Raw genomic sequence first — 56,733 nt, forward strand, 5'->3', positions numbered from 1 at the left:
CCCCCACCGCTACCAACGCCGCAGACAAGGCAAAGACCGCTGGGCCTTCACCTACCTCAACCCCCACGCGAAACGCCCGAGACGAACATGATCACTGGAGTGGCAGTCGCGAAACGCCTCCTGCGTGGCCGACCCGGCCACGCAGGCCGCAGGCATGCCAAGAGACAGGGATCACAAGACACAGTGGTCAACCGCCGCGCCGTACCGGATGCTCCGGCTGCTCTTCGGCTTCGACGACGAGTTCTTCATGCCACAGCCGCCGCATCTCCGGGCAGTTCTCGAGCACGTCACCGAGCGGGCCACGTCCGACGACCCGGCCGCGATCGAGCACGATGACCTGATCGGCCCGTTCGAGCGCCGCCTGCCGGTGCGACACCACGAGCAGGGTCTCGGGGCCCCGCCCATCGCGGGCGGCATCGGCGATCCGGTCCCACAGCAGCTTCTCCGTCTCCACATCAAGAGCGGACGACAGGTCGTCGACGACCAGCAGGTCCGGCATCCGGACCAGCGCTCGCGCGGCGGTCGCCCGCTGCACCTGGCCACCGGACAGCCGTACGCCACGGGGGCCGACGATCGTGTCCAGGCCGTCGGGCATCTCCGCCAGGTCCTCCTCGAACGCCGCCGACTCCAGCGCGCGGGCGAGATCCCCGTCGCTGCCGGACCGCCCGAGGAGCAGGTTCTCCCGCAGCGATTCGGAGAACAGCCGCGGGACCTGACTCGCGTACGCCGCACGGCCCGGCACCAGGAACGTTGCGGGATCGTCGACGGGCCTGCCGTTCCAGAAGATCGTGCCCTCGTCCGCTCGCACGAGGCCGAGCATGGCGCGTACCAGAGTCGTCTTCCCCGATCCGACGGCGCCGGTGACGACGGTGAACGATCCCCTGCTGATCCGCAGGTCGACCGCGTGCACGCCGCGCCCGCTCTCGTCGAGGCGTACGGTCAGCCCGCGCGCCTCGACGACCTCGAGTGCGTCACCGTGATCCGGTGCGGACGCCGGCGGGAGGGGCGGTTCCCGGTGGAACCAGACACCGCTGTTCCGCGACAGGTGATCGACGTCTTCATGCGGCGCCATCAGCCGGGTGAGCCGCTCCGTCGAGACCGCGGCCTGGGGCAGGCGGTAGAGCACCCGGCCGATGATGCGCGGCAGCGCCGTGAGCCAGCCGACATAGCTGGTGAACAGCGCGAGATCTCCCACGGTGAAGTCGCCGCGGCGCATCGCGGACGCGGCGAGGAGCAGGACGAGGCCGATGCTGATCTCGACGGTCGCGCTCGTGGAGGTCTCGAGCATGTCGGTCGCCAGCCGATCCTTCACGGCCGCGTCCCGTCTCCTCCGGTTGTGCTCGCGCAGGCGCTCGAGCACCGCGTCCTCGGCACCGGCGGTCTTGATCGCCAGCACGCCGCCGAAGGTCTCGCCGATGTACGCCGTGACGGCCGCGCCGAGCACCCGGGCACGACTGTGGAGCCTTCGGACCATCTCGCTCATCAGCCGGCTGAGCACACCGATCACGATCATGGGCACCACCAGGACGAGGGTGATGACGGGATCGATGGACGCCATGATCGCCAGCGCGCCGCCGCTGAAGAGGAACGCCCCGGCGAGGGGCACGCTCTCGTCGACGAGTTCGACCAGGTCGCCCACGTCGTCACGGAGACGCGCGACCGACTCGCCCGGCGAATACGGCAGCCGGGCCGCGGCGGGGCCGGGCGCGGTGAGCACCGAGCGCAGAATGTTGGCCCGCAGCAGGGTCGCCATGGCGTCCCACCAGTACCCCCCATACAGATGAGCGACGTAGAGGATCAGGCTGCGGACCACCTCCACGCCCACGAACGCCGCGCACAACCAGAGAACCCGGTCCAGGCTCGCGACGCTGTGTCCGCTGATCCGATCGAAGATCTGCTGCAGCAACAGCCCGCTCCCGAGCGGGATGACGCTGACCGGCAGCCACAGGGCGCCGCCGATGAGATAGCGGCGCAGATCGTTGACCACGAGGCGGGCGGCCACCAGCGACACGGGCCTCATCGGCTCACCCCCGCCATGCTCAGCATCCGGGCGAACCTGCTGCCCGGATCCGCCACGAGATCCTCGCGACGGCCGTACTCGACGACCCTTCCGCCGTCGATGACGGCGATCTTGTCCACGCGGGACAAGGAGGAGAGCCGATGCGCGATGAGCACCCCGGTCCGGCCGGTGAGCAGCCGGTCGACGCTCTGCTCGATGCGTCGTTCTGTGGCCGGATCAAGCCGGCTGGACGCCTCGTCCATCACGACGAGCCCGGGGTCGGCGAGGAACGCCCGGGCGAACGCGAGCAACTGCGCCTCACCGGCAGAGACGCCGCTCCCCGAGACACCGCTCCCCGCGACGCCTCCCAGCACGGTGTCGAGCCCGTCGGGCAGGGCCGCCAGCCAGTCACCGAGACCGACGTCCTCGAGTACGGCACGCAGCAGGCGGTCGTCGGGCGGCGGCCGGAAGAGCGTCAGGTTGTCCCGGACGCCCGCCGCGAAGATCTGCACGTCCTGCGTGACGGCACAGATCCGGCGACGGACCGACACGGGGTCGGCGTCGCGCAGGTCGACCCCGCCTACCCGTACGGCTCCCTCGGTCGGGTCGTACAGCCGTAGCACCAGTCGCGCGATGCTGGTCTTTCCGCTGCCCGTACGGCCCACCAGGCCGAGCGTCTCGCCCGGCGCCAGGCTGATGGTGACATGCGACAGCACCTGTTCGCCGTCGTCGGGGTACGCGAAGCCCACGCCGTCGAGAGACAGCCCCAGCGGCCCGGTGTCCGGCAAGGGCCGGGGGACGGCGGGCGCGGGCAACGTGCGCCGCTCGGCGAGCAGGCCGCCGATGCGGGTGATACCGGCCAGCGCGGCCTGGTACTGCCTCAACTGGTCGATCAGCCGCTCGAACGGCGCCCGCACCATCAACGTGTACTGGAAGAGCAGCACGGCGGTGCCGACCGTGATCGCCCCGGACCTCTGGGCCCACGCGGCGAGGCCGAGGGCGATGGCCGTACCTGCCGCGAACGCCACCCACGTGCCCGCGAGGAGGCCGACCCCGATCCGCCCGCTGCGGTAGTTCGCCCAATACCAGGCGGAACTGGCCTGGTAGAGACGGTGCACGGCGTGCTCCCCCGCGCCGTTGGCCCGGATGTCCTCCATGCCGGCCAGCCGTTCCTCCAGGTCGCCGAAGAGCGCCGCGCCGGCCGCGCGCCCGCGGGCCGCGGACGGTACGGCCAGCCGCTGTGCGCGGGCCATGCCGAAGCCGATCAGCACGCAGTAGACCAGCAGGAAGCCGCCGATCCGCGGATCGACGGTGAACACGATGACGGTCACGCCGGCGAGCAGCAGGACGCCCGCGACGACGTCCAGCAGGAACGCGACGACGAACTCGGCGACGGCGACCACGTCCCCGTCCACCCGTTCGATCATCTCGCCGGGCGTGTGCCTGCCGTGGTAGGCCATGTCGAGACCGAGCGCGTGCTCGGCGAGGGTCTCCCGCAGACGGTTCGTGCCGTCCCACGCGAGCCGGCTCGCGAGCCAGCCGGTGAACATCCGCGCCACCTGCCCGGCGACGGCGAGTGCGAGGTAGCCGAGGGCGATCAGCGCGAGATGGCGGGTGCCCGCTCCGGCGATCGCGTCGTCGACGAAGCGGGCGGTGATGGGGGGCGCGAGCAGCGGCAGCGCCGTGGCGGCGGCGACGGACACGGCGAGGGCCAGGGCGGAGCGACGCCCGGGTCGAAGGTGGAGCAGGACGGAACGCCGGGTCGTCACCCGGTCGGTGGCAGGCGTCATCGGCTAGACCCGCCGCCTGACGTGCAACAGGTATTCCTCGCGGCTGAGCGGGTTGTGGTCTGTCCTCCGCCGGACGGGGACCGGCCCGCGGATCGGTTCGTAGTGGTCGAAGACGGACTCCATCACCCCCTCGCCGTGGGTGAGCCCCCGCAACCGCTGTTGCAGGTCGTGCACCCGGTCGGCCGGGATGTCACCGTCCAGCGTGCACGCCGGGCCCCGCGTCGCCGTCGCCCGCGGCACGGCACGCAGCCGGGCCAGCACGGGGGCGATCGCTCCGACCGTGTCGGCCGGAACCTCGAGGTGGAAGCGGTGGATCGGCTCGCACACCACGGTGCCGGCCCGCTTCAGTGCGCTCATCAGCACCAGCGGCGTCAGCAGGCGGAAGTCCTTCGCGGTGGTCTCCGGAGAGGTGTAGCCGCACTGCGTGAGCGTCACCGTGCAGTCGATGACCTGCCATCCGCGCAGGCCCTGGCGCAGCGTCTCCCGCACCGTTTCCTCGAGCGCCGCACGGAACTCCTCGACGGCCTTGTACACGTAGAGCGGGATCGACTCGACCTTCACGTCCAGCCCGAACCGCACACCGGAACCGGGGGCGGCCGGATCGACGCGCAGCCCGACGGTGGCGAGGAACGGGTTGGGCGCCTTGCCGAGCAGTTCTACGGCGCTGCCGGTGCCGATCGGCCGTTCGACGCAGATCGTCGTCGTCTCGCGGAAGTCGACGTCGATGTCGAAGTCGGTCGTCAGCGTCTGCTGGATGACCTCCTTCTGCACCTCGCCGTAGAGCGAGAGGAACAACTCCTGCCGGATGTCGTCCTGCCGCAGATTGATCAGCGGATCCTGCTCGGCGAGCTGGGCGAGCGCGACATGCAGCGCACCCTTCTCTCCGGGATGTCGCGGAACGACGACCGTCTCCAGCGTGGGCGGTGCGAAGTGATGAGCCTCCGAGGCCGTTCGCGGCAGGCCGACCGCGTCGCCGATCCGGACGTCGGCGAGACCCCAGAGCTGCCCGATCTCCCCCGCCGCGACCGACGCGCGGGGCACGGCCGATCCGCGGTCGAAGACGCGGACCGAGGTGACCTTCCATTCGTCGTCTCGCCCGTCGTCGCCGTGGAAGCGCAGACGGTCACGCGTCCGGACGGTTCCGGAGAACATGCGGACGTAGGCGACCTTCTCTCCGGCCGGTCCGCGCTCGACCTTGAACACGGTGCCGGAGACAGGCCCGTCGGCGTCCCCTTCACCTGCGGGGAGCAACTCGGTGATCCCGGAGATCAACGCGTCCACGCCGGCGCCCGTGATCGCCGAGCCGAAGAACACCGGGTGCACCAGGGCCCGCCCGGTCTGCGCCGCGAGTTCGTCGCGCAGCCTGCCGTACGCGACCGGGGTCTCGTCGTCGACGTACGCGGCCAGGATCGCGTCGTCGTGGCGGGCGAGGAGATCGGCCATCGCCGCCGTGAAGGCGCCGTCGGCCGCGCCGTACGGCGTGAAGCCGGCGTCGCGCCCGCCGAGGCCGTGTGCCGACCCCATCGGGACGACGTACGGCGTCAGCGTCTCCGTGATGTTCCGCAGGACGTGTTCGTCCTGCGCGCCCCCGCGGTCGATCTTGTTCACGAAGATGAGGGTGGGGATGCGCAGCCGTTGCAGCGTCCGCATCAGCACACGGGTCTGCGCCTGCACGCCCTCCACGGCGGAGATCACCAGCACGGCGCCGTCGAGCACGTTCAGCACCCGTTCGACCTCGGCGATGAAATCCGGGTGACCCGGCGTGTCGATCAGGTTGACCGTGACGTCGCCGATGACGAACGACACGACGGCGGACTTGATGGTGATTCCGCGCTGGCGTTCCAGCGCCAGGGAATCGGTCTGGGTGTTGCCGTCATCGACGCTGCCGATCTCGTCGATGACACCGGCGGCATGCAACAGCCGCTCGGTCAGGCTGGTCTTACCAGCGTCTACATGCGCCAAGATCCCCAAGTTCAGCGTGCTCACGTAGCGTCATGTCCTTCGGGTAGGTGGAATTCGCCTGCTGGGTGGACATGCACGCTGCGCGCATTTCGCCTCCTTGGTGGATCGGCTGTCACTGTGAGTACAACAGACGGCCGTCTGGCGGGACAACCGATTTTGTTGGGCGCCCCCAGCGAGGTGAGGTGCGTCTCAGGGTTCTCCGCCTCCGGGACGGGCTATGGCAGGTGTGGCAGACTTTCCGCGTGAATGCACGAAAGCTCCGCATTGTGGCGATGCATGCCTATATGCCGGGATATCGCCTGGTCGCCGGCTGGGCGGAACGACACGGCCACGAGATCGTCCTGGTGGTGACGCCGCCGACCGGCGCCAACGAGCGCTACGACAAGAACGCGACCCCGTTCGTCGTCGATCTCCCGCGTGACGCCAACGTGCTCGTCACCGGGCAACTGCGCTCGATCGCCGCCCCGGTGATCGAGTCGCTGCTGCCCGACCTGGTGATATCCGCCGCGTTCCCTCGGCTGATCCCCTCCGAGATCCTGGGCATCGCCAAGTACGGTGCGCTCAACCTGCACCCGTCGCTGCTGCCCACCGGCCGCGGGCCCAACCCGGGGCGCCTGGTCTATGAGGGCGCCACCACGGTCGGGGCCACCCTCCACCGGACCGAGCAGGACTTCGACACCGGCGCCATCCTGAGCCAGCGCGAGCGACCGCTGCCGGACGATCTCGACGGTCCCACACTGTTCGCGATGTGGAACGAGATGCTGGCCGAATGCCTCGAGGAAGGCGCAGCCCGCGCCGTCGCGGGCGAGCCCGGCACCCCGCAGGATCCGTCGAAGGCGTCCGAGGCGCCGTTCTACACCGACGCCGAGTGCCTCATCGACCTCACGGAACCCGTCGTCACGATCCGCCGCCGGGTCGCCGCGCTGAACGTCACCTCCCCCAAGGCGCGGATCCGCCTCGACGGCGCCGAGGAGACGGTCCGCAGCGTGTACGGCGTGCCCTCCGACCAGCAGTCCTCACCCGGGACCGTGCTGGAGCGGCATGCGGACGGGTGGACGGTGCAGGCCGGCGACCAGCCACTCCGTATCCTCACCGCCTAGGCCGGGATCACGCCCGGCACCCGGTAGACGACGACCAAGGAGCGAACGGCCGCACATGACGCCTCCCCGGTACTGCCTTTTCGACCTCGACGGCACGCTGACGAATCCCGAGACCGGAATCGTCCGCTCGATGCAACACGGCCTGTCGGCGATGGGACTGCCCGAGGTGGACCACGCGACCCTCCGCGCCTCCATCGGGCCTCCGCTGCAGGACGTCTTCTCCCGGCTCGGAGTCGAGGACGTCGACGCCGCGGTGGTCGCGTATCGCGAACGGTTCACCGAAGTCGGGATGTACGAGAACGAGGTCATCCCGGGGATCCCCGCCGTCCTGGACGCCCTCGTCGCCGACGGCTGGACGCTGGGCGTGGCCACGTCCAAGCCGGCCGTCTTCGCCGAGAAGATCCTGGAGCACTTCCAGCTCGACGGCTTCTTCACCTACGTGGCCGGGGCGACCCTGGACGGATCCCGGCGGTACAAGGCCGATGTCGTCCGCCACGCGCTCGACGTGCTCGGTGCCACGCCCGAGGCGACCGTCATGGTCGGCGACCGCCGCGAGGACGTCGCGGGCGCCGCCGAGTGCCGCGTGCGGACCGTCGCCGTCCGCTGGGGATTCGGCGAGCCGGATGAGTTCACCGCTCCGGAGGTCATCTCCGTGGTCGACACGCCCGAAGCCCTTCTCACCGTCCTCAGGGAGACGGCTCGTCCGGCGGCGTGATCTCTCCCGCGGCCTAGATCACCGAGGGGATAGTGTTCGGCTGTGCAGCAGAAGATCGCGGCTTATGTACCCCCTGGTGGGTATCCGGGGGCGGACCTCGACATCGGAGTAGCGGTGGCGGTGGGAGCGACCATCGGGGTCGTGATGCTGCTGGTCGCCCTGATCAACCCGAAAGAGCGCTGGCGGTCGTCCACCGCTTGGCGCTTTCGCAATCCGGATGCCGTCGAGCCGAGCGATGCCGCTTACACCGCCAATCGGATGGGCTGGGTGGTCAGCGCACTGGTGGTCTTCGCGTTGACCGGCGGTCTGGTGGCCTTCGTCCATCACCAGGCAGCCGAGCAGCGCAAAGAGGCCCAGGAATTCAACCTGATACCGGCGCGGGGAGACGGCGGTGCCGACATGTTCAAGGCCGCCACCATCACGCAGAAGATCCTTCAGCTGAGCTTCGAAGAGGCCCGTGAACCGCGCACGCTCGCCGTGCAGGTGGCCACGTCAGTCGAGCCCGGTGCCACGGTGACGTTCCCCGCCAAACCCGAATTCGTCGCCCTTACGCTGGCCGACGGAAAGAGCTTCTGCCTGAACCTGCCGACTGACGCACCGGCCAAGGCTCCCGGCCCGACCGACATCGCGCCGGTCCCGGGCCCCTGCTGAGAGGGGAACCGACACGATGACCCGGCCCGGCGACTACGGCGCCCCCGGATCGCTGGCCAAGGTGCTGGCGGACGTCACCGCGGAACGCGTGGCCCAGGACGCCATGTGGGGCGTGCAGGAACACCCCGACGGCACCGGGCCGGAGCGCCGGCCCGACGCCGACCGGGCCAGGCAGGCGGTGGAGGACGCCGCGGCCCGTGGCCTGCCCACCTGGCGGGACATCCTCTACGAGGAGGTCATGGAGGCGTTCGCCGAGGACGACCCCGAACATCTGCGCGCCGAACTGATCCAGGTCGCCGCGGTCGCGGTCAAGTGGGTGCAGGCGCTGGATCAGCGCGTACGGCCGGCCCCTCCCCGGACGTAGCCGTGACTCCTCAGAGTGCGGAGATCGAGGCGGGCGCGCGCTCGGTACGGCTGAGCGCACGCACCACGCTGGTCGCGCCGTGCCGGCGCAGCGCGATCCGCGACAGCAGGTCGACGACGGTCTCGACGGCCTCCGAGGGCAGTTCGGGCGTCGGCACCCCCACGCTGTAGGCCAGGTCGTCGCAGTGGACGACGACCTCCAGCAGCCGGCTCGTCACGAAATCGTCCAGGCTGATCGACCACGGTCCCCAGGTCGGGCGCCGCACCGGCCGCGACGGCGCGGACGGCAGGACGGTCCGCAATTCCTCGACGACGCCCTCGACCTGGCTCGCCAGCGCCGCCGGGCCCGCGGCCGCGTCCTTCTCGCCGCTGGTCCGGATGCCCACGTTGAACGGATCGTCGATGTCCGATCCGATCCAGCTCACCCGTGCGTAGTAGTCGTGGATCGGGATGATCTCCTCTGTCGGCACCGGTTCGGCGAGCATCTTGGGGATGAAGAAGATCTGCCCGGCCAGATGGCCGGCCAGCCCCTGGACGCTGAGCTTCGGCAGCGCACTGGGCTCGTGCCACGCGGCGGCCACCTGAGGAGTGCCGATCAGCTTCGCCGCCGACTCGGCCGCCGTGAGGTAGAGCTCTCTGATGTGCGTCATGCCAGTGCCTCCGTGGTTCGGTGATTCCGACGATGCGGGAAACGTCAAGATCTCGGAGAGCATTCCGGCGAGGCCGCCACGCGCTTCACCGCTGAGTGGTGAAGGCCAGGGACGCGTTGTGGCCGCCGAAGCCGAAGGAGTTGGCCATCGCCGCCGTCCACCGGCCCTGACGCGGCCGCCCCATGACGACGTCGAGCTTGACCTCCGGGTCGAGGTCGTCCAGGTTGCGGACGGCGGGGATCACTCCGTCGCGGATGGCGAGGATCGCGGCGACCGCGCCCATGGCCCCGGCGGCCCCGCACATGTGCCCGGTCATCGACTTGGTGGCGGTGACCGCTGGATGCGTTCCCAGCGCCTCGGCGATCGAACGGGTCTCCGTCAGGTCGCCGGTCGGGGTCGACGTGGCGTGGGCGTTCACGTGTCCGACGTCGAGCGCGTCCAGGCCCGCCGAGTCCAGAGCCAGCCGCATCGCGCGTACCTGACCGGCCGCGTCGGCGGCGGTGATGTGGTGGGCGTCGGACGTGGTGCCCGCGCCGGCCAGTGTGGCGTGCACCCGGGCTCCGCGGGCGGCGGCGAACTCCTCGCGTTCGAGGACCACCAGGGCCGCTCCCTCACCGAGGACGAACCCGTCGCGCCCGGCGTCGAACGGCCGGGAGGCCTCCTGCGGGGCATCGTTGCGCCTGGACAAGGCCCTGGCCTGGGCGAACCCGGCGAGGGTGAGCGGGTGCACGCAGGCTTCCGCGCCACCGGCGATCACCACGTCCGCACGGCCGAGGCGGATGAGGTCCAGGCCCATGGCGATCGCCTCCGCACCGGAGGCGCACGCACTCACCGGCGTGTGGGCGCCGCCCCGGGCGCCGAACTCGATGCTGACCACGGCCGCGGGGCCGTTGGGCATCAGCATGGGCACGGTGTACGGAGAGACCTTCCTCGGCCCGGACTCCTCGAGGAGGTCGTCCTGGGCGAGCGTGGTCAGCACCCCGCCGACACCTGTGCCGATCACGACCGCCAGGCGCTCGGGCTCGACCTCGGGGGCGCCGGCGTCCGCCCACGCCTCCCGCGCGGCGACGAGAGCGGCCTGCTGGCAGCGGTCCAGCCGGCGGGCGGGCACCCGGCCCAGCACCTCGGCGGGGTCCACCCGCATCCGTCCGGCTATCCGTACGGGCAGGTCCTCCGCCCAGTCCTCGTCCACCAGGGTGATGCCGGATCGTCCGTCCAGCATGCCGCCCCAGGTGGAGGCCACGTCACCGCCCAGCGGCGTGGTGGCGCCGAGCCCGGTGACCGACGCGCCCGCCTTCATTCCGTCTCCCATCGACGACCCCTTCCGTTCCTGGATCCGCCCCGTGGGCGATGCCTCCGGGGCGCTCCCCACAACGCTGCCAGGGTGTACCGGGCCGGGCAGGTGGCCTGATCGACGAAAAAGTCGCGGGAGATTTGTCGGCGATGTCAAGATCACGCCTGGCCGTACGGCCGTAGCCGGACCAGCTCGGACCGATTTTCGAATTCCCCCAAAACGGTAAAAACTTCCCATACGTGATGATCATCACATCATAGGATGAATGGAACAAAAGCCGCTGAGCTTGCGGTTTACACACACGTAACACAGAGCACGCGCAACGTCTGGCGTCAATGGAGTCACCGGACGAGCGTGCACATCAGGGGGTTTGGACCATGAGCAAGATCACTCGTCGCCTGGCGACCGCGGCTGCCACTCTGGCTGTCACGGGGGGCGTCATCTTCGCCGCGGGTGGGGCCGCTTCAGCAGCCACGGTTGAAAGTGTCAGCCACAGCACCGTCTCGGCGAGCCATCTGACGGTGCGGCACAACAGTGACACCCAGCGGTGGGACGGATCGCGGTGGTGGTACCGCTACAACGGCCACGGCGACTGGTACAGCTCCAGCCACGGCACGCGCTACCGCTTCGACGGCCACCGCTTCTACCGGTGGACCGGCGGCAAGTGGAAGGCCGTCTCGGCCACCTATGCCCGGCAGCACGACCTGCACAGCCGGGACTTCTCCCGCGACTACTCGCACCACGACAACAACGGCCACGGCGACAACGGCCACGGCAATGGGCACAACAACGGCCACAACAGCGGCCACGACAACGACCACGGAGGCAAGGGCCACAACGGCGACGGGCACAACGACAACAGCCACAACGACCACAACGACGACGGCCACTCCGGCCACGGGCACTGACCCAGCGGGCCGCCGGCCCGGTGGAAGCACCGGGCCGGCCCGGGCCCTACGACCGGCTTTCATGCGCGCCGCATCGGGGCCCGCGTTCCGCGCATACCGTGCATGCCGTGCATGATCACGATTGACATCACCGCAGGTCAGCGTGCATTCCTCCGAACCTGCGCATGATCACGAAACTTGTTTCCGCAGCTCACGCCATCAATCCACGAATCTGTGCATGATCACGCCTGGGGGGAGTCGTCAGGTTGTAGACGTGGGCGGCGTTGCCGGCGAGGACGAGCCCCGCAGTCTCCTCGTCCGGGCACAGCGCGGCGATCGCCCGGGCGTTCCTCGCGATGCCGGGGACACCCGGCCAGTCCGTGCCGAAGATCATCCTGCGGGCGAGGCGGTTCCAGTTGTGCCTCGCGTAGTACTCCCGCAGCCGGGACGGGGGAAGGCCGGACAACTCGATCCAGACCCGTTCACTGGACAGCGCCATGAACGCCGCCGCGTCGTACCACCAGCCCCGGCCGCCGTGCGCGAGCGCGATGTCGAGCCGGCGGAAGTCACGCAGCACGTCGTCGAGATGGATCGGGTCGGCGAAGGAATTGGACGAGCCGGGGAAGGTGCTCGTGCCGCAGTGCACGACGAGCGGGATGCCGGCGGCCTGGCACACCTCATAGGCGGGATACAGCGACCGGTCGTTCGCCGCGACGCCCGCGTGCACCGGGTGGATCTTGCACGCCACGGCGCCGAGGTCGATCTGGCGCTGGAGTTCCTCGTCCACGGGATAGTGCAGGTGGGGATTGACGTTCGCGATCGCGAGGACGCGGCCGGGGTTGTGGGCGGTCAGCGGCAACAGGTCCTCGATCGGCTGGATCCCGGTCGCCTTCGGGCTGTACTCCGCGAGCACCAACGCGACGTCGACGCCCTCTTCCTCGAGGTACGCGTCGAAACGCACGGGATCGACCGTGCCCTCCGCGTCGTAGACGCGCTCGAGCACCGCCGTTCCCCCGAAGTCGTGCGCCCACTGCCGCCACGCCGGCTTCAGGGTGGGCAGCCGCGCGGCATGCAGGTGGACGTCCACGAGGGGGCGGCCGTCGAGCATCAGTGCACCCCGCGGGCGGCGGTGCCGTCGATCAGCACCTCGGCCGCCATGGCGCGCAATTCGACGCGGCGGATCTTGCCGGTCGCCGTCGTGGGGTAGCCGTCGACGAAGACGATCCTGCGGGGGCGCTTGAACGACGGCAGGCCCGCCCGGCAGAACTCGATCAGCTCGCCCTCACCGGCCGCGCCGCCCTCGTTCAGGACGACGTACGCCACGGGTTTCTCCAGCCCGTCGGCGTCGAACGCGGCGACGACGACGGCCTGGGCGACCGCGTCGTGCGCGAGCAGCCGGTTCTCGACCTCGGCGGGCGAGACCCAGATGCCGCTGGCCTTGAGCATGTCCCCGGTACGGCCGAGGCAGGTGTAGTAGCCGTCCGCCTCCCGGACGTACGTGTCACCGGTCCGCAGCCACTCTCCCTGGAAGACCTGCCGGGAGGCCGCGTAGCGCGACCAGTATCCGGTGGCGGTGGAATCACCGCGGACGAACAGCGTTCCCGGGGTGCCCACCGGCACCTCCCTTCCCTCCTCGTCGAGGATGCGCAGGTCGTAGCCGGGAACCGCGACGCCCGTCGTGCCCGCGCGCACGGAGCCCGCGCGATTGGACAGGAAGATGTGCAACATCTCGGTCATGCCGATGCCGTCGAGGATGTCGACCCCGAAGTGCGAGGTCCACCGCTGGTACAGGGTGGCGGGCAGGGGCTCGCCCGCCGACGCGGACAGCCGGACCCCGCTCAGCGCGTCCGGCGGCAGGGCCGCGCGCAACATGTTCGCGAAGAACGTCGGCCCGGCGAAGAACAACGTCGCGCCGTGCTCCCTCGCGCGCTCGGCCAGCGTGTCGGGCCGCGAAGGCGCGGCTTCGAGGATCGCGGAGGCGCCGGCCGACAGGGGGAAGAGCACCGAGTTCCCCAGCCCGTACGCGAAGAACGCCTTGGCCGCCGACAGGCAGCGGTCGCCGGGGCGGATGCCGAGCACCTGGCTGCCGTAGGTCTCGCACACCACGCGGATCGATCCGTGCCGGTGCATCGCGGCCTTCGGCGTGCCCGTGGTCCCGGACGTGTAGAGCCAGAAGGCCGGCGAGTCCGCGGTCGTCGGGTACACCTCGTCCGCCTTGTCCATCGCGCCCACCTCGTCGCCTGATTCGTCGAGAGACTCGTCGAGCGACTGGAGAGAGTCGAGCGAGTGGACGGGAACACTCGCGGCGACGGACGCTCCCCCGACGAGCATCCCGGCCAGTTCGGGGGCGTCGGCCGCGGCCGCCGCGGCGACCCCGGCGTACTGGGGCGACACCGCCAGCAACCGTGCCCGCGAGTCGCGGAGCAACTCGGTCAGGCCGTCGGCGTGCGACATCGTGGAGACCGGGACCGGTACGGCGCCGATGCGCATGGCGGCGAGGAACACCACGACGAAGTCGGGCGAGTCCGCCATGAACATCAGCAGTCGCTGCTCGGGCCGCAGGCCGATGTCCCGCAGCCCGGCGGCGGTGCGCCGGACCCGGTCGTGTAACTCGGCGTAGCTCACGTCTCCCTGTGCGCCGGTCAGCGCCAGGCGCTCGCCGTCCCCTCGTTCGATGTGCCGATCAAGCAGGTACGTACAGGCGTTGAACAGATCGGTCATTGCACACCGTCCGGCTTCAGGCGAGGTGGACGTAGTCGTAGTCGAACGGCTTGCCGTTGATCCCCTGGCGCGGCGGCGCGATCCAGGCCGCGATCTTCCCCCGCTCGTGGACCGGCCGCATCAGCGACCGGACGTGGGTCTTGTCGACGTCGGTGGGCAGCCAGGCGCCCCTGCGCCGCTCCCACTCCTCGACCGAGATCACCTCACCCTCGGGGGTGACCTCGATGCCGGAGAAGACGCCGACCCGCCGGTTGAACGCGGTGTGCGGCAGGCGGAGCCGCTGCGGCAACCCGGCCTCCTCCAGGATCCTGTTCCACCGGTTGACGCCGTTCTGGCAGTCGCGGATGTACTCCCGGCGCAGGTCGGTGTTCAGCCCGACGAGGGCCGCCACCTCGGTCTGGCCGATCCGGCCGTCCACGACCGCGTCCACCATGACCGAGTCGTCGGTCAGGCGATGATCGTCCCGGCGGCGCTCCTCCGACCAGCGCCCCTTCAGCCCGGCGGTGAAGTAGTTGGCCACGTTGGTCGAGGTCTCCGAGCCGAACAGGTCGAGCGACACCGAGTAGTGGAAGTTCAGGTACTTCTGGATCACGTTCAGCGGGATCCCGCCGAGGCCGCCGACGTCGTCGGTGTCGTGCTCCAGCATGAGCTGCACGGTCCGCTCGACGACGCGGTCGATGCCGGTCGTGCCGACGAACATGTGGTGCGACTCCTCCTTGAGCATGAACTCACACGTGCGCGACAGCGGGTCGAACGCGCTCTCCTTGAGGGTGCCGAGCTGGTACTTCCCGTCGCGGTCGGTGAAGTAGGTGAACATGAAGAACGAGAGCCAGTCGGGGGTCTCCTCGTTGAACGCCCCGAGGATGCGGGGGGACTCCTCGCTGCCGGAGTTGCGGTGCAGCAACTCCTCGGCCTCCTCGCGGCCCTCGCGGCCGAAGTACGCGTGCAGCAGGTAGACCATCGCCCACAGGTGACGGCCCTCCTCGACGTTGACCTGGAACAGGTTGCGCATGTCGTAGAGGCTGGGCGCGGTGGCGCCGAGGTTGCGCTGCTGCTCCACGGAGGCCGGTTCGGTGTCCCCCTGGATGACGATCAGGCGCCGCAGGTCGGCGCGGTACTCCCCCGGCACCTTCTGCCATACCGGCTCGCCCCGGTGCTGCCCGAAGGCGATGCGCCGGTCGCGGTCGCGCTCGGCCAGGAAGATGCCCCAGCGGTAGTCCTTCATCGCAACGTGCCCGAAGTGGGCCCACCCCTCGCGGCCGACGTTCACGGCCGTGCGCAGGTAGACGTCCTCCGTGGGGAGGGTGGGGCCCATCGACTCCCACCAGTTGAGGAAGTCGGGCTGCCAGGACTCGAGAGCGCGCTGCAACCGGCGGTCCTCGCGCAGATCGACGTTGTTGGGGATCTTCTCGGAGTAGTCGGCGGGGGTCGTCAACGGCGTCACACTCGCTTCTTGTCGAAGTCGGCGCGCTGTCCGGTGCCGAACCTGCGCAGCGCGCCATCGGGGCCGGAGGCGTTGGGGCGGTAGAAGATCCAGTTCTGCCATGCGGCGAGCCGGCCGAAGATCTTGGTCTCGATCGTCTCGGGGCCCGCGAAGCGGTAGTTCGCCTCCAGGCCGGTGAGCGCGTCCGGGCTGAAGCTGGCCCGCTCCTCGATCGCGATGCGCACCTCGTCGGCCCAGTCGATGTCGTCGGGGGCGAACGTGACCAGTCCGAGCCGCTCGGCGTCCTCGGCCTCCAGCGCCTCACCCGCGCGCGCCCCGGCCGTCGCGAGGGCGTCGGCGTCGCCGTGGAACCTCGTGCCGAGGCGGGTCAGGCCGTTGCCCATGGGCAGCGGGCCCAGGTTCATCGGCCCGACGGTGACCGTGGCCGGATCCACGCCGGGGTCCGCGTCCTCGAAGACGCCGGACAACTGGTAGGAGCGATCGGCCGCGAGCGCCGGCTCCAGGAGTGAGCCGGCGAAGCAACTGCCCGGCTCGATCAGCGCGATGAGGCTGCGGCTGGTCACGTCCAGCCGCTTGAGCGTGCGCTTGAGGTACAGCACGATCTCGTTGGCCAGCCAGTCGCCGCCGTTTCCGAGCAGCAGTGCGTCGTACGCGAGGACCCGCGCGGCGTCGCCCTTCGTCCGGATGACCCACGTGCCGAGATCGGTCTCGTTGGTGCGCAGGTCGAGGATCAGGTCGTCCAGTTCCCGCGTGACGGCGAGCGTCCAGAAGCCGGCGCCCTGCTCGTGGATCCCGGCGACGGCCGTCGGCGGATCGGCGTCCGGGCCGAGCACGGTGATCTCCGCGCAGCCGCGTGCACGATCGAGGACGGCTGTCACGTGGCGATAGGAGATCCGCTCGCCGGTCCGCGTCCGGTCCAGTGGGGTGAGCTCGATGCCGGTCGCGCCGGTCGGGCGGCCCGACTCGCGCGCGTACGCGGCCGCCCGCTCCGCGACCGTCTCCTCCCACTTGGACCGGGGCACCGCCTCGTCGACGAGCCGCCACTGGACGGCCTTCCTGCCGCCCACCCCGTCGGACCGGGTGGAGAAGTAGTCGGCGAGGTCGCGGCGCACGTGCCGCTTGTCGACCAGCCGGGTCAGGCCGCCGGTCCCGGGGAGGACGCCGAGCAGCGGCAGCTCCGGCAACGAGACCGCCGACGAGCGGTCGTCGACCAGCATGATGTGCTCGCAGGCCAGGGCCAGTTCGTAGCCGCCGCCGGACGCCGTGCCGTTCAGCGCGGCGACGTAGGTCTGGCCCGAGTTGGCGGTGGCGTCCTCCATCCCGTTGCGGGTCTCGTTGGTGAACTTGCAGAAGTTCACCTTCCACGCGTGCGGGGCGGCGGCGAGCATGCGGATGTTCGCGCCCGCACAGAAGATCTTCTCCTTGCCGCCGGTCAGCACGACCGTCCGGACCTCGGGGTGCTCGAACCGCAACCGCTGTACGACGTCGTACAGCTCGATGTCCACGCCCAGGTCGTAGGAGTTCAGCTTCAACTCGTATCCCGGCACCAGGCCGCCCTGCTCGTCGACGTCCATGGTCACGGTCGCGATCGGGCCCTCCACGCCGACGCGCCAGTGGCGGTATCGCGACGGATACGTCTGGAAGTCGACCCGAGCCTGCGGAGCGGGGTCCCCCTCCCCCGGCGCGTCTTCGGATGTGCTCGGTGCCCGTGCCGTGAAGGTCATGGGTCCTTCTCCCGCCGCCATGCCGATCGTCAGCTCATGTTCCACACTTATCTTGTGACCCGTCAACCACCTGTAGCATTTTGACGGAACTTCGGGCATGCGCCCGCAGAATGTCGCGTTGGGCCGGCAGGAGAGGATCAGGAGAGGATTCAGTGTCGACACCGGCATCGCCGACCACCGCTCCCACGGTGTCGCGCAGGCACGCCGCCGGCGCCGAGAGCGCCAGGGGGTTGCTGTTCACCGTGCTCGGCGAGTTCGTCCTGCCCTCCGGCGGGTCGGCGTGGACGTCGGCGTTCATCGACGTGCTCGGCCGGCTCGGCGTCGAGGAGAAGGCGAGCAGGCAGGCGCTGATGCGCACCGCCGCCGACGGCTGGCTCACCTCGCGGCGGATGGGCCGGCGCACGCTCTGGACGCTCAGCCCGCACGCCGAGCGGCTGCTCACCGAGGGCGCCGCCCGCATCTACGGCTTCCAGGGAACCCAGCGGGAGTGGGACGGCAGGTGGCTGCTCGTCCTGGCGCGTGTGCCGGAGAGCGACCGGCCGACGCGGCACGTGCTGCGCACCCGCCTCGAATGGGCGGGCTTCGGCAGCCCGGCCCCCGGTGTGTGGATCAGCACCCATCCCGACAGGGCGGCCGAGGCCGAGCGGGTCCTCGGCGAGGCGGGCGTGCTCGACGACGCGCAGATCTTCCTCGCCGAGCACCGGGTGGGAGAGCTGGCGAGGCTGGTCCGCCAGGCGTGGGACCTGGAGGCCATCGAGAAGAGCTACGAGGACTTCCTCGCCGAGTTCGCGCGCCAGTCGTCACGCGATCCGCTGGTACGGCTGGTCGACCTGGTGCACTCCTGGCGCCGGTTCCCCGCGAACGATCCCGCGTTGCCCGGAGAACTGCTGCCCGCGCGCTGGAGCGGCGCGCGGGCGGCGGACCTCTTCCGGCGGCAGCACGCCAAGTGGACCACGGCGGCCGCCGCCGAGTGGCGGCGCCTCACCGAAGACGCCGCCTGATCGCGACTCCTAGCTGACCGTGATTCCTAGCTGACTGCGATTCCTAGCTGACCGTGAAGCTGTCCAGATCAGGTGCGTTGGCGGTGTCGTTGAAGAACTTCAGCGTGTTGAAGCCGGCGTTCATCGGCACCGTGATGGTCGTCGTGATGGGAGTGTCGAAGGTCGTCCCGGTGAGTGTCGCCGTCACGGCAGGCCCGCCGTTGACACTGACGGAGAACGACCGGGTGCCGCTCACCGTCCCGGCGATCGTCAACTGCCTGTCGCCCGCGGCCGGCACGTTGACGTTGTACGTCGCGTAGTTGGAGGTGTTGTTGCCGATGAAGCGCACCTTCGCGCCGCCCGAGCAGGCCGCGCAGGCGTCGGCTCTGGCGGACCCGCTCAGCACGCCGCTCTCCCCTTCGATCGAGACCGGCAGGGTGACGCCTCCGCCGTCGCCGTCGTCATCCTTGATCGGCTTCCCGTGCCGGACGAAGCCGTCGCCGATCCAGGCCTCGTCGATGCGGAGCCGCTTGTACCTCGTGGTGTCGGTCGCCGCGGCGTAGGTGTTGAGCACCTCGAGCCGGACGTGGGCGGCCTTGTCGACCGCCTTGGTGTCGGGCAGTTTGATGACCTCCACGCCACGCTGACTGGGCAGGGTGCCGGCCATGACCGGCGTGCCCCAGTCGACGCCGTCCTTGCTCACGTAGACCTGGTAGTCGCGGATGCGGGCCGACTGCTCGGTCGCGGACCGCGCGTAGCTCACCGAGTCCTCACGCTGGTTGAGGCCGATGTACTTCGCCTTCTTGGCCTTGCCCAGGTCGAAGTCGAGCGAGACGGGCAGCGTCTTGTCGTTGTCCCAGTACGTCAGGTAGTCGCCGTCCCCGGCTGCCGCGCCGTCGTGGCCGCTCGCGGACGCGGTGGCGGTCACGGTCACCCCGGACAGGGTCTTGTCCCGGCCCTTGGACGTGACCTTGAGGACCGTGTCGTACGGATCCCACTCGGAGATCCCGGTGACGGCGAGGGTGCCGTCCGACTGGGAGAACTTCAGCTTGGCCCCGGTCCGCAGGTTGGTCACACTCTTGATCTTGTAACCGTTGTCGCCCAGCTTCAGGGTGGTGGTCCCGGTCGGCGGGGTGACGACGTGGACGTAGTGGAGGTTCGGGTCCGTTCGGCTGATCGTGGTGACCCCGTGGGCGCCGTTGTTCCAGCCGCCGGGCTCCAGCCCGCCGTACATGTATCCGCCGCCCTCGACGCCGTGCAGCGACTCCCAGATCTGGTCGAGGTACTCGTCGGCGAAGTCGTTGAACGCCTCCTGCTTACTGGGGAAGCGGCCGTTGACCATGGCCTGCTCGTCCATGAGCGCCTTGATCGAGGATCCGACGTTGGTGACCAGCCTGCCCAGCGAGACCCGGTAGTCGACGGACGGGTCGACGCCGTCGTACCACCAGTTGCCCGTCGTGGGGAGCTTGAAGTCGGCCTCGGTGAGCCGCGGCTGTGCCGTGTAGACCGCCTGGGGGTAGTCGTACGACGGCGTCATGCCGGTCTTCTGCTCGTTGCTGATCATGTCCATTTCTGGCGTGTCTTCGTTGTTGTTGCTCAGCGTGTAGTTGGGCCGCAACTGGTGGATCTGCTCGTACAGGTGATTCCTCTCCCAGTACGCGTTGTCGTTGTCGATCCAGAACCCGCCGAGGTCCGGGTAGCGGTTCATGACCTCGAAGAAGTTGTCGTAGCTGAACTCGCCGAAGCCGTCGCGGGTGGTGATGTCGACGTCGTGCCCCTTGTACGCGGAGTACGCGGCCGAGTCGAGCCAGCTTCCGGACGTCAGGCCCTGCGTGTTCCACTGCGGGTCGTCGGTCATGTACAGGATGACCTTCATGCCCCGCGGCTTGGCCGCGTCGACCAGTTCGCCGAGGAAGTCCCGCTGCGTGCTGCAACTGCCCGGGATGGCGGACGGCCACGGGCGGGCGTAGCCCAGACGGCTGTGGAAGGTGGCCAGGACGATGTACTGCGTGTGCAGTTTCTGCGCCTCGTCCAGCCAGTAGTCGGGGGTCCAGCCGCCGTCGGTGACGTCGGCCTCCCACTGGGCGCAGTCGGTGTGCTGGGGCGCGGTGCGCTCGCCCCAGTGCAGGAACAGCCCCCCGACCGAACCGCGGAGGAAGTCCTGACGCGGATTCTGGAGATCCGCGTGAGCGGGACTGATCATGATCATGTTCAGAATCAGGGCGACCGCTGCGGCGACCGCCGCGGAAGCCTTGAGTCGCCGTCGTCTTCCCACCCGGTTGCCGTCGGGTAAGGCGTTGACCATGGAGAACTCCTTCGAGCCTGCGATGACGAGTGTCGTGGGCCGACGCCCGTGAGCGCTCACGGGCGAGTTTCGACGCCTTCACAACCTCCGGGATGGCGTCGCCGCGCAGCGATCCGGCAAGCCGCCGTGAGCGCTCACGGCGAGCCGTCCGGATCGCAAAGATTGGATCTGTGGACTGTGATCCCACAGAAACAAGCCGTCTGTCAACGGTGAGGCCGGACGGACTCGGGAGAAAACGGCAGACATACATCGGATCTATGGCCTGGCGACCCATGGCATCCCACCTGTATGGCCGCCCAATACGCCGAAGGCGTCCGGGGAGGTTACAGTCCCAACGTGCCGACCAACAGAAAACCTCGGGTCACCATCGACCAAGTGGCGCAGGCGACCGGAGTCTCCCGCCAGACCGTGTCTCGGGCGATCAACAACAAGACCGAGATAGATCCCGAGACCCGGCAGCGGATCCTCGACGCGGCCCAGGCGATGGGATACCGCCCGAGCCGGTTCGCCCGGGGGCTGGTCCGTCAGGACCTGATCACCATCGGCCTGGTCATCGCCGACGTGCTCAACCCGTTCTTCCCCGAGGTGACGGCAGGCGTGCTGGAAGCCGCCGAACGCCGGGGGTGGCAGGTCGTCGTCTACAACACCGGCTCGGAGCGCCGCAAGGAGCTGGAAGTCGTCGACATGCTCTTCGACCAGGTGGACGCGGGTATCGCCTTCCTGCTCCACCATGACGCGATCGCCAAGGCGACGGCGGGCAACCTGCCGTTCGTCCTGCTGGACAAGGGCGGCAGGGCGCCGGCCGTGCCCGGCGTCCGGATCGACTTCGAGGGCGGGGCGCGACGGGGCCTGGAGTATCTGATCGACCGGGGGCACCGCCGGATCGCGATGCTGGACGACGAGGCGTACCTGTCGGCCGAGGCGCCGAACACCCGGCGCGAGCTGTACCTCAAGGTCATGGGTGAGCGTGGGATACCGGTCGACATCAACTGGATCCAGCCCGCGCACAACTCGATCGACGGCGGCGCGGCGGCGATGGAACGGCTGCTGTCGGCCCACAAGGACGTCACGGCGGTGTTCGCCTACAACGACCTGATCGCCATCGGCGCCCAGCTCAGGGCGCGCGCGCTCGGCCTGGGCGTGCCGGAGGACTGCGCGTTCCTCGGCTTCGACGGCCTGAGCATCGGCGAGCTCGTCGAGCCTCCGCTGACCACGCTCCACATCGACAAGCGCCGGCTGGGCGAGATCGCCGTGGAGCAGGCGGCTCTGCTGCTCGGCGGCATGAGCGAGGACGAGGTCCCCGAGGCCGTTATCGAACCGCAACTGATCGTGCGGGCCTCTGCCTGATCGCTCACTATTGACATTCGCGCCCTGTTGCAAGAACGTCTCCGTGAACGCTCACGTGAGCGGTAACGAGGAGGTGTCGTGATCGGACGGGAAGAGGTCGTCCAGGCCCTCGACGCCGACCTCGCCGCTCTGGCCCACGGTCGCCAGAGGTGGTTGCGGGACGGCGTCCTCGGCCTGCTCCTCCACTGGGGAATGCGCACCTCGCCTCCGTACACGGACGTGCGGGCGTGGGAGGACCGGGTCACGGCCGACGGGTGGACCCCCCGCCACTGGGTCGACCGGGCCGTCCAGTTGCGCGCCGGCTACCTGGTGTTCGCGTCCTTCCACAGCCGGCTCGGCTATGTCCGCGCGTGGCCGTCGGAGATCCCCGGCAGCCCCGTCACCCGGCGGGACTTCCTGGGCGAGCTGATCTCGGCGGCCGCGTCCAGAGGTCTCAAAGTCCTGCTGTACATGACCGACGACCCCAAGTGGCACGACGAGGACGGCCTCGGATCCCTCGACTCGGCGGCCTACTCCGCCTACAAGGACCGGCCCGTGGACCTGACCACCCGCGACGGGTTCGGGGAGTTCGCCGCCGACAACTTCGCCGAGGTCATGCGCCGCCACCCGGATCTGGCCGGATTCTGGATCGACAAGGAGAACGCCTACTGGAGGCGGACCGGCCTCTACGACCGGATCCGGGCGGAACGGCCCGGCTGGATCCTGGCCTGCAACGACCCGGACCTCCCGTCCGCGGACACGGCCATGGACGTCGTCTGCCCCGGCGTCACCACGGACGTCCCCATTCCCCGCGTGACCGAGTCCTCCTTCACCGTCGGCGGCGGCTGGTGGTATGACGGGTCGGATCCGGAGGTGGACCACGCCCGGATCATCAGACGGATCGTCGCCAACGCCGGCTCCTCCACCAAGTCGCTCCTGGGTTTCGGATCGCGGCACGACGGCCGGTTCACCCCGAACCAGGAGGCGTTCTGCGACTTCGCGGCGGCCTACCTGCACGGCATCCGGGAGTCGCTCAGTGGAACCGAGGACTCCCACCCACACGGCACACCATCGGGGACCGCTTCGCCGCATCCGGCGGCGTCAGAAATCACCCCTCATCACTCATCGGAAGGCACATCGTCATGAAGCACAAAGCTTTACTGACGGCTCTCGTCACGACCATGGTCGCCGGCGCGTGCAGCGTCGGCGACCAGCAGACCGCACAGTCGGGCGGCGGCGGCAAGAAGGAGATCAGCTTCCTGGTCTTCGAGACGCCCAACATGACTCCCCAGGTGTGGGACGCGGCGATCAAGCGGGTCACCGACAAGTACCCCGACATCACCGTGAAGAAGCTGGTCGCTCCGACCGAGGACCGCGTCTCCTACGCCAAGCAGCTACTCGCGTCCGGCCAGTTCCCCGACGTGATGATCGCGGTCTCCCCCGCCGGATTCGCCGAGAGCGGCGCCATGGCCGCCTTCACCCCTGACGAGCTCAAGGACTTCGACTTCCCCAACAACGGCGCGGTCCAGGGCAAGATCTACCAGCTGCCCACCAACACCCAGACGATCCCGGTCGTCTACTACAACAAGGACCTGTTCGCCAAGGCGGGGATCACCGCTCCGCCCAAGACGTACGCCGAGCTGCTCGACGACTCCGCCAAGCTCAAGGCGAAGGGCATCACGCCGTTCGTGATCGGCGGCGGCAAGGACCCCTTCGCCTCCACGCTCCCCTGGACGGCCACGATCGCCACCGACGTGTACGCCAAGACCCCCGACTGGATGGCCAAGCGGCGGGCCGGGACGGTGAAGTTCACCGACCCCGACTTCAAGAAGGCCACAGAGAAGTTCGCCGAGCTCGCCAAGCAGGCCTACATCGACAAGAAGGACGTCTCGCGCGACTACGCGGCGACCGAGCAGGCCTTCCTCGACGGCAAGGGTGCGATGTACCCGATGGGCAACTGGTTCGCCGCCGCGGGCGACGACCCCAAGCGCAAGCCCTCGTGGGAGATCGGCGCGTTCAACTGGCCGACCGACGACGGCAGCGTGGTCGTGCCCGCCTTCACCGGCGGCGGCCTGTCGGTGAGCGCCACGGCCAAGAACCTGCCCGAGGCCAAGAAGTTCGCGCTGGCGTACACGCTCGACAAGACCAACCTGGACGCCTCCGTGCACAACGACGGGCTCTACCCCGCGGTCAAGGGATACACGCCCCCGGCCGACACCGGCGCGGTCTTCAAGCTCGGCTACGACCTCTACCAGGAGGGTGTGAAGAGCAACACCGTCACCCAGGCGTTCAGCTGGGAGGCCGGTGACGACGGCATGCTGCCCGGCGTGGTCGACAAGTGGCGGGCCGGCGCCCAGGACCTCATCACCGGCAACAAGACCGTCGACCAGGTGCTGGCGTCCCTCGACGACGAGTGGGCCAAGGCGTCCTGACCGATGGCAGTCGACGTAAGGACGACATCCGTCCCCGCCTCCGCGACCCCCGGGTCGCGGAGGCCCCGCCTGCCGCGGGCGGAACGGCTGCGGCAGTTCGCGTTGTTCGGGGCGCCGGGTCTGCTCGTCTACACCTGTTTCGTGCTCGCGCCGATCGCGATCAGCTTCGGCTACAGCCTCACCAACCACAACCCGTTCAATCCCCCGACCAGGTTCGTGGGGCTGGACAACTACCGGCTGCTGTTCACTGACAGCGAGTTCCTCACCTCGCTGCGGGTCACCACGATTCTCACGGTCATCGTGGTGATCGTGCCGAATGTGGCCGGGCTCGGCATCGCCGTCCTGCTCGACCGCAAGGGCTGGCTCTACAACGCCCTGCGCACGGTGTTCTTCACCCCGATGGTGCTCAGCTCGGTGGTCGTGAGCGTCGTGTGGACGCGCATGCTGGACGACGAGGGCCTGGTCAACCAGACGCTGCGGGCCCTCGGGGTGGAACAACCGCCGGGCTGGCTGTCCGATCCCCGGCTCGCGCTGTACTCGATCGCCATCATCCTGTCCTGGCAGATGCTCGGCTTCTGCGTCGTGGTCTACCTGGCCGGGCTCCAGGGCGTGCCCAACGAGTTGGCCGAGGCCGCGTCCATCGACGGCGCCGGTCCGGTGCGGCGGTTCCGCTCGATCACCTGGCCGCTGCTCGCGCCCTCGCTGACCATCAACACGGTCGTGCTGCTCATCACCGCGTTCAAGGTCTTCGACCACATCCAGGTCATCACGCACGGCGGTCCCGGCACCGGGACGACCGCGACCATCGCCTATGACGTCCTGCAGACCGGACTGGTGGCCAACCGGCAGGGCTACGCGTCCGCGATGGCCATCGTGATGCTCGTGATCATCGCGGCCGCCGCCGGGGTCACGCTCAAGGTGCTCAACCGCAGGGAGGTGAACCTGTGAAGGACTCCCGCCTGCCGTGGTTGCGGCCGGTCGTCGCGCTCGTCATCAGCGCGTTCTTCCTGGTGCCGCTCTACATGATCCTCGTCAACGTGTTCAAGCAGGGTGAGAAGATCACCCAGTCGCCGGCGTCCCTGCCGGACCCGCCCACGCTCGACAACATCACCGGGCTGCTCAGCCGTACGGACAACCTGTTCTGGGCGAGCCTGACCAACAGCATCGTGGTGACGACGCTGTCGATCATCCTGCTGACGGTCCTGTCGGCGATGCTCGGGCACTTCCTCGCCCGGTCGCGCAGCCGGTGGGCCCGGGTGGCCATGCTCCTGCTGCTGTCCGGTCTGATGATCCCGCCGCAGGTGATCCTCATGCCGATCACCCAGGTGCTCCGGGCCCTCGGGCTGATGACGACGCTGCAGGGCCTCGTCCTGTTCAACGTCGGGTACTACATCCCGTTCGGTGTCTTCGTGTTCACCGGATTCCTCCGCGGCATCCCGATCGAACTGGAGGAGGCCGCGGCCATCGACGGCGCGAGCCGTTCGCGCATCTTCTGGCGCGTGGTGTTCCCCCTGCTGCGGCCGGCGACCGCAAGCGTCCTGATCTTCCTGGGCGTGTGGATCTGGAACGACTTCATCAACCCGCTGGTCATCCTCGGGCCGTCCCAGGGGACCACGATCACCACCGGCATCTACCGGTCCATCGGCCAGTACCAGGCCGACTTCGGCACGGTCTTCGCCCTGATGTTCCTGGCCACGCTGCCCGTGCTGATCTTCTACCTGTTCCTGCAGAAGCACTTCGTCAAGGGCCTCACGGGAGGAGCCACCAAAGGATGATTTTTCATCCGATCGCCGATATCCCGGTCGATCCGGCACACGGGCTGGTGCACGCGCACGGCTGGCAGAGCTGGACGCCGACCACGGCGCTCCCCGTCGGCGGCCGCGGCTTCCGGCCGGTGGAGCCGATCATGCAGACGATGCGCTACCGGCCGGGGCTCCCCGCGCCCGACGACGGGTTCCAGGGCGAGGGGCTGCTCGCGGTGGCCCCGGAGCCGGACGGCCCGGTACGGCTGTTCGCCGCCAGGGACGGCCTGGCGAAGGTCCCCGCGATCCGGGCCCGCCTGGTGGGCGACCAGATGCTGATCACGGCCGACGAGCCGGACGAGGTCGTCGAGAAGACCTTCGCCGGGCCGATCGACGTCGCGCTCGGCGCCTGGGCGGACGGCTTCGCCGCCGGGGCGGGCACGGGCCCGCTGCGCAGGCCGCCCACCGTGTGGTGCTCCTGGTACCACTACTACGAGGACGTCACCGAGGACGACGTGCTGGAGAACCTCCGCACCGTCGGCGAACGCGACCTGTCCGTCGACGTCATCCAGATCGACGACGGCTGGCAGGCCGAGATCGGTGACTGGCTGACGCCGTCGGGACGTTTCTCCTCGATTCCGGAGACGGCCGGGCGCATCCACGCCGAGGGCAGGCGTGCGGGACTGTGGCTCTCGCCGTTCCTGGTCGGGGCGCGCAGTGAGATCGCCCGCAGACATCCCGAGTGGCTCGTGGGCGACGCCGGGCACAACTGGAACCAGGACCTCCGCGGGCTCGACGTCACGCACCCGGGGGCCTCCGCCTATCTCCGCGAGGTCTTCCAGACCCTGCGCGGCTGGGGATTCGACTATTTCAAGCTCGACTTCCTGTACGCCGGCGCGCTGGCGGGTCAGCGGCATTCGGGGGCCTCGCCGATCGCCGCGTACCGGGAGGGGATGGCGCTCATCCGCGAGGCCGTCGGGCCACAGCCGTACCTGCTGGGCAGCGGGGCCCCGATCCTGCCCAGCGTCGGGCTCGTCGACGCCATGCGGGTCTCCCCCGACATCGCCGCCGGTTATGACGCGGGGACCGGCGATCTGTCCGACCCCTCGCAGCAGGCCGCTGCCCTCTCGACGGCCGGCCGCTCCTGGCAGCACGGCCGCCTTTGGGTGAACGACCCGGACTGCCTGATCGTCCGCCCCGCCGTACAGCGCCGGGAGCAGTGGACGGCGACCGTCGAACGGTACGGCGGCCTCCGAGCGACCTCCGACCGGATCGCCGACCTGGACGACTGGGGCCTGGAGACCACCCGTCGCGTGTTGTCCTCGGTCCCCCCTCCGACCCCTTTCACACCGTAGGGAGAACCTCATGGCGATCGAGACGGTTTCCGGCCGGTGCGGGGGCCTGGCCGTCACGGTGGCCTGAGACTCCCGCCGCCAGCGGGCCCCCGGGGGCGGCACCGGGGGCCCACTGAAAACGATCAGCTGACGGTGATCTTGTCGAGGTCGGGCGCGTTGGCTCCGTTGTTGTAGAAGCGGATGGTGTTGTTCCCCGCGGTGAGCGTGACGTTCATCGTCGTGCTCGCCGGGGTGGACCAGCTCGTGCCGGTCAGTGGCAGCTCGGCTCCGGTGCCGCCGTTGACGCTGACGAAGAACGACCGGGTGCCGTCCACCTCGCCGTACACCGTGAGCTGTTCGGTGCCCGCCGTCGCGGCGTTGACCGTCAAGGTGGCGTAGTTCGCCGAGTTGTTGCCGATGAACCGCACTTTCGCGCCGCCGGAGCAGGTCGCACAGGCCGCGACCACTGCGGAGCCGTTCAGCGTGCCGGCCTCGGCCTCGATCGAGGTCGTCCCCCCGCTGGTGCCGCTCCCGGCGTAGGCGCCGCCGATCCAGGTCTCGTCGACCCGCAGCCGCTTGTATCGGGTGGTGTCGGTCGAGGCGGCGTACGTGTTCACCACTTCCAGCCGGACATAGCGGGTGGTGGTGGCAGGTATGTCGACGAACTGCACCCCGCGGTGGCTGGGCAGGGTCCCCGTCTTGATCGGGCTCCCCCAGCTCGTGCCGTTGCTGGAGACGTACACGCGGTAGTCCTGGATGCGGGCGGACTGTTCGGTGTCCGACCGGGCGTAGCTGACCGAGTCCTCGCGCTGGTTGATCCCGATATAGCGGACGGCCTTGGCGGAGCCCAGGTCATAGGTGAGCGAGACGGGAGTGGTCTTGTTGCTGTCCCAGTAGGTCTGGTAGTTCCCGTCTCCGGCGGCCGACGCGGCGTGCCCGCTCGCCGAGGCGGTGGCGCCGAGCGTGACGCCCGAGTAGATCCCTTCCCGGCCGCTGCTCGTGACCTTGAAGACGGTGTCGTACGGATCCCAGGAGGAGACGCCGTTGATCGTCAAGGTGCCGTCGGCCTGGGTGAAGCTCAGCGCGGCGCCGGTGCGCAGGTCGGTCACACCGGCGATCCGGTAACCGTTGTCACGCACCTGCAGCGTGCTTCCCGACGGCGGGGTGACGACGTGGATGTAGTGCAGGTTCGGGTTGGTCTTGCTGATCGTCGTCACACCGTGGGCGCCGTTGTTCCAGAACCCGGGCTTGAGGCCGCCGTACATGTACCCGCCGCCCTCTGTGCCGTTCAGCGACGGCCAGATCTGGTCCAGGTAGTCGTCGGCGAAGTTGTTGAAGGCCTCCTGGTTCGACGGGAACTTGCCGTTGACCTGGGCGGTCTCCGCCATGAGCGCCTTGATGGAGGAGCCGGCGTTGGTGACGAGACGGCCGAGGGTGAGCTTGCGGTCGACCGCCGGGTTGGACCCGTCGTACCACCACGCGCCGGTGGAGGGAAGCTTGAAGTCGGCCTCGATCAGCCGCGGCGCCGCCGTGTAGACCGCCTGCGGGTAGTCGTAGGCCGGGGACATGCCGGTCTTCTGCTCGTTGCTGATCATGTCCATGATCGGCGTGTCCTCGTTGTTGTTGCTGATCGTGTAGCTGGGGCGGAGCTGGTAGATCTGCTCGTACAGATCGTGGCTCTCCCAGTACGCGTTGTCGTTGTCGATCCAGAACCCGGACAGGTTCGGATAGCGATGGGCGACCTCGAGGATGTTGTCGTAGCTGAACTCGCCGAAGCCGTCGCGGGTGGTCAGGTCGACCGTGTGGCCCTTGTAGCCGGAGTAGGCCGAGGAGTCCAGCCAGTCACCCGAGCTCAGCCCGTCGGCGTGCCACTGCGGGTCGTCGGTCATGTAGAGGATGACCTTCAGGCCCTGCGCGTTCGCCGCCGTGATCAGCTCGCCGAGGAAGTCCCTGCTGGTGCGGCAGCTTCCGGGGATCGCCGACGGCCACGGCCTGGCGTACCCGAGCCGGCTGTGGAAGGTGGCGAGCACGATGTACTGCGTGTGCAGTTTCTGGGCCTCCGACACCCAGTAGCCCGGGGTCCATCCGCCGTTGGTGACGTCGGCCTCCCACTTGGCGCAGTCGGTGTGCTGCGGCGACGTGCGCTCGCCCCAGTGCAGGAACAGTCCCGCGACGGATGACCGCAGGAACGTCTGCCGGGGATTCTGGAGATCGGCTCGCGCGGGGGTGACGGGCGACAGGGCGAGGAGGAGGGACATCACCGCGACGAACGCCGCGGCGAGGGGTCTCCTCCTTCGAGTCGTTGGACCGGCCATCTGGGCTCCTTGGGGGGTGAAGACGCCGTCGTGGGTCGGATGCGGGCCTACGGCGAGGTCCGCGATGGACCGGGCCACCGTGCGATGGCGGCGATCCGGGAGGGGTTAATTCGGTAGCGCTCCCGTGAGCGCTCACGGATCGGATCTTTCGTTTGTGATCCCACGAATCCGGTCGCCTGTCAACACACAGGTGATCTTCTGCTCACAGCGATCCAGAGCGCGGAACGCCCGTGTTTAACAGGACTGCGGTTACTACGCGATCAACCCAGCGGCCTCTTCGGCGTGAAGAGCGGGCCTCGATCACCTTCTTCGCGGGGCCGCACTGGCGGACGCAGCGATCTTGCTCATCCTACGTACCTCCTGCTTCTATGCCGTCGCGCACCGTGAAGGGCTCGGAGCCGAACCGGTCGACGACAAAGCGGCGGAACTCGTCGGCCGGCCCCGGCAAGCCGATGTTGCGCCGCCATGCCAGGCCGATCTCGCGATAGGCGCCCTTGTCGGTAAGGGACACTTCCACCACCCCCGCAGCCGGCGAGGGCGCCGCGGGGACGATCGCCACGCCCAGTCCTGCCGCCACCAGGCCACGGAGGGTGCTGACGCCGGACGCCTCGAATGTGATGTGCGGTTCGAACCCGACGGCCTGGCACAGGGCATCGGCCATGTTGCGCATGTGATTGCGGGGTTCGAGGGTCACGAAGTCCTCGCTGGCGGCCGCCACGAGAGCCGTGGCCGATTCCCGCGCGAGGGCGTGATGCTCCGGCACTGCCAGGACCAGGCGCTGCACGCCGAGGCGCACCACGTCAAGGGCGGGGTCGTCCGGCAGCGGGGATGTCAGGCACAGTTCCGCCTCCCCGTCGGCCAGGCGCTGCAGAAGACCGTCAGCACTGTCCTGGATCAGCGAGAACGTCGCGTGTGGAGTGAGCTCGCCGAACTTGCGCAACAGGGACGGCACCGTCTCTTCGCCGAGAGTGTGCAGGAAGGCCAGCGAGACTCGCTGCTCCCCGGGCCCGGCGGCCTCCAGTCGGCTGACGCCGCTGAGCAGCAGGGCCAGCGCCCGCTCAACCGGCTCGAGGAGTATCTCGCCGTCTGTGGTGAGCGTGACTCCCCCTGGCCCCCTGGTGTACAGGCGGACTCCCAGCACACTTTCCAGCCGCGCGAGGTGACGGGTGACGGTTGGCTGAGGGACACCGAGCGCGGCCGCCGCCCGGGTTATCTGGCCTTCGCGCGCGACGGCGGCAAACTGCACGAGTATCGGACATAGCGCGTTCAGTGCTTTATTCATTTACGAATCCCGTCATGCGGAAATGAATTTCGCGCGATTGTCCAATCATCATTTGACCCCCGTTTCCGTTAGCTGCTAACTTCGAGGGTAGTGCGCTGATGCCTGCTCGGCAAACACGATTCCTAAGACGATGAAGCGCAGTGTACGACGGCGCCCCTTTTTCCCGGAAGGGACATGGAATCCAAGGGGGAAACAAATGGCATCCGAGATCGGAACCATCGGATCCGACGCGATGGAATTGTTTGAGGTCTGCTTCAGGGCCGGCTGGACTGACGGCCTGCCCGTTATTCCACCGACCGCCCAGCGGGTCGCGGAATTCGTGGAGCGCAGCGGCCGGAAATCCGGCGATTTAATTGCCGAAATGCCCCCTCTCGGCGGGGCTGCGACGGTCGAGAAGATCGCGGCCAATGCGGTGATGGCCGGCTGCGTCCCGGAACACATGCCAGTGCTGATCGCGGCACTGGAAGCCGCCACCGATCCGGCGATGAACATCGGCGGAGTTCAGTGCTCGACCCACATGGCATCGCCTCTGATGATCCTGCACGGGCCGATCCGGAACGAGCTGGGGATCAACTCGGGCGCGAACACTTTCGGGCAGGGCGTGCGGGCGAATGCGACCTTGGGGAGGGCGCTGAAGCTCGCCTTGGTCAACATCGGCGAATCCCGTCCCGGTGAGGCCGACAAGGCGACACTCGGCCAGCCCGGGAAGTTCAGCTTCTGCATCGGGGAAAACGAGGAGGCGTCTCCCTGGCCGGGGCTGCACGTCGACCGGGGACTGCGGAGCAGCGACAGCGCGGTCACACTGTATGCCGCCGAGGGCCCGCAGAACATCAACAACCAGGCAGCCGACAACCCGTTCGACATTCTCAAGACCGTCGCCAGCATGATGACGAACCTCGGCTCGAACCATATCTTCATCCAGGGCGAGAGCTTCGTCGTGCTGTGCCCGGAACACGCGCAGATCATCGCGTCGTGCGGCTGGACAAAGGCGGACGTACAGCACTACCTATTCCAGAACGCGACCCGAGGGCACGCCGAGATCAAGGCCGGCGGTATTCACGGCCCCAACACGCAGAACTACACGACCTGGCCACGCTGGGTTGACCGAGACGACCCGGACTTACGCATCCCCGTCGCCCGCCGGGTCACCGACATCGTGGTGATCGTGGCCGGCGGCCCTGGCCGCCACTCCGCCTATCTTCCCGGCTGGGGCACCCGGTCGGTCACTCGCAAGATCGAGATATGAGGGGTGAGTAATTTGTGTCCCGTCAAGGCTGATCAAGACGAGAAGGCCCGTGCCGCGGCCATCCTGACATCGTCATTCGGACTGATCGACCCGACCGCGACCGCGAAAGGGTCGGGTACTGTCGCGCCTCGCCTTCCCGAACTCGCCGGTGCGCGGGGCGTACTGCTGGACAACACCAAAGGCAATGCCGGCCCACTGCTGCGCCACGTCGGCAACATGCTCGAGGAGCACTACGGTGTGCGCCCATTCGAGATGGCGCGCAAGCTGGTCTACTCGCGCCCGGCCGACGCGTCACTGCTGGACGACCTGGCGAGTCAGTACGAGTTCGTCGTCACTGGCGTCGGCGCCTGCGGGTCGTGCACCTCTGGATGCGTGCACGACGCCGTCGCACTCGAGACACGAGGTATCCCGACAGTCGCCATCCACACGTCCGTCTTCATGAACTCGGCCATCGCCCACGCTAAGGCGTTCGGCAGGTCGGACCTGCAGTTCGTGGAAGTCGAGCACCCGATCGCGGCGATCAGCGACGACGAGCTCAGGCAGCGGGCCGCCAAGATCGTAGACTCGGTGGCCGCGGCCCTGGTAGGGGAGGCGGCATGAGCGCCAAGGAAGACCTCGAGAAGGCCCTCGACGGGCTGCGCCGGGGCTTCCAGGCCGACGGGGCCGACTTGAAGGTCGAGTCCGCCACCGAGTCGCAGCTGACGCTCCGCCTGGTCGGGGACGACAGGACCTGCTGGGAGTGCATCATCCCGCCCGACCGGCTCCGCGAGCTCATCGGCTCGGTGCTGCGGGACAGCGTCCCGTCCATAGAGACGATCGACCTGATCGACCCTCGCGCCGAGAGCTAGCCCATCACGGCCGGGTCCGGCCGCGGCAGCCGGGCCCCGCCGTCATCCGTGCGGGGCGGCACTGCTTGGACACCGCCATCGGCTACACGATTGACCGGCCGGCGTTCGACTGGCCGCTGGCCGGCCATCAGCTGCGGCCCCGCGTCGTCAGCCCTGACGCGCCTTGAACCGGGGGTCCTTCCGGTTGATGACGAAGACGCTCCCCCTTCGGCGGACCACCTGCGCTCCGGGCTTGTCCTTCAAGGATCTCAAGGACCTGCGGACCTTCATGGCTCCCCCTTCTGTCACGCACGCCCCGAGAGACGTGCAGGTGACGCAAACCACGAGCCGGCCTCGTCCATTCCCGACGGATATCGGGTTGAGCGGGCCGTTCCCCGCGTCCTACGATCGCGAATTGTGACGTTCACGTTCTTCTTCCACCTCCGCTAGGCGCCGTCGGCGAAGCGAGGGAAGACCCGTCGCCGGCGAGGCGGGGTGGCGCAGCGCTGCCCCGGGCCGACGTGGAGAAGAACGATCCTCATGCGCATCAGCGCGTTTCCCCACCATTGCGAATCCCGTGGCTTCACGGCGCCCACCCTGGTCGCGCGATGCGTCCACGGGCTGGAGGCGACGGTGGCCGCCGAGATCCTTCAGCGCGGGCTCGGCGTCGTCACCCACCTGGGGCACCGCGAGGTCCATTTCCGCACAGACGATTCACGGGCCCAGGTCACCGGGCTGCGCACTGCCGATGACGTGTTCCTGCTCGCCGCGCAGTGCCAGGACACCGGTACGGCCAAGCAGAGCGGCGGTGCGCTCGCCCGGCTCGCCGACGCGGCCGACCTCGGCGAGTTGACACGGCTGCGCGAGGCTCACGGAGGCTCGAGCGCGGTCACCGGTGTCGAGGTGTCGGCGTCGTTCCTCGGCAGGCGGAACTTCAACCGCTACGACGTCGAGGACGCCGTCGGACAAGCCCTGGCGCGACGGCTGGGGGTGGACTACCACTCGCGCCGGGCGGGAACCGCACCTCCAGCCGGCTACGGCGGATGGCGCGTGACCCTCGACGGCACGCGGGCAACCCTCATGTTGCGGGTCGCGGACCGGCCTCTGCATCGGCGGCCGTACAAGAGGTGTTCCGTCCCGGGGACTCTGCATCCTCCGCTGGCCGCCGCGATGGCGCGGATGGCCGGAATCCGTCCCGGTGACACGGTTCTCGACCCGTGTTGCGGCGCGGGAACCCTGTTGATCGAGGCCGCCCGACAACAGCCGCAGGCACGGCTGTACGGCGTCGACCTCGATGTGCGGGCACTGAGTGCGGCCGAGGAGAACACGGCGGGCCTGCCCGTCGCCCTCGGCCGTGCGGACGCCGGGCGTCTCCCGTTCGCGGACGGCGGCGTCCACTGCGTGCTGAGCAACCCGCCCTGGGGCGGCCAGGTCGCCGCGCGGGGTCTGCTCTCCGCCTCCTCTGTGCACTGGTGGACGGAACTGCGCCGTGTCCTCGCGCCCGGCGGAACGGCCGTGGTGCTGCTTCCCGACGCCGACGGCGTGGCCACGGCGATCGAGCGGCGCCTCGCTCCCGTCCACGTCCAGCGGGTCCGGATCTCGGGCGCGCAGTCCTTCCTCGTTCGGCTGACGGCGCCCGGCGGGCACGGCCGTCGGCCGTCAGGAAAGGGGACGGCTGCTCAGCCGTGATCGGGAGGCGGGCCGAGGATCCGGTGGCCGTGACGGTTGCCGGCCTCGATCAGCCGGGGGATGTCGGGCGGGGACGGAACCGGCAGGCCAGGCCGTTCTGCGGGGCGGCCGATGTCGGCGATGAACTGCTCGAACCCGGACGGGGTGGTCAACTGCAGGCCGCGGACCGGTCCGCCGGTGACGACGAAGGCGTGCGGGATCTTGCGGGGAAGGAACGCGAAGTCGCCGGGTCCCGCGGTCCAGTGGTGGTCGCCGCAGTCGATGGTGATCTCACCGTCGAGTATGTAGAACGCCTCGTCCTCACGGTCGTGGACGTGCAGAGGCGGCCCGAATCCGGCGGGCGCGGACCACTCGATGAGAGTGAAGGCTCCCCCGGTCTGGTCCGCCCCGGCCTTCACGCTCATCCGGGTGTCCAGGAACCACAGGTCCGGCCCGTCGTCGGGACCGAGCAGATAACCGCTGGGATCAAAGCTCATCGGATCCTCCCGGGCCGTCCGCCGGAGCGTAGAGCCGTATCTCGATGCCGTCGGGATCGTGCAGGCCGATGAGCACGTGGCCGGCGTGCCCGGTGACGATGCCGCCGTGCGGTTCCGCCAGGTCGTCCAGCCGCCGCTTCCAGGTGTCCAGGTCGCGGGTGCCGGGCACGCGAAGGGCGACCGGGTCGAATCCGGCCAGCGCGGCCGCTCTCAAAGGGTCGTGCCGTACGGCCAGGTCCAGCGTGCATTTCGCGTCGCGCATGGCGATCCCCATGAGTGTGCCGTCTTCGACGAACTCCATGTGCGTCTGCAGGCCGAGCACCCGCTCGTACCAGTCGCGGCTGCGCACCACGTCCGTCACCGGCAGTTTGACGTGGTGGAAGCCGCTGAGCGCCAGGTCCATGACCACCTCCGACGAAGCTCGCTAGAGTCAACTCTAGCGAAACTGTTTAGAGTAGCCTCTAGCGAATGAGCGACTCCGTCAAGAGCAGGACCGGAGGCGGCACCCGCCGGGCCGCCCAGGCCGAGGCCACGCGGCGCCGGATCATCCACGGAGCCCGGGAACTGTTCCTGCGGAACGGATACGCGGCGACCACTCTCGATCAGATCGCCGGCGCGGCGGGGGTCGCGGTGCAGACCGTGTACTTCCACTTCGGCAACAAGGCCACGGTCCTCAAGGAGGTCGTCGACGTCCTGGCCGTCGGTGACGACGAGCCGATACCGATGCTCGACCGGCCGTGGGTGCGGCAGGTGCGCGAGGAGCCCGACGGCCGGCGGGCCCTGGCCATCTGGCTGAGCAACAGCCGCGTCATCTTCGGCCGCGTCGCGCCGATCATGAAGATCATCCGGGACGCCGCGGGCGCCGACCCCGAGATGGCCGCGCAGTGGGAGACCAACCAGCGCCAACGCTTCATCGCCCACCACGCCCTCGCGGAGCAATTTGGCGACAAGCAGGCCCTCAGGCCGGAGCTGACCGTCGAGGAAGCGGCCGACATCGTCTTCACTCTCGTCAGCCACGAGGTCTACTTCCTGCTCACCGTGGAACGCGGGTGGACGCCCGACCGGTGGGAGAAGTGGATCAACGAAACCGTCGCCGGCGCGATCCTGCGCTGAGAACGCCCGCGAAGGCGCGGGGCGAGACCCGGCGACCCTTGCGCCGTACGGCGACCGGCCCCGGGCGCGGCCGGCGCGGGTGCCGTACGGCGACGCTCTCAGCCCTTGATCGCCCCCGCGTCGACGCCCTTGAAGAAGAACCGCTGGAGCAGGGCGAAGATCGCGACGATCGGCAAGAAGGCGATCATGGTGCCCGCGGCGATGAGCCGGGGGTTGGAGGTGAACGTGCCGTTGAGGTACTGCAACCCGACCGTGAGCGTGTACTTGTCCGGATCGGTGAGCACGATCAGCGGCCACAGGAAGTCGTCCCACGCGAAGATGAACGAGAAGATCACCACGACGCTCAGCATGCCCTTGACGTTCGGCAGGCCGATGCGGATCAGGCGCTGCCAGGCGGTGGCGCCGTCGATGATCGCGGCGGCGTCGACGTCGGCCGGGATCGCCAGGAACGCCGTGCGCATCAGCAGCACGTTGAGCATCTGGATCGCCCCGGGTAGCGCGACACCGATCAGCGAATCGGCGAAGCCGAGCCCGCGCACGATGACGAACTGGGAGATGATCGTGACCTCGCTCGGCAGGATCAACGTCGCGAGGAAGAGCCCGAGCACCAGCTTCGAGCCCCGGAAGCGCAGTTTGGCCAGTGCGAACCCGGCGAGCGTCGCCCCGATCGCGTTCCCCCCCACGACGAGGACGGCGACGATCAGCGAGTTGCCGGCGTACGTCCAGACGGGGATGGTCTTGGCGACCTCGGTGAAGTTCGACAGCGTCGGGTGCTGGGGGATGAAACTCGGCGTCTGCGTGTAGACGTCCTCGGTGATGCTCTTGAGGGACGTGGACAACTGCCACAGGAACGGCCCCACGGTGATGACCAGCACCACCAGGAGAAGGGCGTATCGGAGCACCTTCTCCGCCGGCGAGACCGTGTTGAACCCGCGACCACTCCGGGCCATCGCTACGACTCCTTCCGGTTGAGCCGCGCCAGGAACAACATCGGGCCGACCGTGACGGCGAACAGCAGGACGCTGAGCGCCGAGGCGTAGCCGAGATGGCCGGTGAGGCCCTGGCCGTACAGCTGGATGAGCATCACGAGCGACATGTCGCGGCCACCGGGCCCGCCGGTGCCGTTCGACAGGATGTACAACTCGGAGAAGACCCGCAGCGCGAAGACGGAGATCAGCACCGAGATGAGGAGCATCGTGTTGCGCACGCCGGGCACGGTGACGGAGAAGAACCGCCGCACCGGTCCGGCCCCGTCGACGGCGGCGGCCTCGTGGAGCTCACGGCTGACGTTGCCGAGCGCCGACATGTAGATGATCATGTAGTAGCCGAGGCCCTTCCACACGGTCAGGCTGATCGCGCTGAACAGCAACAGCCAGCGGTCGGTGAGGAACGGCAACGGGCCGCTCAGGAACCCGAGCCGTTCGGCCATCCCGTTGATGAGCCCTCGATCGTCGAGCAGCCATCCCCAGATGAGCGCGACCACGACCGCCGAGGCGATCACGGGGGTGTAGAACGCGATGCGGAAGAAGGCGATCCCGCGCAGCTTCTTCTCGACCAGCACCGCGAGCAGGAGGGGCAGCAGCGTCAGCAGCGGAAGGCAGATCAGCATGTAGACGATGCTGTTGATCAGCGCGTCCACGAGTTGCTGATCGTCGAGCATGCGGGTGTAGTTGCCGAGGCCGATGAACTGCCCGCCGCCCAGCGGCTTGGCGTTGGTGAACGACAGGATCACCGTGTTGATCGCCGGTAGGGCGTTGAAGACCACGAGCCACACCGCGGCGGGCGCGATGAGCAGCCATGGAGTGAACCAGCGCTTGTGTGTCATTTGATCTCCTGCGCGCCGCGTACGGGGACCCCCCGCTGAGGCGGATCCCCGTACGCGAGCGAGCGTGACGTCAGCCGTTGAGAAGCTGGTTGCACTTGGCGACGGCGTCGTCGAGCGCCTTCTGCGACGGCTCGTCACCGTTGATCGCGAGGGCGAACTGCTGGTCGACGAAGTCGGCCATCGCCTGGGTGACCTGGACCGGCTGAAGGATCTTCGCCTGGGCCAGGGAGTTGAACGCGATGACCTTCGCGTCACCGGAGGGCGTGCCGTCGCTCTTGCTGAAGAACGGGTCGCTCGCCGAGGCCTTGGTGCTCGGGAAGATGTTGACGAGGTGGGCGAAGGCGGCCTGGTTCTCCGCGCTCGTGACCCACCGCGCCAGCGCGATCGCGGCCGGAAGGTTCTTGGTGGACTTGGAGACCGACAGTCCCTGGACGTACAGGGGCGGCGTGCCGAACGCCTGCGACGGCAGGACCTTCGGCGCGAGCGTCGGGTTGTCGGTGGTGAGGCTGGTGATGTAGTTGCCGCCCGCGGTCGTCCACGCGACCGTCTGGGAGTTGAACAACTGCGCGTTGCCGGCGTACTTGGTGGTCAGCACGTCGCGCGGCATGAGCTTGTCCTTGAAGGCGTCGCGGTACTTGTCGAGGACCGCGGCCGCCTCGGGCGTGTTGAACGTGAAGCTCTTGCCGTCCGCCGCCATGATCGGGACGCCGGCGTTGGTCAGGTCGATGAGCGTCGGCTTGCGGCTCATCAGGTAGACCTTGCCACCCGACTTGTCCTTCACCGTCTTGGCCTGGGCGATGAGCTCGTCGAGCGTGGTCGGCGGCGTCTTCGCGTCGAGCCCGTACTTGGAGAGCAGTTCGGAGTTCCAGTAGTTGACGTCGGTGTTCAGGTACCACGGGTAGCCGTAGACGCCGTCGTATCCGGCGTACTTGTACCCGTCGAGGCCTCCGGCGACGTACTCCTCGGTCACCTTCGGGTCGGCCTTGGCCACGTCGAGCAGCAGGCCCTGCTTGACCAGCGGCAGCGCGAAGTCCGGCGGCAGGTTCGTCACGTCGGGCAGGCTGCCGCCCGACGCCTGGCTCAGCACCTTCTCGGCGTAGCCGTCGCCGGGCTGGTCGAGCCACTCCACCTGGGCCCCGGGGTACTTCTTCTCGAACGAGTCGATGACGCCCTGCACGTAGTCGGTGAACTTGGGCTTGAGCGCCCAGGTCTGCAGGCTCACCTTGCCGGTCACCGCGCCCGTGGCGTTCGCGGTCGGGGTGCTCGACGTGTCGGCGCCCCCGAGCCCACACCCCGCGAGCGCCGCCAGCCCCGCCACAGCCGCGACCAGCTTTATCCCATGAATTCGCATCACTTCTCCTGCCATGCGCTGAGCGATCCGGAATTGTGAGCCGACGCCCGGCGGCCCCGTCCGCAAACGGCCGACTACTAAACCGCTCTAGTGACTGGGGACTATCCCCCCACTAGACTTTGGTGTCAAGAGATGTCGCGAACCCGTGACGGACGCGGGAATCGACGCGATCCGCTTGCGCGCGGGGCCCCGCGGCGGCCTCCACCCGGCGATAATGCACGTGGCGGGGGCCCCTGTTGCAACGTGCCGACCTGCACGAACGAAGAAAGGCACAGCCGTGGCGCGACCGACCATCGAGGACATCGCCCGCCGCGTCGGAGTCTCCAAGGGTGCGGTGTCGTTCGCGCTCAACGGGCGTCCCGGCGTCAGCGAGGCCACCAGGGCCCGCATCCTCCAGGTGGCCGAGGAGATGAACTGGCGGCCGCACACCGCGGCCCGCGCCCTGGGCGGCGCCCGCGCGGGAGCCGTCGGCCTCGTCATCGCCCGCCCGGCCCGCACCCTCGGCGTGGAGCCGTTCTTCGCCCAACTCCTGTCCGGCCTGCAGGCCGGGCTGTCGGCGCATTCCGTGGCGCTGGAACTGCTCGTCGTCGAGGACACCACGGCCGAGATCGAGGTGTACCGGCGATGGGCGTCCGAACACAGGGTCGACGGGTTCATCATGGTCGACCTGAAGGTCAGGGACACGCGCGTCGACGTGGTCGAGGGACTGGGCGTGCCAGCGGTGGTCCTCGGCGGACCCGGCCGCCACGGCTCCCTGTCCAGCGTGTGGGCCGACGACCGCGAGGCGATGTTGTCGATCGTCGACTACCTCGCCGCGCTCGGCCACCGGCGCATCGCGCACGTCGCCGGCCTTCCCGCGTTCCAGCACACCCAGCGCCGCATGCGCGCGCTCCGCGACTCCGCCCGGCGGCACGGCCTGACGGACGTGTCCTCGCTGCCCACCGACTTCAGCGACGCCGAGGGCGCCGCGACCACCCGCATGCTGCTGTCACGGCCCGGACGGCCGACGGCGATCGTGTACGACAGCGACCTCATGGCCGTCGCCGGGCTGGGGGTGGCCGGCGAGATGGGCGTGGCCGTACCCGGCGAACTGTCGATCGTCGCGTTCGACGACTCGGTGCTCACGCGCATCGTGCATCCGGCGCTGACCGCGTTGTCGCGCGACACGTTCGCGCTCGGCACCGAGGTCGCCGAGACGATGCTCGCCCTCGTCGCCGAGCCCGGTCTGCGGAGGGACCGCAGGACTCCGACGCCGCGACTGGCGGTCAGGGAGAGCACGGCTCCCCCGGCCTTGGCAGGATAGCTAAAACGGTTTAGGCTGCGGGCGGTCGAAGCACCGGGCGATCCCTGCCGGGCGCCACCGCAGCCGGAGGACGAGTGACACCGCAACAACCAGGCCAAATCCCTCTGCGCTTCGGCGCGAACTACGTGCCCTCGTCAGGCTGGTTCTACAGCTGGCTCGACTTCTCGGCCGACGCGGCCCGGCGCGACTTCGCCGACCTGGCGGGAATCGGGCTCGACCACGTGCGGGTGTTCCCCATCTGGCCGTGGATCCAGCCCAACCGGACGCTGATCCGGCAGCGCGGCATCGACGACCTGCTCACGCTCATCGACGTGGCCGCCGAGTTCGACCTGGAAGTCTCGGTCGACCTGCTGCAGGGCCACCTGTCGAGCTTCGACTTCCTGCCGTCGTGGGTGCTCACCTGGCACCAGCGGAGCCTGTTCACCGACGCGGCCGTCCGCGACGGCATCGCGGAGTACGTCGACCGGCTCACCCGGGCCGTCGCGACGCGCGGCAACGTGTTCGCGGTGACGCTGGGCAACGAGGTCAACAACCTGTGGCCCTCGAACGCCACCACGTCTGAGGCGTCCTCGGAGTGGGCCGCCGAACTGGTGGAGGTCGCCCGCACCGCGGCCCCGCGCCTGCTCAGCCTCCACTCGCTGTACGACGGCACCTGGTACGACCCCGCTCACCCGTTCTCGCCGGCCGACAACGTCGACCTCGGCGACCTGACGACGGTGCACTCCTGGGTGTTCAACGGCGTCTCGGCCATCGACGGTCCGCACGGCCCCGCCACCGTCTCCCACGCCGACTACCTCGTGGAGTTGGCGGCGGCGACGGCGACGGACCCCGCCCGGCCGGTCTGGCTGCAGGAGGTGGGAGCGCCCCGCCCGGACATCGGCGAGCACGACGCCCCGGCCTTCGTCCGGGAGATGCTCGACACGGTCACCCGCAACCCCGCCCTGTGGGGCGTCACGTGGTGGTGCTCGCACGACCTCGACCGGAGCCTGGCCGACTTCCCCGACCGCGAGTACGACCTGGGCCTGTTCACCGTGGATCACGAGATCAAGCCCGCGACCCGGGAACTCGCCGCGGTCGTCCGAGAGCGGCGCGGCAGCCGCCCGGCGCCCGTTTCACGGCCCGCGCTGGTGTGCGACGTCGATCTGCGCGCCCAGCCCGAGCGGCGGGGAGAGGTCGCGCCGGGCAGTCCCTTCCACAGCGAGTGGGTACGGCTGCGCCAGGCCGGGCCGCTCGCGATCGTCGGCGCCGCCCGTGCGGCCGACTCCGAGTACCTCACCGCTCGAGGGATCGGCACCGTCCTGACTCCGGCGTGATCCACGACCGGCGGTAAGGCCCTGCGTCCGCCGTGACCCGGCCGGACCAGGGCGGCAAGGCCCCGTCCCCGCCATAGGGAAGGAACCCCCCACCATGCGACGACGTCTGCTGGCCGTGCTCTGCGCGGCCGTGACGGCCACCGCGCTCGGCACCGCGCCCGCCAACGCCCGCTCCACGCCTCACCAGGAGGCCGCGGCGCCTGGCGGCGGAGGCGACCAACCGCACGCCTCCTACTGGTACCCGAACACGATCCTCGACTGGAACCCGGCCACCGACCCCGACGCCCGGTTCAACCGGTCGCGCGTGCCGCTGCGGCACCGGACGGCCGACCCCGCCCTCAAGGCCAACGCCGGCGCCCACGCCGGGGAGGGCCGCGTCGCCTCACTCGTCTCGTTCGCGCCCACGTCCGGCAACCCCTCCCAGGGATCGCTCGACGCCAACTACTACGCGTTCGGCTACTGGCAGTACGTCGACAAACTCGTCTTCTGGGGCGGATCGGCGAGTGAGGGGCTGATCCTCGCTCCGAACGCCACCGTCATCGACGCCGCGCACCGCAACGGCGTCAAGGTCTACGGCACGGTCTTCTTCCCGCCCGGCGTGTACGGCGGGCAGTTGCAGTGGGTCAAGGACTTCACCCAGAAGTCGGGCTCGAGCTTCCCCGTCGCCGACAAGCTCGTCGAGGCCGCGAAGTACTACGGGTTCGACGGCTGGTTCATCAACCAGGAGACCGAGGGCGGGGACGCCGCGCTGGCGACCTCGATGCGCGACCTGGTCAAGTACGCGAAGGGCAAGAGCCCCTCGGTCGACTTCATGTGGTACGACGCGATGACCGAGAGCGGCCAGGTCAACTGGCAGAACGCACTCACCCCGGAGAACGACGCGTTCCTGTCCGACCCGCGCAAGGTCTCGGACTCGATGTTCCTCAACTTCTGGTGGTCGGCTTCCGGGCTGTCGTCCTCGCGGGCCGCCGCGCGGGCGCTCGGCCGCAGCGAGTACGACCTCTACTCGGGCATCGACACCGAGGCGAACGGATACAACACGAGCGTCTCCTGGGACGCCCTGTTCCCTCCGGGGCAGCCGCACGTCACCTCGCTCGGCCTCTACCGGCCCGAATGGACGTGGAAGTCGTCCTCCGGCCGCGCCGACTTCTACGCCAGGGACTCGCGCTACTGGGTGGGCGCGAACGGCGACCCGTCCGACACGACGACCACCTCGTCGTGGAAGGGCCTGGCGACCTACGTCGCCGAGTCGACGCCGGTCACGGCCAAGCCGTTCGTCACCGGTTTCAACACGGGGCAGGGCGACTTCTACAACGTCGGCGGCGTCCGCGTGCGCACCGGCGGCTGGAACAACCTGTCCGTGCAGGACGTGCTGCCGACCTACCGCTGGCTCGTTTCGTCGGGCGGCACGAAGCTCACGCCGTCGCTCGACTTCGGCGACGCCTATGAGGGCGGCTCGTCGCTGCGCCTCACCGGCAGGCTGGACGCGGCCAACACGGTGCGGCTGTATGAGACCAAGCTGCCGGTGACGCGCCGTACCAAGCTGTCGGTCGTGGTGAAGACCCCCGCCGCGGGGGCGACGCACCTCAAGGCGGCGGTCGCGTTCACCGACGCGCCGACGAGGTTCACGACGCTCGACCTGGGCCCGACGAGCGGCACCGGCTGGGAGCGCAAGACGCTCGACCTGTCGAAGTTCGCCGGGCGGAAGATCGCCCAGATCGGCCTGCAGGCGTCCGCGCCCTCAGTCGTCGAGTCCTACGACGTGCGAGTGGGCCAGATCGCCGTCTACGACGGTCCGGTGGAACGGCCCTCCCCGCCGGCCGAGGTCAGCGTGCTCGGCACGTCCGACGTGACGGCGACCAGGAAGTCGCTGCGCCTGACCTGGCGGTCGTCGGCCCACGGCTCGGTGCACCACTACGACGTGTACCGTCGCAACGCCGACGGCACCCGCACCTACCTGGGAGCCACTCCCAACAGCGTCTACTTCGTGCCTCGGCTCGACCGGGCCGGCGCCGAGACCTCCACGACCATCGAGGTCGAGGCGGTCTCCACGGAGTACGGCCGCTCCCCCGCGGCGAAGACGACCGTCGCCTGGACGGGGACTCCGCCGACCGAGACGAACCTCGCGCTCGACCAGCCGGCGACCGCCTCGAGCATGTGCAACGCCGGTGAGGGCCCGGAGAAGGCCGTCAACGGCAACGTGGCCGACAAGTGGTGCGCGCTGACCGCCGACAAGTGGCTGGAGGTCGACCTCGGATCGGTGCGTACGCTCAACCGGTTCGTGGTGAAGCACGCCGAGGCGGGAGGCGAGGGGGCGTCGTCCAACACGAGCGACTACACCATCCAGGTCCGCTCCTCGGCCTCCGACCCGTGGACCACCGCCGTGACGGTCACCGGCAACACGTCGGCGATCACCACCTCTCCCGTGTCGGTCAGCGCGCGATACGTTCGCCTGAACGTCACCAAGCCCACACAAGGCACCGACCCCGCCGCCCGCATCAACGAGTTCGAGGCCTGGGGCGCCTGACCCCCCGCACCTGCACCACCGCCGGTCGTCCCCCGCGTCGCGTGGGGACGACCGGTTCACCGATAGAAAGGACCAAGACCCGTGCCGGTCACCATCACCGCCGTGGAATCCACCGACCTGTTCGTCGGCGCGCAGGACGCACCACGTCAGGTGCTCCGCGTGGTGCTCGACGGACCGCCCGTCACCGTCACCGTCACCGGGCCGGGCGTCACGGGCGAGGCCACCGGCACGGGAACGGTCGAGGTGCCCCTCGACATCGCCAACCCCGTGGCCGGGGCCGAACTGCCGGTGACCGTGACGGCCGGCGAGGCGAGCACCGAGGCCGTCGTCACCGTGGCCGAGCCCGGCTGGACGATGTTCCTGGTCTCGCACTTCCATTACGACCCGGTCTGGTGGAACACCCAGGCGGCCTACACCTCGCCGTGGGAGCTCCTGTCCGGCGACGCGACCACGCGCCCGCTGTGGGAGCGCAACGGCTTCGCGCTGGTGGACGCCCACCTCGACCTGGCGCTGCGCGACCCGGTGTACAAGTTCGTGCTCGCCGAGATCGACTACCTGAAGCCGTACTTCGACCTGCATCCCGAGCGCCGGGCCGACCTGCGCCTGCTCATGGAGCGCGGCCAGGTCGAGCTGGTCGGCGGCACGTACAACGAGCCGAACACCAACCTCACCGGCGCGGAGACGACGATCCGCAACATCGTCTACGGCGTCGGCTACCAGCGGGACATCCTCGGCGGCGATCCGCAGACCGCCTGGCAGCTCGACGTCTTCGGCCACGACCCGCAGTTCCCCGGCTACCTCGCCGCCGCGGGACTGACCGGCTCGGCCTGGGCCCGCGGGCCGTTCCACCAGTGGGGCCCGATCCAGAAGAACTTCCGCGAGTCGAAGAACGACGCGCGGGTCATGCAGTTCCCGAGCGAGTTCGAGTGGATCTCACCGTCCGGCCGCGGGGTGCTCACCCATTTCATGCCGCACCACTACTCCGCTGGCTGGTGGATGGACTCCTCCCCCGACCTTGAGTCGGCCGAGCGCGCCGTCTACGAGCTGTACGCCAAGATCAAGCCGGTGGGGGCGACGAAGAACCTGCTGCTGCCCGTCGGCACCGACTACACCCCGCCGAACAAGTGGGTCACCGAGATCCACCGTTCGTGGGCGGACAAGTACGTGTGGCCGAGGTTCGTCTGCGGCACCCCTCGCGACTTCCTCGACGCGGTCCGGGCCGAGTTGGAGGCGACGGGCCGGCGGCCGAGCCCGCAGACCCGCGACATGAACCCGATCTATACCGGCAAGGACGTGTCGTACATCGACACGAAGCAGGCCCAGCGGGCGGGTGAGGTCGCCGCCGTCGACGCCGAGAAGCTCGCCACCCTCGCGGCGCTGGAAGGACTCGGGACCTATCCCGGCGCGGCGCTCGACAAGGTGTGGCGCCAGCTCGCCTACGGCGCCCACCACGACGCGATCACCGGTTCGGAGTCCGACCAGGTCTACATCGACCTGCTGTCCGGGTGGCGGGAGGCGCACGATCTCGCCGCGACCGTGAGGGACACCGCGCTCGACGCCCTCGCCGGGCAGGTCGACACCACCGGGGAGGGCGTCCCGATCGTCGTCGCGAACACGTTGTCGTTCGACCGCTCGGCCCTGGTCACCGTACGGCTCCCGCACGACGTCGAGGGCGGCCGCGTCCTGGACGACGCGGGCGCGGAGGTGGCGTGCGTGAACGACCGGGGCACGCTGCGGTTCTTCGCGGACGACGTGCCGGCCATGGGCTGGCGCACCTGGCGCCTCCTGCCGGGAGAGTCGGACGCGGAGCCGGCGTGGACCCCGGCCGACGGCGAGACCATCGAGAACGCGCGCTACCGCGTGACCGCGGACGCGGCGAGGGGCGGCGCCCTGAGCAGCGTCTATGACAAGGTGTCCGGCCGCGAACTGGTCCGCGGCGGTCACGTCGGCAACGAGCTGCGGGTCTACGAGGAGTACTCGGCGCACCCCGACTTCGGCGAAGGCCCCTGGCACCTGGTGCCGCGCGGCCCGGTCGTCGGTTCCGCCGACTCCCCCGCCACCGTGCGGGCCGAGACGAGCCCGCTGGGCTCCCGCCTCGTCGTCACGGGCACCGTCGACGGCCTGAACTACCGGCAGACCGTCACGTTGTGGCACGGCGTCGACCGGGTGGACTGCGGCACCCGGGTCGTCGACCACGCGGGCGCCGACCGGCTCCTGCGGGTGCGGTTCCCCGTCGACCTGCCGGGCGCCCTGCCGGTGAGCGAGGTGGCCGACGCCGTCGTCGGGCGGGGCTTCGCCCTGCCGGACGTGGACGTCGCCGACGCGCCGTGGACGCTCGACAACCCGGCCAACACCTGGTTCGGGCTCAGCTCGACCGCCCGCGTCTCGCTCACCGACCCCGACGGCACGCCACTGGGTGAGCGCGCGCTCGGCGTCGCGGAGGTCGTCGTCCCGGCGCTCGCCGACGCCGCCGGCGCACGTGACCTGGTGGTCGCGCTGGCCAGGGTCGGCGTGACCGCGACGACCGCGAGCGCGCAATGGGCCAGGTACGGCTGGCTCGACGTCGACTCCAACCTGCCGGACTTCCGCGTCCTGATCGGCGGCCCCGAGGACAACGAGGCGACCCGCGACCTGCTGGAGCGCGCGGGCGCGGACTACGCCGCCACGCTGGCCCGGCACGGCCGCGTCTGGGTCCCCGCGGACAAGCCGCTGCACGAGGTGTGGCAGCCCAACGCCGACCTGCGCGACCTGCGGGCGCTGCCCGCCCTCGTGGTAACCGATCCCGCCGCGCTGGCGGAGGACCTCGCGGACGCCCGCGTCTCCGCGGTCTGCCCGCGACCGATTCCGGCATCGGAGATCCTCACCGATCACACGGTCGCGCTGCTGACCTTCGGGTTGCCCGGGTTCGCCGTCGACCCCACCGGCGCCCTGCACCTGTCGCTCATGCGCTCGTGCACCGGATGGCCCTCGGGCGTCTGGATCGACCCGCCGAAGCGCACCGCCCCCGACGGCACGTCCTTCCAGCTGCAGCACTGGACGCACGACTTCTCCTACGCGCTCGTCTCCGGGGAAGGCGACTGGCGCGCGGTCACCCTCCCCGCGCAGGGGCAGGAGTTCAACCACCCGCTGTACGCCCGCGTCACCGGCTCGCACGAGGGGCCGTTGCCGTCGACCCGGTCGTACGTGCGGGTCGAACCCGCCCGTGAGGTGCTCCTCGGCACGGTGAAGCCCAGTGGCGACCCGATCGCCCGCGGCTCGGCCGTCGCCGCGGATCCGGCGCGAGGAGTCACGCTGCGCCTCGTCGAGTCGACCGGCAGGGGATCGGCCGCGACGCTCGGCGGAGCGCTGAACTTCACCGACGTGTACGCCGCCGACCTGCTGGAACGCCAGGGCAAGCCGCTCATGGGGGCCATCGGGCTCTCCGGGAGCGAGGTCGCGACCGTCATCGGCGTGCCGGCCTCGGCCCGCCGGGGCGGCGGCTCGCTGGGCCCGTCGGCGGAGGCCGCCCAGCCCGTGCACGCGCGGTACTGGCTGCACAACCGCGGTCCCGCCCCCATCGGCTACCTGCCCGTGTCCGTGGCGGTCTCCCCCGGGCTGCTCCGCACGGACGGCGAGCCCGTCGAGGCGTCGGTGGTCATCGCCTCGCAGTTGCGGGACGCTCCGGTGGAGGGCACCGCCGAGCTGATCGCCCCGGAGGGGTGGTCGGTGACCCCGGCCCGCCGCCCGTACCGGCTCGAGCCCGACGGTCACGTGCGGTTCCCGGTGACGCTGACCCCGCCCACCGGGACGGAGCCGGGGCTGTACTTCCTCGCCGCCCGCATCGAGCACGACGGTCAGAGCGTCGAGGACGTCGTGACGGTCGCGGTGGGCGACCTCCCCGCGTACCTGCCCGTTCCCGGTGACATCCCCGAGGACTGGGCGGCGGCCCAGGGGACGACGGCCACGACCGCGCGTGACACGGGACTGTCGGTCGACGTCGTCTCCACGACCGTGCGGGTCGCTCCGGGCGGCCACGCGGTGCTCGGGGTGACGCTCGCCAATCGCACCCGGGGCGAGATCCGCGGAGAGCTCCAGGTCGTGTCGCCCTGGGGAACCTGGGACGCCGTCACCGTCCCGGTGCGCGGGTTCACGCTCGCGGCGGGCGCGACGGACACGGCGACGTTCGACGTGACGGTGCCGCGCGACGCCGACCCCGGCGCGTACTGGGCGCTCGCCAAGGTGATGTGGTTCGGCCGCTGCCAGTACGCCCCGACGGTCGAGCTGGTCGTGGCCCCGTGACCCACGACCACGCCGGGTCCCTCGTGAGCCACGGCGCCGGGCACCGGCACACGCATGCGGCGTCCCCCGCGCCCTCGGCCTCCTCGGCGTCCCCGGCGTCCCCGGCGGGCGGCGAACCGTCGGCACCGGGCGTCGGTCCCGTGCTCGGATGGCTCGACGGCCGGCCGCTCCCACGGGCCGATCTCGACCACCGGCTCGCCGCCCTGCGCGGCGGGCCGCGGTCCTCGGCGCTGCCCGAACCGGGCAGCGCCGAGGACCGGCAGCTCACGCGCTGGGTCGCCCAGGTCATGCTCACCGAGCTGCTGTGCGAGGCGGAGGCGGAGCAGCGCGGGCTCGACGTGGGCGCGGCCCCCCCGGTGCGCCTCGACCAGCGCGCCGCCGTCGAGCTCGGCTCGATCACCGCCGCGGCCTTCGAGGGCTGCGGTGCCGTACGAGCCGTGTATGAGGCGGTGACCGCCGACGTGACGGTGCCGGAGGAGCAGGCGGCGGCCTACGCGGCGGCGACGGCCCGGCCCCCTGCCGAGTCCGAGTGGCGGCTGTCCACCACGGACGGCGACTTCGACGCGGCCCCCGGCACGTTGCCGGAGCGGCTCGCGTCCGCCCTCGCCGGCGCGGCGCCCGGGCAGACGGTGACCGTCGACGGCCTCACCATCACCCTGCTCGGCACGCGGGAGCCGCGCAATCCGCCCGGGCCCGGTCCGCGTCTGCTCGACGCGGCCCGGCGTCTGGCCTTCGTCCGCTGGCTCGACCACGCGCGGGCGCACCGGCTCCGGCTGGTGCCGGGGCTGGAACATCCGGGCGACCCCGCCCAGCCCGACAACCACCACCGCCACTGAGAGGTCCCGCCGGCCGGCCTCCCCGCCCTTCGATGAGGTGCCGAGCCGGGATCTGATTCGCCGGCTTCACGATCGGCCGGCGGCGGGTCTCCTCAGTGATCCGCCGGATGACGGTCCCGGCTTTCACGGAGGTGCTGGATGGCCACGTCGAGCGCGGCCTCCAGGTGGGTGAGCCGTCCGGTCGAGAGCATGATCACGACGCCCCCTTGAATGCCGGCCAGCAGCGCGGCCGCCGCCTGCCCGGCGTCGAGCCCGGGATCGATCTCGCCCTGCTCCTGCATGGCGCGGACACCGGCGGCGATCTCGCCCTGCCACCGGTTGAGCAGCTCAGTGAGGACGGCCTGGGCTCCCGGGGTGCTGCGGCCGAGTTGTGAGACCACCGCGTCCAGCGGGCAGTCCCAGGCCTGTCGGCGGTAGCGCTGAATCAGCACGTCGCGCCATTCCTCCCAGGCACGCCAGGACGTCAGCCGGCTCAGCTGCGGCTGCTGGTCGCTGAGGACGCGGCCGGCCTCGTATCGCGCCACGGCGAGGAGCAACTCCTCCCTGCCACCGGGGAAGTAGTGGAACAGCTGGCTCTTGCTCGTGCCGGTCCTTGTCCGCACGTCGTCCAGCGTGGTGGCGGCGACGCCATGCTCGCGGATCTCCGCGGCGGCGCCTTCGATGATCCGCTGCCGCGTCGCACTGCCTTTGGGGGTCAACTCCCGGGTCACACCGCACACCTCTCGACTGGACTTGCCGGTCCAAATTTATGTTGCGACGTTGGGGCTGTCCAGTTTCACCCTGATCGGGGGCACCACATGACCGCACGACTGCAGGACCGATCCGCACTGGTCACCGGCTCCACCGACGGCATCGGCGTGGCCGTCGCCCAGGCCCTCGCGGCGGAAGGAGCACACGTCATCGTCAGCGGCCGTAACACGGACCGCGGGAAGGAGACCGTCGGCGCGATCGAGGAGGCCGGGGGCCGGGCCACATTCGTCGCCGCCGACCTCGGCCGGGGAGCGGCCGCGATCCGGGAACTCGCCGACGCCGCGACCGAGGCCGCCGGCGGGACACTCGACATCCTGGTGAACAACGCCGCGCTGCTGATCGACCCGGCGCCGACCGCGGAGGTCGGCGAGGACCTGATCGATCAGGCGCTGCGCGTCAACGTGAAGGCCGCCTTCCTGCTCACCGGCCTCATCGCCCCGGCGATGGCCGCACGCGGCAGGGGCGTCATCATCAACATGGGCTCGATCAACGGCCTGTTCGGCATGGCCCACTCCGCGCTCTACAGCGCCACCAAGGCGACGATCCACTCCCTGACGAAGTCGTGGGCGGCCGAATACGGGCCGGCCGGGGTCCGGGTCAACACCGTCGCCCCTGGACCGACCCTCACCGAGAAGATCTCCGGCATCCAGGACCGCCTGGCGCCGATGATCGCCGCCATGCCCTCGCGGCGTGCCAGCACGCCGGCCGAGGTCGCCGCCGCCGTGGTGTTCCTGGCCGGCGACGACGCGTCCAACATCCACGGCGCCACCCTCTCCGTCGACGGAGGGCGCGCGGCCGTCTGACCGCGGGCCCCTGCCGAATCCGGCGCGGGGTGGCCGCGGCGTGGGACGGCCCGGAGAGGTCAGACCCGGCGGAGTCTCCTGATCGGCGGGATGAGCAGCAGCGCCGCGCACACCGCGGCGGCGACTCCCGCCGAGAGGAGGAGCAGGTCGCGAGGCTCGACGACGGAGGACAGCGGGCCCACCAGGGCCTGGCCCACCGCCACGCCGGAGACCGAGCCGGCCACCTCGTAGGCGGTGACGCGGTTGAGGACGTCGGGCGCAACCTGGGTCTGGACGCTGGTGGACCACATCACCGACCAGAAGGCCCAGGCGGCGCCGCCGATCAGCTGACCGGCCATCAGCGCGGGGAGCGGGAGTTCCAGGGCGGCCGACAGGGGGATGCAGATGAAGCCGATCATGGCCACGGCGCCCGCGGCCAGGGGGCGGACTGGACGGAAGCGGATCGCGACGAGGCCCCCGATGACGGTTCCGGCGCCCAGCGCCGCCATCGCCCAGCCGTAGGCGGCCTCGCCGAGGCGGTCGCCGATCATCCGGGAGCCCAGCGGGATGTAGGGGCCGAAGACGAGCATGCCGAAGAACACCCAGACCAGGATCACCGACCACATCCACGTGCGGGAGCGGAATTCCGTCCACCCGCGCCGCAGGTCGAGCAGAACGGTCGAGGGCTCCCCCGCCTCGGCGCGGGGGGCGAACCTGATCAGCGCCAGGCAGAGGGCGCTCAGCAGGAAGGTCCCCGCGTCGAAGGCGTAGACCGCGCCCGCGCCGATCAGCGCCATCAGGATCCCCGCCAAGACCGGGCCGCCGAGTTGCGTGGCCGCGTCCGCGATCTTGAGGGTTCCGTTGGCGCGCTGGGGGTCCTTCGCGACGAGGGTGACCATCCCCTTGCCGCCGGGCTCGAACATCGCGGCGGCCGTCCCGGACAGCGCGGAGGCGCACAGCAGCAGCCACATCGGCGGGACTCCGGCGAAGAAGGCGACGGCGACCACGCCCTGGGTGACGATCCGGACCAGGTCCGCGCCGACCATCATGGCTCGCGCCCCGACCCGGTCCGCGAAGACCCCGCCGAACAGAACGAACAGAACGAAGGGCGCGGTCCAGACGGCCAGAACGTATCCCACTCCCGAGACCCCGTAGACGGCCCCGACCGCCAGCGCCGCCGCGACCGGCAACATCGCGTCGCCCAGCAGCGACACCACGCGAGCGGCGAAGTAGAGCGAGAAATCCTTGGTCCAGAGCCTTGCGGGGACGCCCGGGGACGCTTCGCGATCAAGGATCGTGGTCATTCGACGATCTCCATGACCAGTCATCCTGGACATGCGGCCGCCCCCGCACAGGCGTCCAGAATGACATCATTAGGTACATTCGTGCCATGAAGCACCGTGTGGTCGCCCTGGTCGGCCCTCCGCAGGAGATGTATCCGGTGACCTGCGCGGCCGCCGTGTTCGGCTGCCACGGCCCCGACATCCCCCAGCATTACGACTTCCGGCTCTGCGCCGAGCGGCCCGGCCCGATCCGGACCACGATGGGCGCCGACATCGTCGTCACCGACGGGCTGGAGGCCCTGGCGGAGGCCGACACGATCCTCATCGCGCACTGGTGCGCCGGGCCGGACATCTCCGCCGAGCTCGGCGACGCCGTCCTGGCCGCCCACACCCGCGGCGCCCGGATCGTCGGGATCTGCTCGGGCATCCACATCCCGGCGAGCCTGGGCCTGCTGGACGGCCGCAGTGCCGCCGCCCACTGGGAGGTCGCCGACGAGCTGGGCCGGCGCTATCCGCGGGTCCGCGCCGACGCCACCGTGCTGTATGTCGATCACGGCGACGTCGCGACCGCGGGGGCCTCGGCCACCACCGTCGACCTGTGCCTCAACCAGGTCAGGCGCGAACACGGCGCCGCCCTGGCCATGCGGATCGGCCGTCAGCTGTCGGCCGCCCCGCACCGGGAGGGCTGTCAGCGCCAGTACCCCGCGCTGCCGACGACGGGCCCGGTCCCCGACTCCCTCGCCCCGCTGCTCGACTGGATCTCCGCCAACCTCGACCGCCCGCTGACCCTGGAGGACATGGCCGTCCGGTCGGGGATCTCACCGCGCACCCTCAGCCGCCACTTCTCCGAACAACTCGGCATCTCCCCCGGCCGCTGGGTCCTCGACCGGCGCATCGCCGGCACCCGCGCCCTGCTGGAGGAGACCGACCTCCCGGTCGAGACGATCGCCCAGCGCGTCGGGCTCTCCTCCGCGGTGAACCTGCGCCGCCGCTTCCACAACGCCCTGAACACCACCCCGGCCGCCTATCGCCGCTCCTTCCGCTGATCATTCAAACCGTCAGGCCGTACGAGGTGTCGTGATGGTAGAAATTCGGCATGGATCATGCTGAAGCGCAGCGGTTCGCTGAGGAGTGGGCGGCGGGATGGAATTCCCATGATCTCGATCGGATCATGACGCACTACGCCGCTGAGGTGGTCTTCCGGTCGCCGCTGGCCGCACGCATCATCGACGGGTCCGACGGTGTCGTCCGTGGCGTCCAGGCTCTGCGCGCGTACTGGGCCGAGGGACTGCGCCGCCATCCCGACCTGCGGTTCGAGGTCGTCGCGGTGTACGTCGGCCTCGACGGCATAGTGATCAACTACCGGGATCAGACCGGTCAACCGGCCGCCGAAGTCCTGATCTTCCGCGACGGCCTGATCGTCTCGGGCATGGCCACCCGCGGCCCGGATGGGTCGTGACCGGCGACCTTGGCCGGCCGTCCCCGCTTCATGAAGCGGAGCCGACCGGTGCCCGAGCAGGTGATCCAGCGGGCCCGCGCCGTCGCTAGCGTACGGAGCAGACGGCGGATCCGATCACGGACGCCACGGCGTCCGGGTGGGATATCAGGGTCAGATGGGAGCCGCCCCGGAACTCGGTGATCTTCGAGTTGGCCCGATGGGCCATGGCCCGCTCCGAGGACGGGGTGATGATCCGGTCGCCGGTGCTGATGAAGAACCAGGACGGGATCGTCTTCCACGCCGCGGCCTTCGACGGCGTCATGAACGCACTGGTCGAGGCGGCCCGCTGGGTGGCCCACAGGCGGACGGCGACGTGCCGGGGCAGGTCCGAGGCGAACGACCGGACGAATACGTCCTTCTTGAGGTAGAGGTCGGCCGCCCCCGCGGGCGCCCCGGAATAGGGCACCTTGTCGTAGAGGGTGGCCGGATCCGCGTTGAGGGCGGAGTCGGAGCCGCTGAGCCCGCCGGTGGTCTCGCCGACATCGGGCGCCGCGGCGTCGACGTACACCAGTGCCTTGACGTTCGGCACATCCGCGGCCGCGTTCGTGATCACCGAGCCTCCGTAGGAGTGCCCCACGAGCACGATCGGGCCGGAGACGGTCTTCAGGAAGTCGGCGACGGACGCGGAGTCCGTGGTGAGGTCCCGGAGCGGATTCGCCACGGCCCGCACCGGATAGCCCGCGCGCTGCAGGAATCTCACTTCGCCGTTCCAGCTGGAGGCGTCGGCCCAGGCGCCGTGCACCAGGACGACCGTGGGCTTCACGCGTCCCGGCGACGGACAGCCCACGAGCGGGGACGGCTCATGCGCCGCGGCCGCCTGGACGCCGGTTGCCGACGACGCCACAGCCGATGCGGCGATCACGATGAGCGCCACCAGAGGCGCGGGCCGTCGTGTCGTGCGTGCGGAACTCCTTGTTCTCCGCTCCGGTTCGAGATTCATGTTTCTCCCCCTCCATCTCCGGTACGGCTGGTCGGCCTGCGGGGAGTCGGGCGATCGTGCTCGGGGGCGGCGTCAGGCGAGGTGCTTGACCACCCAGTCGTGCAGAGCACGGGCGGAGTCCACCACGGACTCGCGCCAGGTCTTCGCGGCGCCCTCCCCCGCGTCGTCGCTGACGTGCTTGACCAGGCGGATGGGAACGCCCGCCTGCTGGGCGACGGAGGCCAGGGCGTAGCCCTCCATGTCGACCAGATCGGCGCGGGCGGCGAGCGCGTCCCGCGCCGTGTCGTCCGCGATGAAGGAGTCGCCGGTCGCGAGGACGGGCCCCTCGGCGGACAGCGTCAGGGGAGCGCCATAGGTCTCACCGGTGAGGCCGCGCAGGACCGCCGTATCGAGATCATGCTGGAACACGGTGCTCACCACGTGGGTGCCCGTCCAGCCGGTACGCAGCGCCCCCGCGGTTCCCAGGTTGATCACCGAGGACGGCAGCGGACCTCTGCCCAGCACGCTCGCCAGCGCGGACGCCGCGTTGACCTTCCCCATGCCTGTCAGCAGCACCGGCAGGCCCCCGTCCAGGAACTGCGCCTCCTGCTGGACGGCGAGGACGAGAAGGGGCCGGTCAGAGGTGATCGTTCCGCTTAGTTCCATAGGGACTACCTTAGAGACGCGCTCATCAGGGTAAACGGGCTGCCCTACCGCCCGGAGGGCACAACTCATCATCGCCGCAGCCGCACCTCCGCCGCCTGACCTGCTACCACTCCGCGCGGCTCAGGAGGCACGGCGCGCGACGTGCGGCATGCCCCGGGAACCGCCCCCGCGCCCGCGGATCTCGCGAGGTAAGGTCCAGGCCAAGCACGCGATCTTGGCGGACGGACGCACCACAAGGGGAGGTGGCGCGATGAGCGCGCCTGAGGTACGACTGCGGCCGGTGACGGAGGACGATCTCGCCATGTTCCGGCGTTTCGCCACGGAGCCGGGATTGATCGGCCTGGACTGGACGGGCTTCCGCGATGCGCAGGCCCCGGCGCGACGCTACGCCACCGACGGTTACCTGGGCGAAGATGACAGCAGGGTCATCGTCGAGGTCGACGGCACAGCCGTGGGCTTGATGAGCTGGTCGGCCCGAGGATTCGGGGTCTCCCGATACTGGGAGATAGGGATCGCCCTGCTTCCGGACTGGCGCGGGCGTGGCATCGGCTGGCGCGCTCAGGCGATGCTGTGCGACTACCTGTTCACGCACACTCCAGCCGAGCGCATCCAGGCGACCACCCACCCGGAGAACATCGCAGAACAGAAGTCGCTGGAGAGGGCCGGCTTCACATTGGAGGGCGTCCTACGCGCGGTGGAGTTCCGCGCCGGTCAGTGGCGCGACGGCTGGATGTACAGCAGGCTGCGGAACGATCCGCCTCCAGCAGGTCAGTGAGCGGCCGGCGCAGTCCGTCCAGCGGAACAAGCTCAGCCACGGCCGGCCCCACGCGAGGAACCCCCCAAGAGGAGCCCGAGGCCGTCTCAGGCCCCGATGACCAGGTCGGCGGCGGACACGGAGACCTCGATCTCCCGGGTCTCCTCCATCCCCATGGCCAGGGCGAGCTTGTGGTGACGGCGGGCCTCGTCGGCCCGGCCGCGGCGCTCCAGGGTCCGGGCCAGCGCCTCATGCGCCCAGCCGTTCACCGGGTCCAGCTC

Annotated in this window: 49 protein-coding genes (1 of these 49 only partly in view); 26 read left to right on the forward strand and 23 right to left on the reverse strand. The window is 69.8% G+C overall.

Features of this window, described 5'->3' with window-relative positions; all coding sequences use genetic code 11:
• Positions 1–187: 187 nt before the first annotated feature.
• Genes Pmi06nite_RS18050 through Pmi06nite_RS18060 form a run of 3 tightly spaced genes read right to left on the reverse strand, consistent with a single transcriptional unit; the run spans position 188 to position 5,775 of the window.
• Positions 188–2,020, reverse strand: coding sequence for an ABC transporter ATP-binding protein (locus Pmi06nite_RS18050; RefSeq protein ID WP_203954201.1), 1,833 nt, complete (start codon positions 2,018–2,020; stop codon positions 188–190).
• On the reverse strand, positions 2,017–3,789 hold the full coding sequence (locus Pmi06nite_RS18055) for an ABC transporter ATP-binding protein (protein ID WP_203954202.1): 1,773 nt from the start codon (positions 3,787–3,789) through the stop codon (positions 2,017–2,019). The genes Pmi06nite_RS18050 and Pmi06nite_RS18055 overlap by 4 nt, the downstream gene beginning before the upstream one ends.
• A 3-nt stretch (positions 3,790–3,792) precedes the next feature.
• A complete protein-coding gene (locus tag Pmi06nite_RS18060) occupies positions 3,793–5,775 on the reverse strand; it encodes an elongation factor G (protein WP_203954203.1) in 1,983 nt (660 codons plus the stop codon).
• Between the two features lie 218 nt (positions 5,776–5,993).
• Here Pmi06nite_RS18060 and Pmi06nite_RS18065 point away from each other — a divergent pair, with 218 nt between their 5' ends.
• From Pmi06nite_RS18065 to Pmi06nite_RS18080, 4 genes are read left to right on the forward strand one after another with little or no spacing between them, the layout of a single operon-like run.
• Positions 5,994–6,851 carry a methionyl-tRNA formyltransferase gene (locus Pmi06nite_RS18065; protein WP_203954204.1) on the forward strand — a complete coding sequence of 286 codons (858 nt, stop codon included), beginning with the start codon at positions 5,994–5,996 and terminating at the stop codon, positions 6,849–6,851.
• 55 nt (positions 6,852–6,906) lie between these two features.
• Positions 6,907–7,566, forward strand: a complete 660-nt coding sequence (locus Pmi06nite_RS18070; protein WP_203954205.1) for an HAD hydrolase-like protein — start codon at positions 6,907–6,909, stop codon at positions 7,564–7,566.
• A 42-nt stretch (positions 7,567–7,608) separates the two neighbouring features.
• Complete coding sequence (locus Pmi06nite_RS18075; protein ID WP_203954206.1) at positions 7,609–8,217, forward strand: DUF6199 family natural product biosynthesis protein; 609 nt, start codon at positions 7,609–7,611, stop codon at positions 8,215–8,217.
• A 16-nt stretch (positions 8,218–8,233) separates the two neighbouring features.
• The gene (locus Pmi06nite_RS18080) at positions 8,234–8,581 is read left to right on the forward strand and encodes a hypothetical protein (protein ID WP_203954207.1); all 348 of its coding nucleotides are present in this window, start codon (positions 8,234–8,236) and stop codon (positions 8,579–8,581) included.
• A gap of 10 nt (positions 8,582–8,591) precedes the next feature.
• On the opposite strand, the gene Pmi06nite_RS18085 is transcribed toward Pmi06nite_RS18080, so the two are convergent.
• Positions 8,592–9,230 (reverse strand): maleylpyruvate isomerase N-terminal domain-containing protein, encoded by a 639-nt coding sequence (locus tag Pmi06nite_RS18085; protein ID WP_203954208.1) that lies wholly within the window; start codon positions 9,228–9,230, stop codon positions 8,592–8,594.
• Between the two features lie 85 nt (positions 9,231–9,315).
• The gene (locus Pmi06nite_RS18090) at positions 9,316–10,542 is read right to left on the reverse strand and encodes a beta-ketoacyl-[acyl-carrier-protein] synthase family protein (RefSeq protein ID WP_239113994.1); all 1,227 of its coding nucleotides are present in this window, start codon (positions 10,540–10,542) and stop codon (positions 9,316–9,318) included.
• Between the two features lie 359 nt (positions 10,543–10,901).
• Here Pmi06nite_RS18090 and Pmi06nite_RS18095 point away from each other — a divergent pair, with 359 nt between their 5' ends.
• Positions 10,902–11,432: a hypothetical protein gene (locus tag Pmi06nite_RS18095; RefSeq protein ID WP_203954209.1), complete on the forward strand. Its 531-nt coding sequence runs from the start codon at positions 10,902–10,904 to the stop codon at positions 11,430–11,432.
• Between the two features lie 190 nt (positions 11,433–11,622).
• On the opposite strand, the gene Pmi06nite_RS18100 is transcribed toward Pmi06nite_RS18095, so the two are convergent.
• The 4 genes from Pmi06nite_RS18100 to boxC are packed head-to-tail and all read right to left on the reverse strand — an operon-like array spanning position 11,623 to position 17,300.
• The gene (locus Pmi06nite_RS18100) at positions 11,623–12,519 is read right to left on the reverse strand and encodes an amidohydrolase family protein (RefSeq protein ID WP_203954210.1); all 897 of its coding nucleotides are present in this window, start codon (positions 12,517–12,519) and stop codon (positions 11,623–11,625) included.
• Entirely contained in the window at positions 12,519–14,132 is a 1,614-nt protein-coding gene (locus tag Pmi06nite_RS18105) for a benzoate-CoA ligase family protein (RefSeq protein WP_203954211.1), read from the reverse strand. The genes Pmi06nite_RS18100 and Pmi06nite_RS18105 overlap by 1 nt, the downstream gene beginning before the upstream one ends.
• Before the next feature lie 16 nt (positions 14,133–14,148).
• Positions 14,149–15,576 (reverse strand): benzoyl-CoA 2,3-epoxidase subunit BoxB, encoded by a 1,428-nt coding sequence (boxB, locus tag Pmi06nite_RS18110; protein ID WP_239113995.1) that lies wholly within the window; start codon positions 15,574–15,576, stop codon positions 14,149–14,151.
• Positions 15,573–17,300, reverse strand: coding sequence for a 2,3-epoxybenzoyl-CoA dihydrolase (boxC, locus tag Pmi06nite_RS18115; RefSeq protein ID WP_203954213.1), 1,728 nt, complete (start codon positions 17,298–17,300; stop codon positions 15,573–15,575). The genes boxB and boxC overlap by 4 nt, the downstream gene beginning before the upstream one ends.
• Positions 17,301–17,452: 152 nt before the next feature.
• Between boxC and Pmi06nite_RS18120 the strand changes: the two genes are divergently transcribed.
• On the forward strand, positions 17,453–18,301 hold the full coding sequence (locus Pmi06nite_RS18120; RefSeq protein ID WP_239113996.1) for a PaaX family transcriptional regulator: 849 nt from the start codon (positions 17,453–17,455) through the stop codon (positions 18,299–18,301).
• A gap of 43 nt (positions 18,302–18,344) precedes the next feature.
• On the opposite strand, the gene Pmi06nite_RS18125 is transcribed toward Pmi06nite_RS18120, so the two are convergent.
• Positions 18,345–20,585 (reverse strand): discoidin domain-containing protein, encoded by a 2,241-nt coding sequence (locus Pmi06nite_RS18125; protein ID WP_203954215.1) that lies wholly within the window; start codon positions 20,583–20,585, stop codon positions 18,345–18,347.
• A gap of 336 nt (positions 20,586–20,921) precedes the next feature.
• On the opposite strand from Pmi06nite_RS18125, the gene Pmi06nite_RS18130 reads away from it, so the two are divergent.
• From Pmi06nite_RS18130 to Pmi06nite_RS18155, 6 genes are all read left to right on the forward strand, one after another.
• Positions 20,922–21,932, forward strand: coding sequence for a LacI family DNA-binding transcriptional regulator (locus Pmi06nite_RS18130; RefSeq protein ID WP_203954216.1), 1,011 nt, complete (start codon positions 20,922–20,924; stop codon positions 21,930–21,932).
• A gap of 78 nt (positions 21,933–22,010) precedes the next feature.
• Positions 22,011–23,057, forward strand: a complete 1,047-nt coding sequence (locus Pmi06nite_RS18135; RefSeq protein WP_203954217.1) for an alpha-L-fucosidase — start codon at positions 22,011–22,013, stop codon at positions 23,055–23,057.
• The gene (locus tag Pmi06nite_RS18140) at positions 23,054–24,343 is read left to right on the forward strand and encodes an ABC transporter substrate-binding protein (protein WP_203954218.1); all 1,290 of its coding nucleotides are present in this window, start codon (positions 23,054–23,056) and stop codon (positions 24,341–24,343) included. Before Pmi06nite_RS18135 ends, Pmi06nite_RS18140 begins: the two co-directional genes overlap by 4 nt.
• A gap of 3 nt (positions 24,344–24,346) precedes the next feature.
• The gene (locus tag Pmi06nite_RS18145; protein WP_203954219.1) at positions 24,347–25,291 is read left to right on the forward strand and encodes a carbohydrate ABC transporter permease; all 945 of its coding nucleotides are present in this window, start codon (positions 24,347–24,349) and stop codon (positions 25,289–25,291) included.
• Positions 25,288–26,118, forward strand: a complete 831-nt coding sequence (locus tag Pmi06nite_RS18150; protein ID WP_203954220.1) for a carbohydrate ABC transporter permease — start codon at positions 25,288–25,290, stop codon at positions 26,116–26,118. Before Pmi06nite_RS18145 ends, Pmi06nite_RS18150 begins: the two co-directional genes overlap by 4 nt.
• Complete coding sequence (locus tag Pmi06nite_RS18155) at positions 26,115–27,440, forward strand: glycoside hydrolase family 36 protein (RefSeq protein ID WP_203954221.1); 1,326 nt, start codon at positions 26,115–26,117, stop codon at positions 27,438–27,440. The genes Pmi06nite_RS18150 and Pmi06nite_RS18155 overlap by 4 nt, the downstream gene beginning before the upstream one ends.
• Before the next feature lie 122 nt (positions 27,441–27,562).
• Here Pmi06nite_RS18155 and Pmi06nite_RS18160 read toward each other — a convergent pair whose 3' ends face one another.
• Both Pmi06nite_RS18160 and Pmi06nite_RS18165 read right to left on the reverse strand, forming a co-directional pair.
• Positions 27,563–29,734 carry a discoidin domain-containing protein gene (locus tag Pmi06nite_RS18160; protein ID WP_203954222.1) on the reverse strand — a complete coding sequence of 724 codons (2,172 nt, stop codon included), beginning with the start codon at positions 29,732–29,734 and terminating at the stop codon, positions 27,563–27,565.
• A 349-nt stretch (positions 29,735–30,083) separates the two neighbouring features.
• Positions 30,084–30,980, reverse strand: a complete 897-nt coding sequence (locus Pmi06nite_RS18165) for a LysR family transcriptional regulator (RefSeq protein WP_203954223.1) — start codon at positions 30,978–30,980, stop codon at positions 30,084–30,086.
• 232 nt (positions 30,981–31,212) lie between these two features.
• Here Pmi06nite_RS18165 and Pmi06nite_RS18170 point away from each other — a divergent pair, with 232 nt between their 5' ends.
• The 3 genes from Pmi06nite_RS18170 to Pmi06nite_RS18180 are packed head-to-tail and all read left to right on the forward strand — an operon-like array spanning position 31,213 to position 33,110.
• Positions 31,213–32,262 carry a hypothetical protein gene (locus tag Pmi06nite_RS18170; protein ID WP_203954224.1) on the forward strand — a complete coding sequence of 350 codons (1,050 nt, stop codon included), beginning with the start codon at positions 31,213–31,215 and terminating at the stop codon, positions 32,260–32,262.
• A gap of 12 nt (positions 32,263–32,274) precedes the next feature.
• Positions 32,275–32,862 carry a UGSC family (seleno)protein gene (locus Pmi06nite_RS18175; protein WP_203954225.1) on the forward strand — a complete coding sequence of 196 codons (588 nt, stop codon included), beginning with the start codon at positions 32,275–32,277 and terminating at the stop codon, positions 32,860–32,862.
• Positions 32,859–33,110 carry a NifU family protein gene (locus tag Pmi06nite_RS18180; RefSeq protein ID WP_203954226.1) on the forward strand — a complete coding sequence of 84 codons (252 nt, stop codon included), beginning with the start codon at positions 32,859–32,861 and terminating at the stop codon, positions 33,108–33,110. The genes Pmi06nite_RS18175 and Pmi06nite_RS18180 overlap by 4 nt, the downstream gene beginning before the upstream one ends.
• Positions 33,111–33,257: 147 nt before the next feature.
• Here the strand turns inward: Pmi06nite_RS18180 and ykgO are convergent, their stop codons facing one another.
• The gene (ykgO, locus tag Pmi06nite_RS18185; RefSeq protein WP_203954227.1) at positions 33,258–33,380 is read right to left on the reverse strand and encodes a type B 50S ribosomal protein L36; all 123 of its coding nucleotides are present in this window, start codon (positions 33,378–33,380) and stop codon (positions 33,258–33,260) included.
• A 249-nt stretch (positions 33,381–33,629) separates the two neighbouring features.
• Here ykgO and Pmi06nite_RS18190 point away from each other — a divergent pair, with 249 nt between their 5' ends.
• Positions 33,630–34,778, forward strand: a complete 1,149-nt coding sequence (locus tag Pmi06nite_RS18190; RefSeq protein ID WP_203954228.1) for a methyltransferase domain-containing protein — start codon at positions 33,630–33,632, stop codon at positions 34,776–34,778.
• Here the strand turns inward: Pmi06nite_RS18190 and Pmi06nite_RS18195 are convergent.
• Entirely contained in the window at positions 34,769–35,254 is a 486-nt protein-coding gene (locus tag Pmi06nite_RS18195) for a quercetin 2,3-dioxygenase (RefSeq protein ID WP_203954229.1), read from the reverse strand. The two genes, Pmi06nite_RS18190 and Pmi06nite_RS18195, sit on opposite strands and share 10 nt — an antisense overlap.
• Complete coding sequence (locus Pmi06nite_RS18200) at positions 35,244–35,657, reverse strand: VOC family protein (RefSeq protein ID WP_203954230.1); 414 nt, start codon at positions 35,655–35,657, stop codon at positions 35,244–35,246. The genes Pmi06nite_RS18195 and Pmi06nite_RS18200 overlap by 11 nt, the downstream gene beginning before the upstream one ends.
• 65 nt (positions 35,658–35,722) lie before the next feature.
• Between Pmi06nite_RS18200 and Pmi06nite_RS18205 the strand changes: the two genes are divergently transcribed.
• Entirely contained in the window at positions 35,723–36,367 is a 645-nt protein-coding gene (locus tag Pmi06nite_RS18205) for a TetR/AcrR family transcriptional regulator (protein WP_203954231.1), read from the forward strand.
• A gap of 98 nt (positions 36,368–36,465) precedes the next feature.
• On the opposite strand, the gene Pmi06nite_RS18210 is transcribed toward Pmi06nite_RS18205, so the two are convergent.
• The 3 genes from Pmi06nite_RS18210 to Pmi06nite_RS18220 all read right to left on the reverse strand — a co-directional run bounded on the left by Pmi06nite_RS18210 (position 36,466) and on the right by Pmi06nite_RS18220 (position 39,543).
• The gene (locus Pmi06nite_RS18210) at positions 36,466–37,317 is read right to left on the reverse strand and encodes a carbohydrate ABC transporter permease (RefSeq protein WP_203954232.1); all 852 of its coding nucleotides are present in this window, start codon (positions 37,315–37,317) and stop codon (positions 36,466–36,468) included.
• A 2-nt stretch (positions 37,318–37,319) separates the two neighbouring features.
• Complete coding sequence (locus Pmi06nite_RS18215) at positions 37,320–38,192, reverse strand: carbohydrate ABC transporter permease (RefSeq protein ID WP_203954233.1); 873 nt, start codon at positions 38,190–38,192, stop codon at positions 37,320–37,322.
• 70 nt (positions 38,193–38,262) lie between these two features.
• Positions 38,263–39,543 (reverse strand): ABC transporter substrate-binding protein, encoded by a 1,281-nt coding sequence (locus tag Pmi06nite_RS18220; protein WP_203954234.1) that lies wholly within the window; start codon positions 39,541–39,543, stop codon positions 38,263–38,265.
• Between the two features lie 277 nt (positions 39,544–39,820).
• Here Pmi06nite_RS18220 and Pmi06nite_RS18225 point away from each other — a divergent pair, with 277 nt between their 5' ends.
• From Pmi06nite_RS18225 to Pmi06nite_RS18245, 5 genes are all read left to right on the forward strand, one after another.
• Complete coding sequence (locus tag Pmi06nite_RS18225) at positions 39,821–40,846, forward strand: LacI family DNA-binding transcriptional regulator (protein ID WP_203954235.1); 1,026 nt, start codon at positions 39,821–39,823, stop codon at positions 40,844–40,846.
• A 74-nt stretch (positions 40,847–40,920) separates the two neighbouring features.
• A complete protein-coding gene (locus Pmi06nite_RS18230) occupies positions 40,921–42,159 on the forward strand; it encodes a glycoside hydrolase 5 family protein (protein WP_239113997.1) in 1,239 nt (412 codons plus the stop codon).
• Between the two features lie 94 nt (positions 42,160–42,253).
• On the forward strand, positions 42,254–44,686 hold the full coding sequence (locus Pmi06nite_RS18235) for an endo-beta-N-acetylglucosaminidase (protein ID WP_203954236.1): 2,433 nt from the start codon (positions 42,254–42,256) through the stop codon (positions 44,684–44,686).
• Between the two features lie 81 nt (positions 44,687–44,767).
• Positions 44,768–48,964 (forward strand): glycoside hydrolase family 38 N-terminal domain-containing protein, encoded by a 4,197-nt coding sequence (locus tag Pmi06nite_RS18240; RefSeq protein ID WP_203954237.1) that lies wholly within the window; start codon positions 44,768–44,770, stop codon positions 48,962–48,964.
• Positions 48,961–49,800, forward strand: a complete 840-nt coding sequence (locus tag Pmi06nite_RS18245; protein ID WP_203954238.1) for a DUF7158 domain-containing protein — start codon at positions 48,961–48,963, stop codon at positions 49,798–49,800. Before Pmi06nite_RS18240 ends, Pmi06nite_RS18245 begins: the two co-directional genes overlap by 4 nt.
• 92 nt (positions 49,801–49,892) lie before the next feature.
• Here Pmi06nite_RS18245 and Pmi06nite_RS18250 read toward each other — a convergent pair whose 3' ends face one another.
• The gene (locus Pmi06nite_RS18250) at positions 49,893–50,510 is read right to left on the reverse strand and encodes a TetR/AcrR family transcriptional regulator (protein WP_203954239.1); all 618 of its coding nucleotides are present in this window, start codon (positions 50,508–50,510) and stop codon (positions 49,893–49,895) included.
• An 87-nt stretch (positions 50,511–50,597) separates the two neighbouring features.
• Between Pmi06nite_RS18250 and Pmi06nite_RS18255 the strand changes: the two genes are divergently transcribed.
• Complete coding sequence (locus Pmi06nite_RS18255) at positions 50,598–51,353, forward strand: SDR family NAD(P)-dependent oxidoreductase (RefSeq protein ID WP_203954240.1); 756 nt, start codon at positions 50,598–50,600, stop codon at positions 51,351–51,353.
• Between the two features lie 59 nt (positions 51,354–51,412).
• On the opposite strand, the gene Pmi06nite_RS18260 is transcribed toward Pmi06nite_RS18255, so the two are convergent.
• Positions 51,413–52,636 (reverse strand): MFS transporter, encoded by a 1,224-nt coding sequence (locus Pmi06nite_RS18260; RefSeq protein ID WP_239113998.1) that lies wholly within the window; start codon positions 52,634–52,636, stop codon positions 51,413–51,415.
• A gap of 86 nt (positions 52,637–52,722) precedes the next feature.
• Between Pmi06nite_RS18260 and Pmi06nite_RS18265 the strand changes: the two genes are divergently transcribed.
• The gene (locus tag Pmi06nite_RS18265; protein WP_203954242.1) at positions 52,723–53,661 is read left to right on the forward strand and encodes a GlxA family transcriptional regulator; all 939 of its coding nucleotides are present in this window, start codon (positions 52,723–52,725) and stop codon (positions 53,659–53,661) included.
• A 50-nt stretch (positions 53,662–53,711) separates the two neighbouring features.
• The gene (locus Pmi06nite_RS18270; RefSeq protein ID WP_203954243.1) at positions 53,712–54,074 is read left to right on the forward strand and encodes a YybH family protein; all 363 of its coding nucleotides are present in this window, start codon (positions 53,712–53,714) and stop codon (positions 54,072–54,074) included.
• An 85-nt stretch (positions 54,075–54,159) separates the two neighbouring features.
• Here the strand turns inward: Pmi06nite_RS18270 and Pmi06nite_RS18275 are convergent, their stop codons facing one another.
• Complete coding sequence (locus Pmi06nite_RS18275) at positions 54,160–55,053, reverse strand: alpha/beta hydrolase (RefSeq protein ID WP_203954244.1); 894 nt, start codon at positions 55,051–55,053, stop codon at positions 54,160–54,162.
• Positions 55,054–55,125: 72 nt separating this feature from the next.
• The gene (locus tag Pmi06nite_RS18280; RefSeq protein WP_203954245.1) at positions 55,126–55,698 is read right to left on the reverse strand and encodes a nucleosidase; all 573 of its coding nucleotides are present in this window, start codon (positions 55,696–55,698) and stop codon (positions 55,126–55,128) included.
• Between the two features lie 250 nt (positions 55,699–55,948).
• Between Pmi06nite_RS18280 and Pmi06nite_RS18285 the strand changes: the two genes are divergently transcribed.
• Entirely contained in the window at positions 55,949–56,473 is a 525-nt protein-coding gene (locus tag Pmi06nite_RS18285; RefSeq protein ID WP_203954246.1) for a GNAT family N-acetyltransferase, read from the forward strand.
• An 86-nt stretch (positions 56,474–56,559) separates the two neighbouring features.
• Here the strand turns inward: Pmi06nite_RS18285 and Pmi06nite_RS18290 are convergent, their stop codons facing one another.
• A protein-coding gene (locus Pmi06nite_RS18290) for a tetratricopeptide repeat protein (RefSeq protein WP_239094923.1) crosses the window boundary here: on the reverse strand, positions 56,560–56,733 show its 3' portion. It continues 159 nt past the right edge of the window; 174 of the gene's 333 nt are visible here — the last part of the coding sequence; the start codon falls outside the window, past its right edge — the gene reads right to left on this strand; its stop codon occupies positions 56,560–56,562.

It is taken from the genome of Planotetraspora mira, assembly GCF_016863275.1.
In the GTDB taxonomy this organism is placed as follows: domain Bacteria; phylum Actinomycetota; class Actinomycetes; order Streptosporangiales; family Streptosporangiaceae; genus Planotetraspora; species Planotetraspora mira.

Excerpts from the sequence above, each read along its gene's own strand:
- Pmi06nite_RS18160 (WP_203954222.1), bottom strand. The coding sequence starts at position 29,734 with ATGGCCGGTCCAACGACTCGAAGGAGGAGACCCCTCGCCGCGGCGTTC.
- Pmi06nite_RS18070 (WP_203954205.1), top strand. The coding sequence starts at position 6,907 with ATGACGCCTCCCCGGTACTGCCTTTTCGACCTCGACGGCACGCTGACG.
- Pmi06nite_RS18280 (WP_203954245.1), bottom strand. The coding sequence starts at position 55,698 with ATGGAACTAAGCGGAACGATCACCTCTGACCGGCCCCTTCTCGTCCTC.
- Pmi06nite_RS18220 (WP_203954234.1), bottom strand. The coding sequence starts at position 39,543 with ATGCGAATTCATGGGATAAAGCTGGTCGCGGCTGTGGCGGGGCTGGCG.
- Pmi06nite_RS18140 (WP_203954218.1), top strand. The coding sequence starts at position 23,054 with ATGAAGCACAAAGCTTTACTGACGGCTCTCGTCACGACCATGGTCGCC.
- Pmi06nite_RS18270 (WP_203954243.1), top strand. The coding sequence starts at position 53,712 with ATGGATCATGCTGAAGCGCAGCGGTTCGCTGAGGAGTGGGCGGCGGGA.
- Pmi06nite_RS18285 (WP_203954246.1), top strand. The coding sequence starts at position 55,949 with ATGAGCGCGCCTGAGGTACGACTGCGGCCGGTGACGGAGGACGATCTC.
- Pmi06nite_RS18155 (WP_203954221.1), top strand. The coding sequence starts at position 26,115 with ATGATTTTTCATCCGATCGCCGATATCCCGGTCGATCCGGCACACGGG.
- Pmi06nite_RS18105 (WP_203954211.1), bottom strand. The coding sequence starts at position 14,132 with ATGACCGATCTGTTCAACGCCTGTACGTACCTGCTTGATCGGCACATC.
- Pmi06nite_RS18235 (WP_203954236.1), top strand. The coding sequence starts at position 42,254 with ATGCGACGACGTCTGCTGGCCGTGCTCTGCGCGGCCGTGACGGCCACC.
- Pmi06nite_RS18180 (WP_203954226.1), top strand. The coding sequence starts at position 32,859 with ATGAGCGCCAAGGAAGACCTCGAGAAGGCCCTCGACGGGCTGCGCCGG.
- Pmi06nite_RS18275 (WP_203954244.1), bottom strand. The coding sequence starts at position 55,053 with ATGAATCTCGAACCGGAGCGGAGAACAAGGAGTTCCGCACGCACGACA.
- Pmi06nite_RS18100 (WP_203954210.1), bottom strand. The coding sequence starts at position 12,519 with ATGCTCGACGGCCGCCCCCTCGTGGACGTCCACCTGCATGCCGCGCGG.
- Pmi06nite_RS18260 (WP_239113998.1), bottom strand. The coding sequence starts at position 52,636 with ATGACCACGATCCTTGATCGCGAAGCGTCCCCGGGCGTCCCCGCAAGG.
- Pmi06nite_RS18205 (WP_203954231.1), top strand. The coding sequence starts at position 35,723 with ATGAGCGACTCCGTCAAGAGCAGGACCGGAGGCGGCACCCGCCGGGCC.
- Pmi06nite_RS18050 (WP_203954201.1), bottom strand. The coding sequence starts at position 2,020 with ATGAGGCCCGTGTCGCTGGTGGCCGCCCGCCTCGTGGTCAACGATCTG.
- Pmi06nite_RS18080 (WP_203954207.1), top strand. The coding sequence starts at position 8,234 with ATGACCCGGCCCGGCGACTACGGCGCCCCCGGATCGCTGGCCAAGGTG.
- Pmi06nite_RS18090 (WP_239113994.1), bottom strand. The coding sequence starts at position 10,542 with ATGGGAGACGGAATGAAGGCGGGCGCGTCGGTCACCGGGCTCGGCGCC.
- Pmi06nite_RS18265 (WP_203954242.1), top strand. The coding sequence starts at position 52,723 with ATGAAGCACCGTGTGGTCGCCCTGGTCGGCCCTCCGCAGGAGATGTAT.
- Pmi06nite_RS18145 (WP_203954219.1), top strand. The coding sequence starts at position 24,347 with ATGGCAGTCGACGTAAGGACGACATCCGTCCCCGCCTCCGCGACCCCC.
- Pmi06nite_RS18255 (WP_203954240.1), top strand. The coding sequence starts at position 50,598 with ATGACCGCACGACTGCAGGACCGATCCGCACTGGTCACCGGCTCCACC.
- Pmi06nite_RS18210 (WP_203954232.1), bottom strand. The coding sequence starts at position 37,317 with ATGGCCCGGAGTGGTCGCGGGTTCAACACGGTCTCGCCGGCGGAGAAG.
- Pmi06nite_RS18055 (WP_203954202.1), bottom strand. The coding sequence starts at position 3,789 with ATGACGCCTGCCACCGACCGGGTGACGACCCGGCGTTCCGTCCTGCTC.
- boxC (WP_203954213.1), bottom strand. The coding sequence starts at position 17,300 with ATGACCTTCACGGCACGGGCACCGAGCACATCCGAAGACGCGCCGGGG.
- Pmi06nite_RS18190 (WP_203954228.1), top strand. The coding sequence starts at position 33,630 with ATGCGCATCAGCGCGTTTCCCCACCATTGCGAATCCCGTGGCTTCACG.
- Pmi06nite_RS18200 (WP_203954230.1), bottom strand. The coding sequence starts at position 35,657 with ATGGACCTGGCGCTCAGCGGCTTCCACCACGTCAAACTGCCGGTGACG.
- Pmi06nite_RS18125 (WP_203954215.1), bottom strand. The coding sequence starts at position 20,585 with ATGGTCAACGCCTTACCCGACGGCAACCGGGTGGGAAGACGACGGCGA.
- Pmi06nite_RS18215 (WP_203954233.1), bottom strand. The coding sequence starts at position 38,192 with ATGACACACAAGCGCTGGTTCACTCCATGGCTGCTCATCGCGCCCGCC.
- Pmi06nite_RS18195 (WP_203954229.1), bottom strand. The coding sequence starts at position 35,254 with ATGAGCTTTGATCCCAGCGGTTATCTGCTCGGTCCCGACGACGGGCCG.
- Pmi06nite_RS18095 (WP_203954209.1), top strand. The coding sequence starts at position 10,902 with ATGAGCAAGATCACTCGTCGCCTGGCGACCGCGGCTGCCACTCTGGCT.
- Pmi06nite_RS18170 (WP_203954224.1), top strand. The coding sequence starts at position 31,213 with ATGGCATCCGAGATCGGAACCATCGGATCCGACGCGATGGAATTGTTT.
- ykgO (WP_203954227.1), bottom strand. The coding sequence starts at position 33,380 with ATGAAGGTCCGCAGGTCCTTGAGATCCTTGAAGGACAAGCCCGGAGCG.
- Pmi06nite_RS18085 (WP_203954208.1), bottom strand. The coding sequence starts at position 9,230 with ATGACGCACATCAGAGAGCTCTACCTCACGGCGGCCGAGTCGGCGGCG.